The organism is Pseudoalteromonas sp. SR41-4 (assembly GCF_014163985.1).
GTDB lineage: Bacteria > Pseudomonadota > Gammaproteobacteria > Enterobacterales > Alteromonadaceae > Pseudoalteromonas > Pseudoalteromonas rhizosphaerae.
Window position 1 is genome coordinate 1 of the sequence record NZ_JACJEI010000011.1, and the last position, 57,671, is coordinate 57,671.

The following is a 57,671-nucleotide window of genomic DNA, read 5'->3' on the forward strand; positions in this document are numbered from 1 at the left end:
ACATTGAGAATTATTTAAGCTGGTTTAGGTTTATGGAAGATAACACTGAGTATTCAGATCAAACATGGATAAAAGAGGCATTATGATATGAATTTTTTATACCCACACTCAACTACAACACAGCCCTATACATACAGTACCTTTTTATTGGAAATTGAATATTATTTATGAAATCTCTTTTTCTAAACATGATTCAAGAGCATATGTATAGCAAGCGTTATGCTAAGAGCACCATTGAGGCTTATCTTTTTTGGATAGCTGCCTATATTCGCTTTAATAATATGCAACATCCAAGTTGTATGGGGGATACGGAAGTCGAATTATATTTAAACCATTTAGTAAACACCCAAAATGTTGCTCAAGGCACACAAGCTCAGGCGTTGAATGCGCTTAGCTTTCTATATAAAGAAATAATTAAGGTCCCTCTGTCGTTATCATTAAATTTTGTAAAAAGTGAACGTCCGAGAAAATTACCCGTTGTGCTTACGCAAACTGAAGTAACCGCACTATTTAAACACTGTATTACAAAGCACTATTTAGCTTGTGCGCTACTTTATGGCAGCGGTATGCGGCTAATGGAAGCACTACGTTTACGGGTACAAGATATTGACTTTGATTATAGCTGTGTTCGAATTTGGGATGGAAAAGGAGGCAAAACCGTATTGTAACACTCGCGATAGAGCTAATTCCTCAATTGCGCGCACAAGTACAATTAGTAAATAGTTATTTACAGCTTGATCTTAAAAATCCTCTATACAGTGGCGTTTACATGCCCCACTTAATACGTAAAAAATACCCCAATCATAACAAACAGCTAGGCTGGCAGTATTTGTTTTCATCACATAAATTAAGTATCGATCCCGAGAGTAAACTGCTAAGACGTCATCATATTGATGAAAAGCAATTACAACGCGCTGTAAAACAGGCTGCTAACGATGCGAAAATTAATAAACACGTTACACCGCATACCTTACGTCATTCATTTGCAACGCACCTACGCCGATATCAGAACAGTTCAAGCTCAACTTGGCCACAGTGATGTTCGTACTACACAAATTTACACGCATGTTTTGCAGCAAGGCGCCAATGGCGTAATTAGCCCATTTTCACGAATTGGGGCTAACATATGTTAGCCCCAACGGATGAATTTTATTTAAAGTGTGTTATTCAATAACAACAAACCATAAGCTGCGAGTTGATCGTCATTGAGATCGTGTTGCCAGCTAGGCGTTAACCCCTGACGTTTTATACCGCTGATGCTTTGCGGGTTAGCGGTTAAGTTAAGCACAAACACTGATTTACTACCGTTTAACTCGCGGGTTATTTCAACTAGGCCGTTGTTGTGTTGCGTTAATTCATAACTGCCTTTTATACCCAGCTCTGGACGCTGTTTTTTCTGCGAAATTAAGTGCTGATATAAACGCCAAAGTGAATCAGAGTCTGCTTGCTGTACTTTAACATTGCGATCTGCAGCATTAATTTGCTCTGCTAAAAACTCAGGCCACCAGCTGGTAAAGTCTTTACCAAATAATTCACTTTGTTCAACCCAGCTCGTTTTAGCTTTGGTAAAACCGGCTTGATTGCTGTTGTCCCATTGCATAGGCGCACGTTTATACACATCGTGACCTGTGCCACCTTGTGTTAAGCCTATCTCTTCACCGTAATAAATATACGGCGTGCCAGGAGAGCTAAATAACATGGCGGCGGCAAGTTTTGCTTTATCGTCGTGCTCTGCAAGTTGATAAGCGATACGTTCTTGGTCGTGATTAGTTAAAAACGATGCAAAAAAATCAAGCGGTGCATTTGAATCAATACGCTGTTGTAAATTTTGTTTGAGCACATTGGCATCAACTGTATTCACTTGTTGATTAGATTGCATAGTGCCAAATTGCGCTTCACCACTGGCATTGGGTTTTAATAAGCCCAGTATTTTATAGCCCACTTCAAAATCAAAGCCCTGATCAAGCCCTTTACCTTCGCCGTAGTATTTTGCCGCCACAGGAATATCTGCCCAGGCTTCACCCACCAAATATGCCTCAGGGTTTACACTTTTTACATACTGATTAAAGTGCTGCCAGTAAGCTATGGTTTCGTCTGTGTCGGCCTGCGTATTGCCGCCGCTTTCCATGGCAAAGCGCACAGCGTCTAACCTAAACCCTGCAACGCCTTTATCAAGCCAAAACTTAGCCATTTTTTCCATTTCGGCAATAACATCAGGGTGGCGTAAATTTAAGTCAGGTTGGCTGGCACCAAACGCACCGTAGTAATACTGCTGGCGGGTTTCATTCCAATGCCATACGGCATTGGGCTGGTCGTTATCACTCCATGCGTGGCCCCAACCGCTACCGGCTTTTGGCATATCGTCGCGCCAAATAAAGTAATCAGCAAAAGGGGCTTGTTGTTTTGCTGAACGCTGAAACCATTCATGGTTACTTGATATATGATTAATAACTAAATCAAGTATGACTTTCATGCCTTTATCATCAGCGGCTTTTATAAAGGCTTCAAACTCTGCCATGCTGCCGTAGTCGTTTTCTACTTGGTAAAATTCAGTAAAATCATAGCCATGATACGATGGTGCTTCAAACATCGGGGTTAACCACAATGCGTTAACGCCGAGCTCTTGTAGATACGGGAGCTTTTGGGTCATACCATTAAAATCACCATGGCCATCAGCATCGCTGTCGTAAAAACTGCGGGGCCAAATTTGGTAAAAAATGGCGCTTTCCCACCACGGGCTTGCTTGTTGTTTAGTATTTAATTGCGATGTTTCGGTGTTATTCGTGTTGTTATTTAATGATGGTGCGCTTTGGCAGCCTGTTAGCATGATTGCTAATGCTAATGCGCTCAAGGTAAATGTTTTCATTTCAGCCTCGTTATTATTGTAATAAATAACATAGCCGTATTTTACTACGGCTATGTTAATTAACCTGAACTGCGGATAGTTTGTGGTTATTTTAGTGCTTTAGTTACCACCGGATAATGATCCCATACTTGCTTGTCACTTAATGAGCGAACTAGCTTCACGTATTCAGCATGCGTCCACGCCAGTGGTGTGGCTGAGTTAGTGCCCTCGCCTAACGTGTATCCTGCTTTATTGTTGCCTACGCCATCCCATACTTGTTCTGGTAGCATCATGCCTTCGTTAGCAAATTGCTCTAGACCTTTTACATAGCTATTTTTAATAGCCTGCTGTTTAGTTGCATCTAACGTATTATTGGCATTCGCGGCGGCAATTTCGTAATGACCACGTTCACCAGTAAAAAATGGCCAAACTCGCCCACGTTGCCCTGGGCTGTTTTTTCCGCCTTGCGCATAATTAGCGCCGGTTACTTCATCTTCACCGTAACCGTCGTTACCATAACGGCGGTAGCCTGCAAATGTGCCGCTGCCATCAGTAAACTCAAAGCTGTATTTAACTTGTAGGTTATCGATGAGCGTTTCATCGTCGTACTCAGGTAAGGTTTTAACTATGCTGGGCGCTAGCGCATCACGTACGCCATAGCGAACTAACTCTAAAAAGCCACCATCAAGTATTTGCTTTTTATTAAACCCGTCACGGCCATTATTAGCGTTAATTTTGGTATTTGAGTTGGCGTTTTTATCTTGGCCAATGCGAATAAAATACTCGCCGTCTGAAGCGTTTGATTCTAAATTACCTGCGGTGGTAAACATCATACTTTCTATATCGGCGTTGTAACTTTTTGCTGTCGCAAGGTAGCGTTTAGCATTCACCTCATCTCCTGCCATTTTTGCAATATCAGCAGCGGTAATTAAACCGGCAACAACAGCAGCGGTGGTTGATGGTGAATACCCTGCTTGCTCTTCCCAACGCTCTTGTTGAGTCGCAGGTGGGGTTATTTGCATGTCGTTCCATAGGATTTTAGCGCGCCCACCGCCTACCAAAAAGTCAGCGGCCGGTTTTAACATGCGTGTATACCAATCAGTTAGCTCAGCATCACTTAACACATCTGCCTGATGAAGCTTCCACGCTAGCATGATAGGCATAGCGGTTTGGTCTAGCTGTACGCCTACCCATTCAAGTTCGCCATCTACGTGTGTTTTTTGTAAAAACCACCCTGTGTCGCCGTTGTTGCCCGGGGTTTTGCTGTTTACTTGTACTTTTTCAAGGTATTCAAATGCTGTTTTGGCTGTTGCGGTATCGCCTAGTGCCATAAATGCCATGGCAACTTGATAAAAGTCGCGTACCCATACCGCTTTGTAACCAGTAGAGCCGGTTTTAGCAGATACGGTTTCGCCCCATGGGTTAGATAAAGACGCAATAAGCGCCCCTGCATGGGTTTTGTCTTCTTGGGCTTTTAACACCATAGCACTGGTATAAAGTAACTTGCCGTTATCAGCGGTTTGCTCGCTCATGCTAGTCATTGGTGCAAGGCTTTGCAGGTAGTCTTGCCAACCAAGGGCTTCGCCTTTACCGTTGTAATTATCAAGCACAGCTTGGTAACCTTTGGCTAGCGTAGCTTGGCCTTGTTTAAAGCTTGCTTGCTGGTTGTTGCCAAAACTTAGGCTTAAATCGAATTGACTGTTTTTACCAATTTCACCTAGCTCTGCTAATAAACTAACATTCCCCGATTGTTCACCGGTAGTTTTATAAACGCGGGTAAGCTGCTGAGTTGTTTTAAGCTGGCTTAAACCATCACTCACGCCCGTAAAACCGACACTTGTTTGTTTAAATGGCTGTGCACCTTGCAATGACAAGTAATTATCGCCCTGCCACGCTACCAATCCTTGCTCGGTGGTTTTTGCAAAGTCATCTAAGCCGTTGTTGTTTATATACGGGTTAACCGTTACATAAGCTTTTACACCGTCGAGCTGGGTATTAAAAATACTGCGTACAAATAAGCTTTGCCCGTCTGGATCGGTAAATATATGTTTTTCTAGGCTAAAGCGACCTTGTTTGTCTTTGCTTACTACTTTGTATGCTAATGATAACGGGCGGCCTTTATCGTCTTTGTATAAGTAGTCAATAGTAACGTCTAAATCATCAGCTTCGGTGACTGTAAAATCTTTTCCTACTACAACAAATTGCATGTCTTTAATTTGCGCTTGATGAATAAGCCCAAACATGGTTTCGGTGATCATCCCTTTAGCAATCGAAAACCATACTTTTGACACTTTAGCTGTTGGCGCGTCGTCACTGTAATGGCCATTTTGGTATTGCTCAAAAGACGTGCCTATCCCGGTTTTACCTGCGTATGCCCAAAATGGGGCTTCGCCTGGTGCGCCTGGCGCATTCACTGATGTTTGCGCTTCTGTACTGGTTTGTGTATTTTGCACGCCACAACCGACAAGGCCTGCGGCCAATATTGTCGCGGTAATTAGGTTATATTTTTTCATTTTAGACCCTTAAATTAAGACTGTTTAACTCGCAGTACGGCAACCGCTGCAAGTACAAAAGACACAGCACCTAGCATCAATGCGTAAATAGGCTGATTTTGGAAAAAGTGACGAAGTATCAGGCCAAGGACACTGGCGGCTAATAATTGTGGGATCACAATAAAAAAGTTAAATATTCCCATATACACACCCATTTTATGACTCGGTACTGAGGTACTTAACATGGCGTAAGGCAAAGACAAAATAGACGCCCACGCAAAACCAATACCTATCATTGGCCAAATAAGTAAGCTCGGATCTTGTATAAACATAAAGCTCGCCAAACCTAACGCACCTAAAATAAGGTTAAGTGCATGCGCTAGTTTTAAACCAACACGCTTAACGATGATCGGGATACATAAAGCCGCCAATGCAGCAAAACCGTTGTAAGCCGCAAATAAAATACCCACCCAGTCTGCACCATTGTTATACGCCGCTGAACTTGTGTCGCTGCTACCATAATGAAAACTGGTTACCGCTGAGGTGGTGTAAATCCACATGGCAAATAATGCAAACCAGCTAAAAAACTGTACCCAAGCAAGTTGTTTCATCGCCTCTGGCATGGTGAATACATCGTTAACGACTTGGTAAAAGCCACCGCTGGTGTGGTTTTTTGCCTGAAGTGTGGCTGCAATAAATTGAATTACGCCAAAACTCACTAAGCCAGCTGCCAATAGGTACAGCTCTTTTTCTAGGTTTAATCCCATGACTAAACCAAGTACGGCAAGCCCTAAAACAGTAAATACACTGCCGCCTTTACTAAAGTTAATTTGTGCAGATACAGCCTGTTCAGCCTCAGTTTGATCTTGTTGATTAAATGCGGCCAATTCTTCAGGTGAATATTCTTTGGTGGTTATAATTGTCCAGCCCACTGCGACCAGCAATACAACTGCACCAAAGTAAAACGAGTACTTTACTGAATCAGGAATTTGCCCTGCAGCGGCGGTGTTGGCAATATCAAACCAGTTCGTCATCATCCAAGGGAGTGCAGAAGCAACCACGGCGCCTACGCCTATAAAAAAGCTTTGCATTGCATAGCCAGTAGCACGCTGTTTGTTTGGTAGGTTATCGCCTACAAGGGCGCGAAATGGTTCCATAGTGACGTTAATCGATGCATCCATTATCCATAACATGCCCGCTGCAATCCAAAGTGTTGGTGAGTTTGGCATAATAAATAACGATAATGTGGTTAAAATAGCGCCGTATAAAAAAAACGGACGACGGCGGCCTAATTTGCCCCAGGTTTTATCGCTCCAGTAACCAATAATTGGCTGTACAATTAAACCGGTAAGTGGTGCTGCCACCCACAAAATAGGAATGTCATCTACATTCGCTCCAAGGGTTTGAAATATTCGGCTTACATTACCGTTTTGCAGTGCAAAGCCAAATTGAATGCCTAAAAAGCCAAAGCACATGTTCCATATTTGCCAAAAACTTAAATCTGGTTTGTTATTTTTCATTATGAGCTCCAGTGGTTAATACTGCACTGCTAAGCGCATTTAAAGTTAAACTAATGTGTGCCTGCTCAGCTGTAATAGTTAGCTCAGCGTTTTGATTCGCCTCTAGCAAATCAAGCAATTGTAATTTTTCGCTGGTATTTTGCGTCAGTGTGTTAAGTGGAATATCAATACTGATCTGACTGACTTGCTCAGCAAAATTACTCACCACCCAAATTTGTTGATTACCGATACTGCGGCTAAACGCAGCAACTTTTTCGCTGCCAGTAACCATCAGTGGTTGCATGTCACCAGCTACAACTGCTGGATGTTCACTCAACGCCATAACGGCTTTGTAATATTCACGTAATTGACCTTGTGCCGGTGTTAATAAAGCACCATCAAACTTGCCGTTGTTCATCCACGCTTGATGCGCTGGCACGCCAATGTAGTCAAAAATACTGGTGCGAGTTGGTTTGCCAAAGCCGGCATCTTCAGAGCCATCTTCACCCACATCTTGAGCAAAATATAATAGTGTTGGCGCACGGCTAATAAGGTTTGATACTACTAATGCGGGTTTGCCCTTTTCACTACTACCTGCAAAGTCAGGGCTGGCGATACGTTGTTCGTCATGGTTTTCTAAAAAGTGCAGCATATGCTGCTCTATGTCAGCCACTTTTTGCTGAGCATTAAAAATAGTGTCTGCCGGTTGCGTGCCTTGCATAACAGCTTTTAAGGTGTCGTAAAAGCCGACTTTATCGTACAAGTAATCCATTTTTCCTTGCTGGATATACGGGCGATATAGTGCGGGATTGTATACTTCGGCTAGTAAAAATGCCTCTGGGTTGTGCATCTTGATTGATGAGTTTAGAAAGCTCCAAAACTCTACAGGTACCATTTCGGCCATATCATAGCGAAAGCCATCTACGCCTTTATCGAGCCAATATAGCGCGATATCACGAAACTTATACCAGCTGTTTGGCAACTCTTTATCCTGCCAAAACTCAAAGTGCGCGCGTAAATCTTTAGTAGCATACTCATCGGGCAGAGTTGGAAAGTCATAACTACCGTCAGGTTTTACGCCATAATTTACTTTAACTGTTTCGTACCAGTCGTTTATATCAGGCTTAGCAGCACGGGCACCATTACCAGTCCATTTTGCAGGCGTTTCAGCAAATAAGCTATCAGCAAGTGGGTGGGCATTACCGCCTAGCACTTGGTAGTTTTCAATGGTTGGTACTTGAAATGACTGCCCAGTAACGTAATAAAAGTTATTATCGCGGGCATACTCTACGCTGGTGTCATCTTGCTCACCAAAATCTTTAACTCCAGCGGGTTTAGCGGTTGATTGATAATGACGCGCCACATGATTTGGCACAATATCAATGACCACTTTCATACCGTGTTGATGGGTGCGCTCAATTAATGCAGCAAACTCTTCGAGGCGGCGCTCTGGATTAATGGCTAAATCTGGGTTTACATCGTAATAATCTTTAATTGCATACGGCGAGCCGGCACGACCTTTCACTACATCCGGATCATCTTGGCTAATTCCATATTGGCTGTAATCGCCTACCAAAGCATGGTGTAACACGCCGGTATACCAAATATGGGTGGTACCAAGTTCTTTAATGCCACTTAAAGCAGCATCATTAAAGTCACTAAATGTGCCTACGCCATTTTGCTCTTTGGTTCCCCACGGAATATTGACTGTTTGCGTATTACCAAATAAGCGCGTGAATACCTGATACACAACCGGCTTTGAATGCTCGTTAACTTGTTCAGCTACCTTTTTGTCAGTACTGGGGGTTGTGGGCTCATCTGAGCAGCTCGACAATAACAAGCTACTAGCTAATACCCATGAGCCATATTTGAATGTACTAATTGTGGTTTTATTTGTTGTCATAATGTTCTTACTTAGATCTGACGTTTTAATGGGTTGTCATTTAAACGTCATTTTTATTATAAATTTAATACTAAAGTGAACTGCCACTGACTGACAGCGGCTGCATACGTATTCACACAGGCTTTATTCAATTATTAATACCGTTGCACTCATAGGCGCTAAGGTCACTGTATCTGTTATATTTATTTGCTGTTCAGTAAAAAGACTCACAGCCTGTTTGTATTGCCCAATAACCTCTTGCAGATACGCTAATGACCAGTTTTTTGCTGCGGTATTTTTATTTAAAAACACCAACAAAGTTTGCTGTTCACTTATCCGCGCGTAACTGTATATACCTGATTTAGGACTAAAATGAACCAGTTTACCTTGCGCTATTGCTGGGCTTTGCTTTCTAAAATTAAGTAAGGTGGTGATGGTTTGCTGCATATCACGCTGCTCATCTGATAACCCTTGTCCTGTAAAAGCATTACTTGGCTGACCTTTAAAACCACCGGGGAAATCAATACGGATATCACCGTGATCATTACTGCCCGTATTATCAAGCAATACTTCGGTGCCATAATACATTTGTGCAATACCACGAGTGGTAAGCAACATAGTCATCGCCATTTTCGTTTTAGCAAGATCTTGCTTAAGCTGAGTGTAAACTCGGCTCATATCGTGGTTATCGGCAAACACGAGCAAGTTGTCTGGATTTGGGTATAAAAAGTCATTGGCGATTGATTGATACACTTTTACCCAGCCAGTGTTCCAACTCTCCTCTTCATTAAGTGCTTGAATAAGTGACTCTTGTAATGAAAAATCCATCACGCTTGGTAAGCTTGAGGTATAGCCGTCGTTATTTACCTTTCCTGCTTGCCAATATGAAGCAATCGCAGGATTGGTGGTCCACTCTTCGCCAACAATATTAAAAGCGGGATACTCAGTCATTATGGCTTTAGTCCAGTCAGCTAAAAAGGCTTTGTCTGAATATGAATAGGTATCAACGCGAATACCGCTTAAGTCGGCGTATTCAATCCACCAAATAGCATTTTGGATAAGGTAGTTTGCTAATAACGGTTGCCGCTGGTTTAGATCCGGCATTGTGGCTACAAACCAGCCATCGCTAAACTGGCGTTTATCAAACTCACTTGCATGTGGGTCTTGAATGGTTTGACGAGCATGGCTGGTAGCATGTTTACCGTTTGCAAACTCGCCATTAAAATTGATCCAATCTGATGTGGGTTTATCTGTCATCCATTCATGCTCAGAGCCAAAGTGATTAAGCACTAGGTCCATCACTATACCAATACCGTGTTGTTTCGCTTTGGCTGATAACTCGCGATATAACTCATTTGAGCCCATGCGTGGGTCGATAGTGTAAAAATCGGTAATTGCATAACCGTGATAAGAGTAGCTGGGCATATCATTTTCAAGCGGTGGTGTTAACCAAAGCTGGGTTACGCCCAGTTTTTGCAAATACGGCAGTGCGTTAATTACACCTTGAATGTCGCCACCGTGACGCCCACCTCGCTCAATTGGATTTGCACCCTCAAGCACTCCTTTTACTGTGTCGTTGCTGCTATCGCCATTAGCAAAGCGATCCGGATTAATTAAGTAAATGGTATCACTGCTATCAAAACCGTTACGTTTACTGCTATTAGCTTTACGTGCATGCAATTGATACTCAAAACGCTCCCCTGATTTGCTGCTAAACACTAAAACACCTGGCTTTGCTATTGGATTTATTTCAATATTTAAAAAAGCGTAATTTGGGTTATCTGTTTTAGTTACACTTTTTAAACTCACCCCTGAGTAAGATGCTAATTGCCATTGTTGCTTAGCAATACCTTGATCATGCAGCATAATTTGCAAGGTATTATTTTGCATACCAACCCACCAGTTTTGTGGTGATATAGTTATTGCATTGGCGTTTAAACACATCCCTAAAAGCGTGCTTAATAAAAAGATATGAATGAGTGATTTCATATTAATTATTTTTCATCCTCGCTAAAAATTCACTATGAGTCGGCAATTTGTTTACCGTACCACTAATCAGAGTTTTTAAATTACCAAATAACTCTGCGAGTTGTTCATCACTCAGTGCATCTGCGAGTGGGTGATAATCCTGCGCTCCAAGCCCTTGACCTATCATTACTTGCTGCCATGCAACTTCGGCAAAAAGTTCATCATCTTCTCTAATTAATTTACCTGTTTGCTTAAATAAATCGATTTTAGTTTGCAGTGATTTAGGTATATTCATTTGCTTACACTGGCGCCAAAATGCGCTGTCAGTGCGCTCAGTCAATTTGTAATGCAAAATAATAAAGTCGCGGATCCGCTCAATTTCGATTTGGCTTTGCATGTTATATGCATCTATTAATGACTGCTTAATTCCATTATTCGGAAAAAACTTTATTAACCGAATCACGGCGGTTTGAATAAGGTGGATACTGGTCGATTCTAACGGCTCTAAAAAGCCGCTAGATAAACCAATAGCGACCACATTTTTATGCCATTGCTTTCGCCTTCGCCCTGTTTTGAAACGAATCACTCTAGGCTCTGTAATTGGTTCACCGGGAATATTATCAAGCAGTTTCAGCTTCGCTTGCTCATCGGTTAAGTGTCGACTTGAATATACTAGGCCATTACCTACACGATGTTGTAATGGTATTTGCCACTGCCAGCCTGCGCTATGTGCAATAGAACGCGTATAAGGCACTGGCTCTGTAGCCGTTTTAGTTTGTACCGCAATAGCACTATCACATGGCAGCCAATGTGACCAATCCTCAAACCCCGTATTTAAGGTCTTTTCGATTAGCAGTGCGCTTAGCCCTGTGCAATCTATAAATAAATCGCCTGAAATTATTTGCCCATCTAACAGCTCAAGTGCCTTTACAAAACCGGTCTCTGGGCATTGCTGAACATCAGCAATTTTACCCTCAATGCGTTTAACACCGCGTGATATAGTCAGCTCTTTTAAAAATTCTCCGTACAAGGTGGCGTCAAAATGATAAGCATAACTTAGACCTGCTAGCTGTGTATTAGGTATGTATTTTAAATGAGTAAACTTATGCTGTTTTGCTGCTTGATAGTTAAGTGAAAAGTCCCAAAAATCTGTCTCACTACCTTGCTGCTTAGCCTTCAGCCAAAAGTGGTAAAACTCACAAAATGGGAAGTCTTTCCCAACATCACCAAAAGCATGCATATATTTGTGATGCTTTTCGCGCCAATTTTCAAACTCAATGCCGAGCTTAATTGTTGCTTGTGTTGCTTTGATAAACTCACTCTCGTGGATTCCTAATGCCGCGTTTAGGTGAAGTATCGGCGGAATACTAGCTTCCCCAACTCCGACCGTACCAATTTGATCCGACTCAATGAGGGTGATATTAACTACTTTACCTAGCACTTTATTAAGTAACGCCGCAGTGATCCAACCTGCAGTACCACCACCGGCAATAATTATGTGTTTTAACTTTTGCTTTTGCATTCACGCTTCCACCGTTATGTACTTTTATCAGTGTAGTTGAGCGATATAAAAAAGCCCTTGTAAAACAAATTACAAGGGCCTTTCAACGCTAAAAAAAATTATAGCTTATAGCTAAAGCCAAGTAGGAAAGTACGGCCGTAATCTTGGTAATCACGTACTTGTAAATCACTGTTGCCTTGAAGCGATACAAATGGTTCTTCAGTGATATTTTGCACTTGGAACGTAACACTCAAGCCGTTCAAACTTTCAATGCTACCTTCACTAAAGTCATAACCAATTTGAGCATCCCAGATAGTTTCGCCTTTGATATCAACCTGTGTTGTCGCAAAACCCAAACCGTAAACATCGCCTTTGAAGTCGCTACGTTTTCTCATACTTGTACGTGCTTGAAAACCGCTACGCTCAAAATAAACCGTTAAGCTGTCAATTTGGTCTGATAACCCTGGTAGTTCATACTCGTTACCATTTTGATCAGTCAGGTCTTGCTCTACACCAGTATGACTTGCAATTAAGCCAAAACCCTCTAACGATGAGTGAAAAATATTAAACGGTAATGCCAGTGATAGTTCGTAACCCCAAAGATCACCTTCGCCACCATTTACTTTACCTGAGCCAGAGCCAGTTGAGTTAGCCGGAATTTGACCTGTTGATGGGTCTGCAACTCCAGACATATCAACTTCATAACTACCATCAAAAATCCATTGCGTAATATCTTTATAGAAAAACGCTGCAGCAAAGTAACCTTCTGCATTAAAGTAATTTTCATAGCTTATATCTAAACCTGTGGCTTCTTTAGGCTCAAGCTTCGGATTACCACCTGATACGCTCCAATAATTACCATTTTCATCTGGTTGCTGATTATATGAAGCATTAATTGATGCATTCATTTCGTCAAGACGAGCACGTGAAATAGTTTTTGCAGCACCAAAACGAATGGTTTGGTCTTCATCAATTGCAAACGATAGATTTATACTTGGTAAAAAGTGGCTATAGTCATGACTTACATCTGTAGATGAAACAACCACTAGACCATCAACAGTATTTGCTGCAAAACCTTGCGAGGATTGATCTGTTTGTACATAGCGAGCACCAATATTACCTCTGACCGGTATTGATCCGAGTTCAGCATTGATATCGAGTTGTGCGAATACTGCAGTAACTTCTTCTTTGACTGTCCAAGATTGCGTTTTATGTTTTTGATCAGTCAGGCTTTCTTGTAGTAAATCATAGTAACCGTCGTTTACTAAACCGTTAGTGTCATAAGCAACCATGTTGCCCATGCCGATAAAATCAAGGCTAGCTGTACCTTTACGATATTGTTCAGGAATCGATAGCATACCTGGGTTTGATAATGAAAAGTCTTTTAAAGTCATGAAGTAACCTTCAGACACTTTACTCTTTTCGCGGTCACGGTATGAAATACCAAAGCTTACTTTACTAAAATACTCGTTTTCAAGTAATTTGCTTGCCGCTAACTTTAATGTAATTAGTTCATCATTAATTTCAGGGGCATTAATAAAGCCATCTTGTGCAGTATTTTCGTAAGCTGTTCCTGATAAGCCATATTTATTGTTTAGAGCTGCACTTGACCCCCATGATAATGGACCACCTAATTGAATTAAGCCATAATCACTGTAGTCTAGCTGAGGAGAAAACTGTGCACCGGTGTTCCCACCATCAAACTCATAACCAATGTTATCAGCAATACCATTTGCATCGCCTCGGCCAGTACCAGAATAGCTTTCGATACTCCAAATTTGGCGTTCAACTTCAGAGCGGCTGGCGTCAAGTTCAACTGACCAAGAATCATCTATGTTATATTTAGTGTTAAAACCAAACTGCGTTAAATCAGCATTACGCTCTTCGTAGTCATTACGTACTACTACACGTTGGCCTTGGGTTACAGCACTAGTAATAAAGCCACTTTCAGAGTCAACTACGGCTGAGTTAGGATCAATTGTACCTTGTCCCCATGCAAATGGAACTTCAATACCACGAAGGATTTTTTCATCTGAAAAATCAACATAAAGCGCATCAAATGTCATACTTAAACGATCGGTTGGTGCTGCTTCAACGACTAACATTGCAGAATCGCGTTCTAGAGTAGATGATCGCACGAACGGTTTTGCACCACCGAGTATCGAATACGTTTGGCCGTCATCACCCGTAAACTCAGGATAACCCCAAGAGTTCCAGCGTTTTTCTTGGTTTGGTGAGCTCATTTTGTTGTAAGCAAATGCAACACCAATTGTATCGTCTGCAAATTGGTCGATATACGATACTGTACCCCGAAAACCTTGGTCATCACCATCTGGATTTAATTTATCAAAACCTGTTTGCTCTAATTGACCATTAAACATGATCACGCGCTCACCTTTACTTAAAGGCTTTACAGTTTGCATGTCGATAACACCGGCGATACCTTCCGCGTCTAGGCTTGCACTTGGCGTTTTATATACGGTTACACCGCTCATTATTTCTGACGGATAAAGGTCAAACTCAACACCACGATTGTCACCAATCGATACTTGCTCACGACCATTAAAGGTTGTAGCACTTTCATTTTCGCTAAAACCACGCACACTTACTCGGCTTGCTCGACCATCTAAACGCTGTGCAGTAAGGCCTGGTAAACGGGCAATTGACTCCGCAATTGATGAGTCTGGTAATTTACCAATATCTTCTGCAGAGATAGATTCAACCACCTCTGATGAAAAACGCTTTGTATTGATTGACTCTACAACGCTGCCGCGAAAACCTTTAACTTCGATGACTTCAACGTCATTCTTTGCGGTTTGTTGCTCTTCTTGTGCGTATGAAGAGAAACTGCTAATACCTGCGGTTGCAAGTGCAATTGTTAATATACTTGGTTTGAACATAGACATGATGTGTTTCCCGTTACCCAATTTTATATTACTAACTTTTAGCGAGTTGCTTGTGATAGAAGCAAACCATTTGTTAGCTATCTTTGTTGTCAGGATGAATATTAACGCCCGTTTTATTTTATTAACAACTTTATGCATACGTATTCAGACTAGTGCAAAACCAATAACTTTAACAAAAAATTCACACAAATAATGGCAACACCTTGTTTTTATAGGTATAAAGATGAGGCAATTGATCATTCTATTTTATAAAAGAAATATGCACTGCTTCGAGCTCCTTTGGTGCGGCAATTTACAGTTTAATACCTTAATTATTAGTGCATTCACACTTTACATTCGAATCCTGCTCGCTCCTCTTACAAAATGCCAATTGGTAAGACCATTAATTGCAATGCACCATAACGCTACAGAACCCATATAATATGCACCAAGTTGGATTTGCTACTTTGTTAATGATACGAAAACGAGAATTGGTAAACATTCATTTGCCGCTCACATACCTTTATTCGTAGGTTTTTCAGAAGCTGTTTTCCTTATCAAAGCGATCTATTTAGCATGCATACGTATGCATCCTTTTTACAGTATCAAGCCCTTCACGTATGCTTTTTAAAAAATAACGTAGTTCGTTTCAATCGAACTGCTAACAAGATTACGAACACACCATTTCTAAACAGTAATAATTAAATGGGAAGTGTTGTCACGATGGAGAAAAAAATGGCTCAACAGCAGTGGTATAAGGGCGCCGTGATTTATCAGGTTTATCCGCGCAGTTTTCAAGATACCAACGGTGACGGCATTGGTGATTTAAAAGGGATCATCAGCCGGATAGACTATATTAAAAGTCTGGGTGTTGATGCTATTTGGATCTCACCATTTTTTAAATCACCAATGAAAGACTTTGGCTATGATATCAGCGATTATCGTGACGTAGACCCTCTTTTTGGCGATCTTAATGACTTTGACGAGCTCATTGCACAAGCTCATCAACGTGATATTAAAATTATTATTGATCAAGTATTGAGCCACACATCAGACCAACATCAATGGTTTTTAGATAGCCGAGAAGACAAAACTAACGACAGATCTGATTGGTATGTATGGGCTGATGCAAAACCAGATGGCACCCAGCCAAACAACTGGCTTTCAATTTTTGGTGGCCCTGCTTGGCAATGGGAGCCGCGTCGTGGCCAGTATTATTTACACAACTTTTTTACTGAACAACCGGATCTTAATTTTCATAATCCAGATGTACGTCAAGCAGTATTAGATAATGTTGAGTTTTGGCTTAAAAAAGGAGTAGATGGTTTTCGCCTGGATGCAATTAACTTTTGTTATCACGATGCACAGCTACGTGATAACCCAGCCAAACCACCAGAAAAACGCCAAGGCCGTGGTTTTAGCGAAGATAATCCATATGCATTTCAGTATCATCATTATAATAATACCCAACCTGAAAATATCAGCTTTATGCAAGATATTCGTACCCTGTTAGACAAGTATCCTGGTACCGTGTCTTTGGGTGAAATATCATCCGAGGATTCACTTGCTACTATGGCTGAATACACAGCCGGTGGCGATAAATTGCATATGGGTTACAGTTTTGAGCTACTAACCAATGATTATAGCAGTGAGTATATTCGTACAACAGTTAAAACATTGGAAGAACGAATGACAGAAGGCTGGCCATGCTGGGCCTTTAGTAACCATGATGTAGAACGTGTTGCTAGTCGTTGGAGTAACAATGGTGAAGTAAACTCAGAGCAGTGTAAAATGCTTACCGCCCTACTCGCTTCATTGCGCGGTAGTGTATGTATGTACCAAGGTGAAGAGCTAGGTCTTGGCGAAGCAAGTGTGGCGTTTGAAGACTTACAAGACCCATATGGGATAACTTTTTGGCCAAACTTTAAAGGCCGAGATGGCTGTCGTACGCCTATGCCATGGCACAATGATGACGGTGAACAGGCCGGATTTTCTGCAACGAAACCTTGGTTACCTGTTGACGAAAACCACAAACGCCAGACTGTAAGCAAACAAGATAGCGATAGCGATTCGATTCTAAATGCGTTCCGCCATTTTATGACATGGCGTAAGCAACAAGCTATCTTACTCGAAGGCGATATTGAATTTATTAATACCCCTGAGCCATTGTTAGCTTTTTACCGTCGTTTTGCAGGCCAGACTATGTTGTGCGTATTTAACCTAGCTCAAGAGCCTGCAAGCCTCAACATTGAACACACTGATATTGTGCAACATACAGAATTGAATCATCACAATGGCAGCTTAGAGAAACAAACCCTTACCCTACCCGGTTTTGGTTGTTTTTACGCAGCAGTTAGTTAATATTTTAGCTGCACAAACAATATCTACAAGGTTTTTATAGCCTTTCGAAAAAGTGAACAGTAAATATATGCTGTTCGCTTTTCTCGGTAAGTTATAAAGCAATATAAACAAAGGCCCTACTAGTCAACTCCAATTACTTGAAACTAAACGTTAACCTTCCTGATTTGCCGCTTAGTATCTCCAACCACCCTCTTGTGGAACATCCCTGCATTATCAAACTGACTCTCCATAGGCACAATGTTTTATAATGCTGGTAATTATACTTTCCCGACTAGGGTTTAAATTGTATCAAGCTTTGATAACCACTCACAAACGCCATGACACAAGTACTAAACAGATAAAGCGCCTAACAAAGTTAAATTCAACTTAGTTCATTATACAGCTTAGGTGTTTAATATAATTATTATAACGACCAGAAGAACCTTTAAATAAAGGTTGCCTTACTTGCCAAAGACTTGCTGTTTGAACATTATTTCTAAGTTTATGGAAATCCAAACACTTAGAAGACCAACTAAATCCGAGAAATTTATGTAACTCTTTTGCAACAGACTCACTATCGCTTATAAAACTATCATAATTGAAATTTAACGTATTACTTGGTAAGTGCGCTTGCCAAAAAGTAGACATTTTTTTATAAACATCATAAAAATGTGCAGTTGCCTCTAAATTATAACTGTATGTTAACTTGCTACTCAACTGGTTAAAGTATACCGACAAACATACATCATATTTCTCCCTATCAGTAAATATAAACTTTGCATTTGGAAAAGCACGAACTAATATATCAACATACCAAAAGTTATCAGGCATTTTATTTGTTATAATTCGTTTTCCATTGCTAATTTTTGAGATATGCTTTACGTATTCCTCCCTAAACCTAGTAACATTTTGTTCATCAACCTCTCCCTTAGGGAATTCTGGAAAAATATCATGAATAAGCTCTTCAACAAAAGTAAGTTCCCCCGCAGTATAAACATCTTCTCTATACGCTATTAGCTGCTCTAATAATGTAGTGCCAGATCTGAACATACCGCAAATGAATATAAAACTATACTCACAACTAAATACACCACCCTTAGAATAAATATCATTTATTGAATCGATAATTTTTTCACTATAAAGCTCGATATTTTTAGATTCATAAAATGAAAACCTATAACGGCTTACATCATTTGCTTCTCTGTAATATTTAAATGCTTCATTAAAATAATCAATATCATCATGAGCTTTCCCAAGAGCGAAATTCAGTGTTTCCTGCTCTGCCTCAGTAAGATTATTACTTTCTAATAATTTAATAGCGGCACTTACTAAATCAAGCTCTTCAGTAGTTTGTTTTCGCAAATAGAGTAATCGACTAATCAAATTAACATTTGTAGGGTCCAGTTCGAATGCAGAATAATAAAGAACTTCAGCATTAGCAAGCAAGCCAAACTCCTCTAAACATGTAGCTAGATTAAACAACCCAACTACACATTTAGGATTTATAGCAACGGCTTGTTCAAAACTAGCTCTTGCAAGTTTTGGCTTGTGCAAAGCGTTATAAATATTACCTTTCTTTATTAAAATTTTATAACTATCAAATTCAGAAGTAATAATTAATTTATCAATTAAAACTATAGCTTCTTCTTGTAAACCAACAACTAATAAGCTGTCTATTAGTAATAATGCATCAACTTCAGTAACATTGTAGTCCCTGAAAAAGATGTTTTTACAAACTATCTTTAAAACCGACTTTAATGATAACTCAGCAAAAGCACGAACTATATAACAGAAAAAATCATCAAACCCAGATTGAAGTGACATTAATCGATGCAAAATGTCATCTAGTTCTTGATACCTCCCCTGAACAAGCAACAATTTAAGCAGTATTTGATGGCATAAGATTAAATTTTTGCTTTCGTCAGAATTTAAATCAACTGTAGATACTAATAATGCCGAACGCAAGCAAGCTTCAGCCTCTATCTTATTATCCTTCTCTAACAAGAATATAGCATCACTCAACAAATTCTTACATATAGAGCTATCATTTGAAAACACAGCCGATCCCTTTCAAGTATTACTCTCCAACTTGTAGTAACGCATAGTTATTTTTAAAATCCAAAGTTATAATAAAGTGCTGCAATATATCGAAGCCTATCACACCTTTACTTTCAACTGATTGTTCTACTCTTGTTCCTGTTGTTACTTTCCCACTGTTCATTATATCTTCGCCAAAATCAAGTAAACTTACAGAAACATTTTCAAGGTTAAAAGGGCCAATTTTTACCGAATTAATGATCGTGGTTTTCTCATTAGGATTCATTTTTATGCCTAAGTCAGATGCATCATCTTTAAGTATTTTAATGCCATTTAACTCAGTAGTATCAAGTGTCAACCAAAATGATCGTCCATTAAGTTCGGTCTTAAAAACTTTAAGTGATGGATCATTTTTTAGAAGAGTATTAGCTGATAATAAGGGTTCTCTTTTTGAAACCATTTCAATATTACTATATTTACTAATATCTACACTTGCATGCGATATTAAACGTAATCTAGATTTAGGATAATCTATCTGTACTATATGCTCGCGGAAAAAAGGAACTCCAAGCACAAGATCATACCCATCTGCATTTATGGGGGTAAGCTCTTTAAAAGGCATATCTACATCAAAAATATGTACATTCACATTAGCAAAGCGTTCAACTCGACGTTCTCCACGGTTATCTCGAATTTCAACAATTCCACGCTTTGAAAACAAATCAATGTGCTTGGTACTAAAACCTACACCAATAAAATTACTCTGAGCTGTACTATCAATTATTGCAACACTATCAATTCCATAAATTTTAACTGGAAGTGTAATTTTGCCATTTCTTAATTCAAAATCAACCCAGTTAGTAACAGAAGACATAACCTGAGCACTAAAAAATAATATCATAAAAAGCATATACTTAAGCATTAAATTTTCCTTTAAAATAAAATAGTAGATTTTAAATTCAACTTTATTCTATATTAACATTAAAAAAGCCACACTATGTGTGGCTTTCAGTTTTTTTAGCTAAGAATTAAAAGTTAACACTGTAGCTCAAGGTAATAAAACGGCCCATGTTTGAATAATCACTTTGTTGATAAAACGGCCAGCTCACTTGTGAATGTGGTGGATTTTTATCAAATAAGTTACGAATACCAACAGTTATTGATTGATCACTTGTCAAATTATAAGTACTAACTAAGTTAACTTCAGCATATGAACTAACTTTAAGTGGTGTACCAGCATCTTTTAAACGTCCAACCATCTCTTTATCTACAGAGCCTGCATCAACGTCAGCTTGGGTATAACGCTCAACATCCCAACGCCCAACTCTTTCACAGCTTTTATTTTGGGTGTCACGCGATTGCCAACTATTGTATCCAGGTAAATAACGAACACTTAATGTAGTTGATATATCATCAACATCTAATGTAAAGCTTGCATTTGCAAACCAATCACGAGATGCATCATAATCCAAACTATCACATAACGGCTGAGCTGCTGAGTTTTGTGTCATAAACTCTAACCATTTTTCAGCTTTAAGGTTTGATTCTAAAGTACCGAAGCCTAAATCAACAGTGTGCTGAATATCTAATTGAAGACCTTTAGCACTCATTTCATTCATATTCTGTAAGTCACCTTTGACATACCCAGTACGAGCGCTGTCTGTAAGAGTACCATTTGAATTACGAATCACAAACTCAGTTAATCGACCTTCGGCTTCTTCATCAAGTATTTCTTGAATTGGCAAACTTCCAACTACGTCATCAATCGACAAACTCCAATAATCTAGCGATATTGATAAATCTTCAAGTGGCTCATAAACGAAACCAATATTATACGACTTAGTTGTTTCTGCAGTTAACTCTGGGTTACCACCACTTCGTGAGTTAAGTTCTTGAGTACGGCATTCACCTTCTGTTTCACTACCGCCTGCAGCGATTTGTTCATTACAGCGTTTTCTATCAACCGCTCTTTGAACACCTTCTGACGCACCTAAGAATAACTCACCTAAACCCGGTGCCTTGAAACCAGTACCTATCGAAGCACGTAGCAACAAGTTATCAAGAGGTCGATAGCCGATTTTTGCCGAGTAAGTAGACTTAGATTCTTCATCCACCCCCCAGTCAGCTTTATCTTGACGAACAGCAATACTTAAATCTAAGTTTTCAAGCACAGGTAGTTGTAACTCACCAAACACAGCGTTATTTGAAAACTGCCCACCACCGTTAGAGCCAGCACCACCGATCACTTGACCACCAACCTTCGCAGGGTCAGATACGTCAGTATATCGCTCATTACGTACATCTATACCTGCAGCATAACCAATTTCACCACCAGGTAACTCAAGAGGAATTAACCCAGAAGCTACTAGTGTGCCAAAGCCTATTTCGTAAGTACCTGTACGATGTGTTTTCGCTTCTAGGCTATTACATAAAGCCTGAGTTTCAGCATTCACAGAACAATCATTAAGTTTGAATGGATTTAATAATTCACCCGAAAAAGCATCGGCAGTCTGTTTTGATAACAGATTACCTCGCGTACCTATTTGACGGTTTGTTAATCGCGAAAAACCTAAGTCAGCATCTAGCTGTAAAGCATCTGAGATGTAATATTTAAATCCAGAGATTGCTTCAAAAGTTTCATTTGTGTTATCAGCCGTACGATTAGGAAAATCTATATAACGACGACCAACATAAACTGTTGTCTTATCGTCTTGTACATCTTGCCACACCCTTTCAGCTTTTTCTGGATCATCCTTAAAACGATCATTAAATAAAAAGTCACGAATGTATGGGCTGGTGTTTGCAATTTCTATTGAACCCGGAGCTGGTGCATTTGATGTTTCGGTGTATGCGCGTGTATAACGGAATTGGGCATTCACGGAGAAATCACTATTGAACTCATGGTTAATAATAGTTAATAAACTTTGGCGGTCCGATTTTGGTTGTAAAAAGTAATTAGGTGCGAAATCATACATGCAATCGCCACCTACTACATTTTCTTCAGCACAGCTTGACCATGGAACCCAGCTATCACTTGCTGCATCTTCACTACCAAGAATCCATGTTTTACCCGGGATCCCCCAAGGACTCCGACCATCACCACCTCGTACAATCTTGCCGTCTGAGTCATAGCCGAGTACCGCACTAGAGCCCATTTCTCGGTCAGTTGCTTTTATAACATCACGAGAAAAATAATCTGCCGCAAACAAAATATTCGTTTTATCGCTATTTACACCGGCAACTAAACTGAAGCCGTTCTCTTTGCCATCACCCTCAGCCAAATTACGACCATGCGATAGTTTAATATTTAAACCTTCATAATCAGTTTTTGTAATAATGTTGATTACACCAGCAACAGCATCTGAACCATAAATAGCTGAAGCGCCATCACCTAAAACATCAATACGCTCAACGGCAGCCATAGGGATCTGGTTAATATCAACAAAAATTCCACCTGCTGTATTTTTTGGCAAGCGACGGCCGTTTAATAAGATCAAGGTATAATCTGCACCAAAACCTTTTACACCCATTGAAGACGCACCAGCGGCTTGACTAAGAGTTGCCGATTCATTAAAACCGCCTGTAGATGCATTAGTCCTCAAAAAATCAGCAACTGTTACTGCTCCCTGATTTTTGATGTCTGAGATATCAAAAATTGTCACTGGAGTTGAAGTTTCCATATCTGTGCGACTAATACGTGAACCTGTGACTTGAATACGTTCAACTTTTTCTACATCTTCTTCAGCTGCAATTGTGTTTGCTGAAAACGCAGCTGTTGAAGCCGCACCAAAAGCGATCGCTAAGCGAACTGCTTTTGAAACTTTGTTATTTAACATTTGATTCTCCCTGGTCATATTAATATATGATTTTATTAGTTTTAATTACTCATAAAAAAGCTAATAAGTATCCATAAAAGATACTAAGTACCTAATTGAGCGAAGGAATAGTAATATCAGGTACAGCCAAAGGTCAACACTTATTTAACTTTAAATCCATCAACTTTACAGTTAAGGAACAAAAAAGCACAACTAATAAACAATATAAGCAACTGTTTTTATTGATTATTAATTTTATATTTACATTTATCGAAAAGACTAATACAAATAAATTAACAAGTAATACATTCAATAATTGAATCAAAACCCTTAATTCTTTAATTTTATTAGTTAAGACGATTTCTGTATGAAGGGAATAAAACTGAGTTAGCGGCAAATTGACGGAGATTTTTCAAAAGGTAGTTTTGTAACAGTATTTGAAGACCATACCTCATCATTCAATAATTTAAGACAGAATTTTGCTACATGTTATATGACTCCGTTTAATATTTTTTCAAATACTGAAAGGTAAAAACTTAGTTGAAAATCAGACATAACTATTAAAAGGCGTTATACATGTAATAGCATCATAAACTAGTAATTCTAAATTGGTTATTAACAGTTCTACTTAGCTTTTTTCAGTATTGAATAAAACATAACAATAATTAACGAATTTAAAAAAGTTAACCGAGTTTAATATCGATAAGTTTTTCTTAATGTAAACTTACCCTTCATTTATACCACTTCAATTAAAATAATTTTTAGTCAATTAAATACAAGCCGAAAACTACCATATTTTCGTTATAATACTAATTAATTATCGCTGCTTAAATTTAGGTAAGTTCCCGACCTGCTTTAATAAAAAAATAAAAACCAAAAGATGCCTTAAATATAAGGCTAAATTACATTAAACCAACCAGTAATAGAATATCTTGGATACTTTGCGAAAGGTGTTACGTAACTTACTGAATGTGGTAAATTTACATCAAATAAACTAAGAGTATTATTTTTCGGAAAAAACGTATCAATCATCCCCCCTTCAGCATTAAAAAAGTGTAGTAAACCACCCCAATCAGGATGCCAGTTTGGTGTAAAACCAAATACATAGGCAATAGCTCTACCTTCACTAGGTAGCACATCATTATGCCTTGTTAAAAAATTACCTGATATATAGCGTGTCACTTGTACACTTGCACTAATTACATTTTCATTACCAGTGATCTGTCGAATAAAATTAAGGCAAACATCTGAATTCAGATAATTAAAAAGAGCTTTATATAAAGAAAATTCTGTATTTTTATTGATATTATGTCGCCCATAAAAAAAGCCAATTCCATTTGAAGCATCTTTATAGATTGTCCTTTGGAGTTCTCTTTTTTCTTCTGTAGTCATATTCCCTAATTCACGATCTGAAGATTGAATATATTTACCATCTATAGCAAAAGCATTTAGAAAACTCGTCTTATTTTCGATCGCTTCGTGCAAAAGTGATGCACTTTCATCTGTCCATACGTCTGAGAGCATGACCCTTTTATTTTTCATATACTCTTCTTGTATACTCTCCAGCTTTTCACTTATATTTTTTAACTCAACCATTTTTTACCTCATAAAAAAAAGCCACTCTAGAGTGGCTTTAAATTAAATTAAATTATTAATAATGCATTAAAATTTAATAGTTGCTCGTAAATATACAAAGCGATCCATATTTACATCATACTCAGTAACTGAGAAGTTGTTTGTAGATATTGCTACATCGTTATTGCTATATTCTGGTGATGGTTCTTTAGCGAATAAATTCTCAATACCTAGTGTTAACTTAGTATTATAAGCATCTAATGCGTAGCCTACTGAAACATCATGTACAAAGTAAGAACCGATCTCCGCTGCCATACCTGGGTAGTTTTCAGCACCATATAAAACATCGTAATAGTTCTGTAAACGATCTACATAACGAGTTTGCCAATGAGCGTCAAAATCACCCATCGACCAATCAACTGCAAATGTACCTTTATATTCAGGGTAACCAGCATCACCATACTGAATCCCAACTTGATCTTCACCATCAAATTCATTCGTCATCACATATGACAAGTCTAGTGACGTTTTAAAGCTACCGTATTCAGTATCAAATTTATAGGCTGTAAAGAAGTCAATACCTTCTACGTTGTATGAACCTGAATTTTGTAGGAAGTTACGTAAATCAACAACATTACCGTTTGCATCGCGATCAATATAATCACAAGACTGAGCATTATCACCTGTTGAACATTCATTCAGAAGTCTTGAAGCACCATAACGACCGATTGAGTTTGTAACTTCAATATCATAATAATCGATTGTGAATTCTAAACCATCAACATAACTTGGGTTATAAACAATACCAAATGTTTTTGATTCTGACTCTTCCGGCTTAAGATCTGGCGATGATACATTTGTAATACGAATTTGAGTATTTGCTTGTGCATAACCATCTGGTACACCAGCACAACCTGGAAGGTTAGGAACTGCACCCTCAACTGAATTACATGGATCTGTTAGTGTTGGATATGAATCAGCATTACCTGCATATAAATCCGAAATTGAAGGAGCTCTATAACCTTCAGCCCATGTACCACGAAGTAAAATGTCGTCGATTGGACGGTATTCTACACCCACTTTAGCAGTAGAGTTGCTACCATATGCACTGTGATCTGAGAATCGAATTGCTGGTGAAATAGTTAAGCCTTCAATAACAGGAATTGATAGCTCAACATATGCCTCGTCTAAGCGGAAACCACCAGAAGTAGCATCACGTTGGTTACCTGACGTTTCACCACTTTGCGTTAGTGGATCTGGAGTATCATAACCACTCTCTTCACGACGCTCTAAACCGATAGCCATACCAACTACACCAGCTGGTAATTCAAATGCATCACCCGCAAAGTTTAATGTGTAATCTTTTAGCTCTAAACCTTCACGCGATACGCTATCAAACGTTACGAAATCAACCATTTCCGGTGTAATTGAACCAGCACCACCAAATAAGTTAAGCGGTACACATGACGTTGATGCGTTACAGTTATCACCAAGTGCCTGATTAATACGCGTTAAATTTAATAGACCTGTTGTTAATACGTCTTGGCTATTTTTACCGTATATATATGATGCATCCCAAACCCAAGATGTATCGCCAACATTACCCTCTAAACCAACCATTGCGCGGTATGTTGTATCATTTTGTTTGTAAATACGATTACCCGCTTCTACAAATCGACGTTGACCTGCATAAGGTACATATCCGTCAACACCAGAACGTGCGCCATCACCATATAAAGTTTCACCGAAAGGGTTATAGATATTATTTGCATGAATATCTACTTTACTTGCAGATGCACCAAAAGACGCACCAATAGTAAGTGGCATTGCAGCTAATAACTGAGATGACTCACGGTTTGTCATCATGAAATCAGATACTACTCTAAGATCATCAGAAAGGTCATAAAAAGCTTGTACGTACATACTATTACGTACTTGTGGAGTCGACAAATAGTTTTCTGGTGCATAGTTATACACATCACCACTGCGATCTCTGAATGAATCAATGCCTACACCTGAACCAGCACCATTTGGAACTAAATCGAAGCCAGCATTAGATTTTCCAGCGTTATTTTCAGTATAACCTTGAGCTAGCAAATCATTTCGAAGTGAATCAGAAATAGCACTAGATGTTAAACGAAGACGGCCTTTTTCTGTTGTTGAACTGTTACCCATTGATGAGATATCACGATCACCAGCCCAAATTTCAGCTTGAGTAACGTGGCTAAGGTTCATCATTAAGCCACCTTTATCAGAGGTGGTACCAATTGTTAAATCAGCTGAATATTGACGGCCATCATTATATTTTAAGTTTTCACCACCATAAACTGAAAGCTCTGCACCTTCAAAATCTTTACGTGTGATGATGTTCACAACACCGGCTATCGCATCTGAACCGTAAATTGCTGATGCGCCATCTTTAACAACTTCAACACGTTCAATTGATGCTGCTGGAATGGTATTTAAATCAACTGTTGAACCTAAAGATGATATCCAACGTTTGCCATTCACTAAAACCAATAGACGCTGTGCACCTAGGTTACGCAAATCCATGTTAGTGGCACCGTTACCGCCATTATTAAATGCAGTATTCAATGCAGCACCTGCGGCAGGGATTTGCTGTAAGATATTACCGATACTGATTTGGCCACTTGCAGCAATATCTGAACGGTCTAGTACAAGTACAGGACTAGCACTTTCTAAATCGGTTCGTTTAATACGAGAACCAGTAACTTGGATACGTTCTACTTTATCAACACCTTCTTCTTCTGCTGCGAATGAAGTTGCTGAAAATGCAGCTGTTGATGCTGCACCAAAAGCGATCGCTAAGCGAACTGCCTTTGAAACTTTATTATTTAACATTTGATTCTCCCTGGACCACTATATTGTGGGTTATTTTTATTTAGTTTTTGTAAACTATCGCAACACTTAATGTTGCAACTGCACAATGATAGTAAACAAAAAAAACCAAGATGCCAACATTTGTTCACATTAATTTAATTTAAATGTGGGGTAAAATCGATAACATACTGAAAAAAGGTACTAAAACGACTAAAATAGCAACAGTGATATTTAAAACACTTTCCTATGTATACTTTTTAGCAACAAAAACAGCTCAATAATACCCATATTTGGAACTATCTAAAGGAGTTGTAATTGTATTTTATTAGACGAGTTAAAATCTTTATTCAAGGGAAGCAGGATCATTTGTGCGATTGGTTTGAGTTGTTTTTCTACATAAATTGCATAGTCATATTTTTGACTTGTCTGGGTTTGCTGCATGTTTGCATAGAGCTCTGCACCAATATGGGTGTACACATATTCAACAATTTGGCCTTTATTAATGACAAACTCAGGGTGAGTTGCTTGGTATTTTTTGACAGCTTGGACTTGAGGAGGGATGTTTTTTTGATAATCAGCCAAGTGTTGGCCGAGTTTTTTTCTGTATACGAGTTTGTCGTCAAATTCCCCAGCATACAAACGCGTAATGTAACTTTCAATAATCGGTGTTAACATTTCAACAGTAAAACTGTCGCTGAATAAAGTTTCAAACAGTTTGGTTTGAAATTCATGCGCTAATTCTGTCCAGTCACTTCGCACGGTTTCCATGCCTTTGAAAATTAGCTCTTTTTTATCTTCGCATTGTACCTGGCCAACATAACGTTTTTTTGAGCCGGTGGTTTTGCCACGGATAGTCGGCATAAAGAATGGGCTATAAAGTGTTTCGAATTCTATTTCTAAATAACTTTGTGTCGCAAAGCGCTGTTTTATTGTTTGCTGCCATTTTTCATTAATAGTATTCGCTAATTGCTTGCCAATTTCTTTGCAGTTATCTGAATCAAGTTCATCTGGTAGGCTCACAAATGTTGAATCGGTGTCACCATAAATAACAGTATAACCAAGCTCTTCGATCCACAGTCTGCTAGTTTGCATTATTTCATGACCACGCAAAGTAATAGAGCTTGATAAGCGTGGATCGTAAAAACGACACCCCTTTGAACCTAACACCCCATATAAACTGTTCATGATGATTTTTATAGCTTGCGATAGCATGGGCTGAGCAGTGTTTTTTGCATGTTGCCTTGATGAGGCTAACTTTTTTATTAAATTAGGAAGGTGATGCTCAGTGCGAGAAAAAAAAGCGTCTTTAAAACCTGCAATCGCGTTATCAGGCTCCTCTAAGCCGCGAATTAACCCAAGCGGATCAATACAAAACGTTTGCATAATCGATGGATACAAGCTTTTAAAATCCAACACGATAACATTTTTATAAAGCCCAGGAATTGACTCCATCACAAAACCGCCAGGGCTTTCAAACGATAAGCCATGATCGCCTAGATTCGGTGCAACATAACCGCTTCGATGCAATAACGGTAAATATAAGTTAGTAAAAGCAGCCACTGAGCCACCCATTCGTTCTAACTCTAATCCTGTTAACTGCGTGCGAACAATAGCAAATTCAATGAGTTTTAACTTTGCAAAGATACGATTAACTAACACACAATCTTGACGATTATACGCCGCTAGCGAGAGCTTATCTTCATTATATTGACGAATAATTTCACTCAAGCGGTTATCGCTTTGGATTAACTTTTTCTCGCCTAGTATTTTATGGCTCACATTAGCCAGTGAGAAACTATCAAAATGATAAGTAGCATTTTTTAGCGTATCTATGCCATCGATAACACAGCGCCCAGGCAGAGTTAAACGGGTAAAATGTCCTTCTCTGATCTGTAATTGACCATTACCTCGACCCAATAATAATTTAACGCCAAGGGCATCCGCGCGTCGATTAAGTACATTAAAATCAAATTCAATGACGTTCCAACCAATAATAATGTCAGGATCTGCTTGTTGTACCAGCTGTTGTAATTGAGTCAGTAAATCAATTTCATCATGGCACCAATGAATAGTCTGTTCACTCTGTTGTGGCTCGCCAACCATAATAACGCAATCAATCCCCTCACTTACTAAACCAACTGAAAACAACACGCCTTCACCACTGCACTCAATATCCAATGACAGCGTTTTAAAACGTGGTTTATACGAATCAGCTGCTTTTAACTGGGCATTGTCGATTTGGATAAAGCCAGCTTGTTGAGTAACGTCGCCTGTCACCCACACCCCACCTCGAATAAAACGCTCCATTAAAAAGCGATCGCTGTGGCGTACATCACCTTCATATACTGTGATCTGGTTTTCTAGGGGTTGGTTTTCTAAAAGCTGCCTTGCTTGATATAACGCTTGTGAGCTTGAAAAATAGCAAGCGATGCATTGTTCGCCACTAAAGTGTTTAATCGCAACGTCTTTAAATTCGACATTGATATTGTGCTTTGATAACAACTGAGCAGCTAAAGCACGTTGTTTTATTAAAATAAAAAAAACCGCTTGTTGATTTGGCACTAACACTTTTATTGGACCGTGATCAGAGCTTAGCCAATAGCACAGTGTGATCCCGCTATGGCGGCTATACTTATCAGCAGAATATTGTTGCCTAGAAAGTATAAAGCCTTGATAGATTGCTTGTGTCAATGTTCGATCCCAATTAATATACAGCACTGTGATTATATACATACTTTAGGTTATTAACCCATGCTTTCTGATGCATTAAAAACAACGATAAGAAAAATTCACAAGCATGTGGCCGATAACCTCAGTGATTATCGCCCTCGTAGTAGCCAAAATTACTTAGTAGCAGAAATTGCAAAAACACTGGCTGGCGAATACCACAAAAAACAGCGGATCTGCGTTATTGAAGCTGGTACAGGTACGGGTAAATCGCTGGCTTATTGTTTAGGTGCATTACCGCTGGCGCTTGCACAAAAAAAGAAGTTAATTATTTCTACTGCAACAGTAGCTCTGCAAGAGCAATTAATAAGTAAAGAACTCCCCTTTTTTAAAAAACATTCAGGCCTTGATTTCAAGTTTGATTTAGTCAAAGGCCGCCAGCGCTACCTATGTGCACACAAGCTACATAATGCGGTTAATGGTGACAATCAAACACAAATGGACTTTATGCCCACCCTTACTTCGCCACTGAGTGCGATGGAAACTAAATGTTTGCAGCAACTCTATGATGCTTACACCAATAAAAAGTGGCAAGGCGATCGAGACAGCTGGGCAGATACTATCCCTGATCGCGTTTGGGGATTAATTGCTTGCGATAAACATGCTTGTCAAAGACAAATGAAAGCACATCAAACCTGCCCTTTTCAACTTGCTCGTCAACGCTTGATGCAAATGGATGTATTAGTGATTAACCATTCATTATTATTAGCTGATCTTGATTTAGGTGGCGGGAAAATTCTGCCCGAGCCAGATAATAGTATTTACGTTATTGATGAAGCTCATCATCTTGCTCATATTACGCGTGACTTTTCATCTGCCGCAGCGACGATTAAAGGCACCATTGATTGGCTTGATAAACTCACTAAATTTAGTGGCAAAATGGCCAAAGTATTAGTAGGTCAAAAAGCCATTGGGCAAAATTTTAAGCTCTGTGACAGTATTAATGATGCTAATAAAGACTTAAAAGTTGTTCGCGATATTTTGGATAATGCCGATTTTAACTATTCAAAAGACGATACATACCGATTTGAACATGGTGAAATACCTGAATCGTTACACGCTAAAGCCAAAGATATCAGCGAGGCGACCCTCGATGCTCTGCGCTGCTTAAATAAAATGCACGATACCTTAGTACAAGATGTCAGTGATGGTGATATCAAACCCTATGTTGCCGATCCTATTTTAGGCGAAAGCGGTCATTACATTAATCGTTTAGAGCAACTAAACAAACTTTGGTATAGCTACGCCACCAAGGGTGAAGGCACACCACATGCACGTTGGATAAAGCGTTTAGAATACAAAAACCATCACGACCATCTACTCAGCGATTGCCCTATTGAAGTTGGCTACTATTTAAAAGATAAACTGTGGCGACAATGTGCCGGTGCGGTTTTATGCTCAGCGACCCTGACTGCACTTGGTTCATTCGATCATTTTGCTTACGAAAGCGGTCTTACTAAAGAAGAAGGTGTAAAATACTTAAAAGTACCTTCTCCGTTTGATTATCCTAATCAAGCCACTTTGCACATACCAACATCACACATCGAGCCGACCGATAAAGAATTTAGTGATCATCTGGCCAAAGTATTGCCGGATCACTTAAATACGCAACATGCTAATTTAGTGTTGTTTGCGTCTTACTGGCAAATGGATCATGTAGTAAAAGCTTTGCGCGCTAAACACCTCGACATTTTAGTACAAGGTGAAATGTCGCGTGAAGCACTGTTAAAGCAACATACAAAGAATATAGATGCGGGTAAAGGCAGTATTTTATTTGGCACACAAAGCTTATCCGAAGGACTCGACTTACCGGGTAAATACCTTGAGAACTTAGTGATCACTAAAATTCCATTCGCGGTACCCACCTCCCCCATTGAAGAGGCACAAGCAGAGTTTGTACAAAGTAAAGGGGGTAATCCGTTTTTATCTATCACGGTGCCTGATGCGGCTAAGAAATTAGTGCAAAGCTGTGGTAGACTGCTGCGTAAAGAGAACGATCAAGGGCGCATTACAATCCTAGATCGCCGTTTAGTGACCAAGCGATATGGCAAAGCCATGCTTGACACATTACCACCCTTTAAAAGACAAATAGATTATTAATGTTTGAACTTGCACTAGACCCAACAACCTGGGCACTTCTTTGCGCAGTGGCACTTGCCGCAGGCTTTATAGACGCAATAGCCGGTGGTGGTGGCATGTTAACCGTGCCAGCACTTTTAACAGCAGGATTGCCGCCCCATTTAACACTTGGCACTAACAAATTAGCCGCTAGCTTTGGCTCACTCACAGCAAGTGTTACTTACTTCCGTAAGCAATTATTTAATCCTCGATTCTGGGCAGCGTCAATTATAGCAACCGCCATTGGCGCTTTACTTGGTACCCTTATTGTTGACTACCTGAGTATTGAATTTTTAAACAAACTACTGCCTATTGTTATCATTATGGTAGCCTGCTACAGCTTATTTGGCAGTTTAAGTACGGTAGAACATGATCAATTACCACCATTGAACAAAACAACTAAAATAAAACAATGGCTACAAGGCTTAAGCTTAGGGTTTTTTGATGGCTTGGCAGGCCCTGGGACCGGGACTTTTTGGACTGCATCAAATAGTTTACTCTACAAAATGAGTTTACTGCTAAACTGTGGTTTAGCCCGTTCAATGAATTTTGTGTCAAATTTTGTATCACTGATTACTTTTGTAGCGCTTGGTCATGTTAACTTTTTACTCGGTATCACAATGGGCTTCTTTTTGATGTTTGGAGCCTGGCTTGGAGCTCATTCAGCAATTCGGTTTGGCAGTAAGTTTATTCGTCCTGTTTTTAATACTGTGGTGATAATTTTAGCGTTAAAACTAATTTACGAGGCTTATTTATAAAATGCGAACAGCTTCTTTTGATAAGCTTTGCCAACAAGTTGCAACCTTAAAGCAGCATGCTGAGCAATTTGATAAAGCCAAGTTATTTGCTAAAAACCGCTATATGCAGGCACAACCCAGTTTATTTGACCGAGGTGTGTTTACTACTAAAAGCATGAAATTAGTTGATTATGTGTTAGAAATTGAAGATGAAGTTAATAGCCTTCCACCACTGGAGCGTCGCCATGCTCATAATTATGCTTTAGAGCGTATCGGTAATCAGGTGCAAGCCGTATTTAACGTCATTAAATCAACCCCTATTTGGGAAAAAGAAAACAAAAGCACTTACAAACCCCGTAGTAAAACCAATAATAAATCGGCACCTTACCAACAAGCTGTAAAACAAATTATGCAACCCGCCCATGAGCTATATGACGAACTCAAACAAAATCATGAGTTCGAGCGTCGCTTAGTGCTAATGGTTGAAGAATGTAAGCTAAGAATGCAAAATGTGGGTCCTGTAAAAGCAAAAGCCATTAATTTAGAGATCCTTGCTCTTCATGGCCGCCTTGGTCGCTGCCGTAAGGCAATATCTGCCACCGAAGAAAAAATTCAAATAGTTGAAAAACAACAATTACGCTAGCTATGACTGTTTTTTATCATCCACTATACTCTGCGCTTGAACTGCCTTTACGACATCGTTTTCCAATCGCTAAATATAAATTGCTAAAACAAGAAATTGCAGAGCTTGGTTTTACTGACTTTATTAGCCCAAATAAAGCGACTAATGAACAGCTCCAGCTTTGCCACAGCCATGAGTATGTTGAACGCTTTATTAGCGGGCAGTTAACTGACAAAGAAATAAAGAAAATGGGTTTCCCATGGTCAAATCAACTGGTAGAGCGCACTTTATTTTCTGTTGGTGCAAGTATTCAAGCCTCTGAATACGCTTTAAAAACGCAGCTGGCGGTAAATCTCAGCGGCGGATATCATCATGCTTATAATGCTTACGGCAGTGGTTTTTGTATTTTCAACGACCTCGCGGTTGCCGCCGCTCATCTCATTAACACTGAGCAAGCATCAACGGTGCTGATTTTTGATTGTGATGTACACCAAGGTGATGGCACAGCAGAAATTTGTGGCTCTCTTGATGGAGTGATTAGCTGTTCGATTCATTGTCAGCAAAACTTTCCACGTTTAAAGCAGCATTCTGATTATGATTTCTCACTCAACACTGGCTGCAGCGATAATGAATATTTAAAAACAGTCGCTAATGCCTTGGATTTTTGTATCCGTCTTCATCAGCCTGATATTATTTTATATAACGCCGGAGCTGATATTTGTAGCCAAGACGAATTAGGCTATTTTGATGTTAGTTTAGAGGGTGTATATCAACGCGATTCGCTGGTTTTAGCAACCTGCAAACAGCACTCAATTCCTTTAATGTGCGCGCTCGGTGGCGGTTATCAGCGAGATACACAAAAGTTAGTTGAGGTTCATAAGTTGCTTTTTCAAGCGATTGTCGATTTATACCCGCACTTGGTATAAACTAAAAACAGCTTAATACTACCAAGGTAGATAACACAGTGCGATTACATGACGACATACACAATTACTATGAAAAAATTATGATTGAAGAAATCATTAAACGACAACTTGAAAAGCACTATAATGAAGACGTAATGGCTGATTTTTGCTGTACTGTATTAAACCAACTACCTGCCCGATACATTCGTTATGATGTGGATATGGAATTTTACTTACCACAGGTCGAACGGATCCATATGGAGGAACGAGTAAATATTGCCATTGATGTAGCAATCAGCCAAATAGCGAAAAAAAAGGGCGGACATGAGTAAAGAGTTAACCCAAGCACCTACACACGTAAAATTAGCCGTAGACTTAATAATGCTGCTTGAACAACATGAAGTTGCCGCTGATGATGTGCTCAAAGCACTTGAAATAATCAAAAGCGATTATGAAAAAAAGCGCCTCAATACTAACATACAGCCAGCATAATTTTCTGGCTGTAGTACATTTGCATAATCGTATTATTCGTCTTTAAAAATTGCCACGTAGGTCGCTTGCGTATTCGATTTACTGGCCCGATACATACCACTAGTATTAAACGGTAAACTGATATTACCTTTACCATCAACGATGATCACTCCTCCAGTACCACCAATGGGCTTTAGCACACTATTAATCACTTCATCACCCGCTTGTGTAATAGTCTTACTTTGATATTTAACTCGTGCGCAAATATCAGCCGCGACGTTATAACGAATGAAATACTCGCCGTGGCCAGTGGCAGATACCGCACATGACGCATTTTCAGCAAATGTACCTGCACCAATTACAGGGGCATCACCAATGCGACCAAAACGCTTTGCAGTCATCCCACCCGTTGAAGTACCTGCCGCCAAGTTACCATTTTTATCAAGTGCAACAGCACCCACAGTGCCCATTTTATAATTGACGGGTAACGCCTGATGCGCAGCTTGATAATCTTTACTGGTAGCTTTGGCTTTATCTAGTTTTTCTTTTGCTTTTAATAACGCTTTATAACGGTTATCCGTATCAAATAAGTTATTTTCGACCAATGGAACGCCCTGCTCTTTGGCAAACTCTTCAGCACCTTGACCACTGAGCATCACATGAACCGATTCTTCCATCACCAAGCGCGCTAAATTAATCGGATTTTCAATATGTTTAACACCCGCAACAGCGCCCGCTTGACGATCACGACCATCCATAATTGACGCATCTAATTCATGACCGCCGTCATAGGTATATACCGCACCTCGACCGGCATTAAAGTATGGCGAGTTTTCTAATACATTGATTGCAGCGGTTACTGCATCTAGGCTTTCGCCACCTTGCTCAAGTACTTTATAGCCAGTTTCTACCGCCTCTTTGAGTTTAGAGCGATAAGCTTTTTCTTGCTCTGGAGTAAAACGGCTTTTTTCAATCGTGCCCGCCCCACCGTGAATAGCTATAGCCAAAGGTGTACTAGCGCTTATGGCTAATGGGCTAAACGTTATACAGCACGCACTAACTAAAGCGCTAAAAAGTGACTTGTTCATACAGGTAGCTTGTGTTGGAAATAAGTATAACCAATGTGAATAAATTGGCGCTAAATTACAACCCTAACCAGATAAAAGACATAAAAAAAGCGCCCAAAGGCGCTTTTTAATATTTCGTTTAAATTACGCTTGTTGCGCTTTCAAACGAGCTAAACGTGCTACTTGATGCGTAGACGTTAAGAAAGAGAAAATAGGCGCTAAATAACCACGCTTACGAAGCTCTAAAAAGTCTTCGTCGCTTAACTCGTTAAGCTTTTTCTCATCAATAAGGTAAATACCATTGATGTCTTTTTTCTCGCCTTTAATATCAACTGTTAGTGTTTGCGCTACTAAAAGCTCTTTATCAGCAAGATATTTTGTGAATGCTTCAGTTACATGAGAAAACTCAATAAATGATACAAGTGCTTCTTTACGACGTTTTAAGTAATCTGTCTCTTCACCGTTTTCAAATAATGCATTTCCTTCAGTTTCACCCACTAATGGGCTTGCTTCGTCAATCACAATACCATATTGATCTTCTTGTGGGTGTTTAACTAGACCCAGTGGGTAGCGTGTTGTTGCCATAGGAGCAAACGCTGCAGTCCACTTACCGTCTTTTACAAAAAGGTTTTCGCCAGGCTCTAAACCAAACATAGCTACAGCTTGAAATTGACCAGTCTCGTTATTTTTTACGAAAGACATTGGAAACTCATTTGCTACACGCGCGAACTCATGTGCAACGACAGGCACTAAGTGTTGAGTTTTTAAAAATTCTACATTGATGCCGTTTTGAATTTTAGTGTTGGCATGCTTTTCATTGTGTAAAGGCTGTACTTGTTGCTCCGCCATGTTACTGCTCCGTTATTAATAAGTTTATATTTTTGCTGTTAGTACCCTAAGGCTAAAGGTTTTGCCACAAAAATGGAAGTGAAAATTTTGTGTCAATTTGCATGTTACCAAGTAAAATAAGCCTCTCAAACAGTTGCATACAGATAAAAAGTTTATCGTTGTTTTATAGCTTCCTAAAAAGTATATGGCTGATAATAACCATTTTTAAAAAAGCTATGAATTAATTAGTTGACGTTGAGTACTATTAGCTAAATTCCTTAATACTGCTCTCTGTATAGCTTTTTCTTAAATCTATTATATTTTATTCATAAAAAATAAAATTACTGTTAATTTTAATTTTAATTTTTCGTTATATTAAATATTTGCAGATAAATCTATAACACGTTGAAATTGACCAAGTGAAACAAGGTGTGAATATATCGCCTCTAGCATCCCTTGTTTTTGCAAAGATAATAAAGACTCATCATCTAGAGATTTTAATAAATCCCTATCAACAGAATAAAGGCCTGAAATTTGCTTTTTTTGACCATCACCTAAATCAAATTTAAAAGAACATTCAGTGAGTAGCCCAAGTTCTACCAGTCGACTAGTGAACTGTGTTGATAACTCCTCTTGTCGAGCAAGTTCTTTTAGTTCAACTTGCTTATAAATCAAATAGTCAGAAGGTTCTCCTACATTGTCAAATAGTGCTTCACCATTCTTTTCTGTATTTAATGCAGCGGTTTCAACAGCAAGAAAAACTTGACCTTCAGGCGTTTTAGCTAGCGTGAATGGGTGTTTTTTAACATGTTGAGGCACGTACATTGCATTGAAATGACCATCGTTGTAAAAAACATTTCGACCCGATTCAAGCCCTAAAATAGCAACCATTTTAAATGGGTTCTCATCGCTTGATTTCATAAAGCATACAGGAAAATTGAGTGCTACTTTTGCAATTTCAATAGGGGTGATAGGAACAACATGCTGATCCTTTATATGTGAAAAATTAGCATCAACTTTTACATACTGCCCTTTGTGTTTTTCCACGTTAAAAACTTCAAATTTATCTGACATTAAACACCTATTAATATATTATTATTCACTTAAAAATAGCACGTATAAGAGGTAATTTAAAGTATGCAAATAGATAGATTAAGTATTAATAACATAAAAAATATACAAGAATTTTTGTGCAATTTAAATGAGCCAATTATAATAACAGATTTATTTTCTAATTGGCCAAGTGTTACACTTGCAAAACAATCACCTTTAGCACTTCTTAGAAGCCTTGTTACTCAAGCATCTACTGAATTAGTGGATACTTTAATTATTGACAAGAAGTATAAAGGCCTAATTGGTTATACTGATAATAAATTTAAAAATTACACTTTCGAAAAACACAATGCACCACTTATTTCTGTACTTAAAAAATTAATAATTAATTTTAATAATCAAGGTTCAGATACTATTGCAGTGCAAAGTGCACTAATAAATGAATGTTTACCTGATTTTTGTATTAAGAACTCTGCACCTAAATTTTTAGCTAACGTTCCTCCTCGTATCTGGCTAGGCAATGCTGCTACGGTTCCTGGACATTATGACACTGAACATAATATAGCCCTAAACCTCTGTGGTAAAAGAACTTTTTATTTGTTACCCGCAAATGAAATAAAAAATCTTTACGTAGCACCCATTGATAGAACTGTGGCTGGCCCTGCAATCAGCTTAGTGGATTTTGAAAACCCTGATTTTGAAAAGTATCCAAAGTTTAAAGCCACAAAGGAGAAAGTGTTAACTGCAAGTTTAGAGATCGGTGAAGCTCTCTATATACCTCCACTTTGGTGGCATAATGTAAAAGCCATTGATCCTGTTAATATACTAGTAAATTATTGGTGGGATCCGACATCTACAAAATCGGATTTAGGATTAGAGGCAACAGATAGTTTATTACATAGTATATTAACACTTCGTAATTTGCCTGAATCACAGAGACTTGCTTGGCAAGCTATTTTTTCTCATTATGTATTTGAGAAAACAGATGAATTTAAAAATAAAAGTAATGAATATCACGGTATTCTTTCAAACTCTCATGAAAGTCTAAAGTCAGTTGCAAGTGCATTAAAAGAAAGAATGAAATAGTAAAAATAAAAATGCCGCTATACAGCGGCATTTTTTTACACTCTGTTCAATTAGAATCGGAAGTTTGCACCTAGTACGAATCTACGACCATTTTGGTAGATAGATAGTACACGATCTTCACTAGTGTTGAACTCAACAACTTTTTCATCAGTTAAGTTTATAGCTTCTAATACAACCGAAATATTTTCAGTTACATTATAAGTAGTACTAAAATCTAACTGTCCGTAGTCATCATTCCACAATTCTGTACCTGATGAATGAAGTCCTTTGTACCATTTAGTACGATAGTTATACATTGCACGAACAGAAAACATATCATTTTCATAAAATGCAGAAGCGTTTAACATATTTTCTGATGCGCCCATAACTAAACCTGAACCAGGATTTGCTACATCACGTTCGCCATCATTATTTGCATCTGTGTATGTATAGTTAGCAGACACACCAAAACCATTACCTAAATCATACTGAAGTGATGCTTCTAAACCTGTTGTAGTACCACCTTCACCATTTGCAGGACGAGAAACTGTTGCTGTAACCCAGCTAGAAGTTTGCTGATCATAAAAATCTTGTGAAGATGTAGCTGTAGTTTGATAACTTTCAATATCTTTATAGAATAACGTTACAGCGAATAATGACGCATCATCAAAATAGAACTCCCAAGCGGCATCAAACTGATTTGCTATTTGTGGAGCTAGATTAGGATTACCGGCTTGTGCTGTAGGGTTGGTTTCACCTAAATCACCAGGCGCTGTAATTGGTGATATATCAAAGAAGTTAGGACGAGCCATTGTTCTAGCAGCAGAAAGGCGGACAATTTGGTCTTCGGCTAAGTCATATGACAAGTTAAAGTTAGGTAAAATCTCTGTATAGCTGCGAGATTCAGTAACCCATTCTAGTGTCGCAGGTGCTAAATCTGCATTTTCACCTGGATTTTTAACTGTTAATAGACTAAAAGAGTCTGAAGAGTATAAGTAACCTGAAGAGTCTTGATCTGTTCTCGCTACACGAATACCGATATTACCGCGGTAATCATCGCCAGAAAAATCACCTTGTACATAATAAGATGTTTTCTTTTCAACTACCTCAAAGATCTCGCCTAAATTTTTATGTACAGCATAAGATGCATTTGGACCTAAGCCAAGTTCTATCATTTGAGCGCTGTTATGGGTTAATTGTTGAGTGATATCACCGTTAACAACATCGGCACCAACGCTATCAGTACCTACCGCAAGATCACATTTAGCTAAGGTATCACATTGCGAAGACAAAATCTGGGCCATGTAATTAGGGCTTGTACCATCAGTTGCAACACCCCAATGCCAGCTATATGCATTTCTGTCTTGTGTACGTTTTTGATCGCGATATTTCACACCAAATTTAACAGCTGTGAATGCACCTAACTCTACAGGAACATCAAAGTCTACTTGTCCATATGACTCATCATCAGTTGTTGGTTTATTTCCACCCCAAATCCAACCACCATTAAATTTAGAAGGATCAGTACCATCAACCCCAGCATTTACTGTAGGTGTAGAGCCTGTTAGATCGAAGTTATAGTCACCTTGTCCACCATATTCCCATGATGTTTCATTCAAAGTACCACCTTCAGCTGCAGTAGTACCTAACTCAACATTCATAGAGAAAGAATCAGTTGCAAAGTCAACATCTAGGTGAATTGAGTTTGTATCTGTTTTTGAAATACGGTTGATGTGGTTCCAGCGAACATCGGTACCACCAGTGCCTTTTACTGCATTACTGCCTACGTATGTTAAGTCAGCCCCTGCGCCAGGATTCATAAGTAAGAAATTAGAGTTAGTGTTATTAACATCCATTTTCGAATCTAAGATGTTTAATGTTGCGCTAAAATCATCAGAAGGTGCAAACTGAATTGAACTGAAGAAAGTTGTTCTTTCACGATCTTGACGGAAAACAGGAACGCCCATAGTACGTGGAGTATAAGTACCGTCTGCTGAATTTGCATCCCAACCTAGTACTTCAAAACCTTCACGACGAACTGTACGGTCAGATTTTGAACCTGAGATCAAAATACCAAACTTTTCGTCTTCGTTTTTCCAAGAATAAAAGCCTTCAACTAATGGATCATGTTCTTCTGATGATTCTGAGTACTGGCTCTGTAACGTGATATGAGTAGTGCCAGAATCTAAATCGAGTGGTTTACGAGTTCTTAAAATAACAGTACCACCAATTGAACCTTCATCTAAGCGGGCTTCTGGTGATTTGTATACTTCAAGGCTACTTACAAGTGAAGAAGGTAGCATAGTGAAGTTGAAACTACGAGATGGGTTATCAAGTATAAACCAATCTGCTGTACCTACGTTTTGACCATTTAATAAAGTACGGTTTTTAGTCGGATCTGAACCACGAACAGTAATTTTTTCACCTTCACCAAACTCACGGCTAACACCAACACCTGTAATACGTGAAAGTGATTCAGCAACGTTTTTATCTGGGAATTTACCAATATCTTCTGCAGTAATGGAGTCGACAACAGCATTTGCAAAACGCTTATTGTTAATATCAGCTTTAGCTGAAGCGCGAATACCACGTACCTCAATGACTTCTACGTCTTCTTGAACTTTTACTTCATCAGCTGCGAATGCAGCACCAGTGAATCCGGCACTCATTACAAGACCGATATTTACTGCTAATAAGCTTTTTTTAAAATTTTTAGCTAACACAGGATTCCCCTTGAATCATTTTGTTGGTTTTATTTATCACTTCTGCCCAGTGATGATGACAGCGTTGTCATCTAGTAACAAACCATACACTCTAAATTACATTTGTGCTACATCTTTTTAGCCGTTTTGTGCAAAAAAATAGCTATAAAAATGCTAACCAATTGAATATTAATAGATTAAAAAAATAGAGTTTATAAATTGTTACAGTTTTACGGCGGGAATATAGCATGGTTAAGTTCAAAAAGAGAAAACCAAATGCACTGTTTTAGGTAATTTTATGATTTTAGATAAGTCTTAGTGTAAAAAAAACGTTCCACTTCAACTATACAGAAATGACATTTCGCTTATTTGCTGATAAAGATATAACTTTAGCTGGATGAACAAAAACACATCTTTTCACATTAATATTGCAGAAAAATTAGGGCAAATAATTTATCAAGGGGAATTTATTAATAGTTATCAATATCAATGACAGCGTTGTCATTTTGTATTTTAAAGAGTTACGCTATTAATGTCTACCTTTATTTTCCCCCATAGCCTACCCTTTTCATTGAAAATTTTAGAGAGCTATAGGAACCGTGAAAATTACTCATATAATTGTTCTATATGGATAATTTTTAATGTAGTTAGTGAAGTTTTTTAAACCACTAAGATGCTCATGTTTTTAATAAAGTAGGCATAAGTAGCCACATTTCAACAAACAACTAGTTAACTCACACTATTTGTGAGGCTTGTTATTTAGTGAAGATAAGTCACTTACAGATAGATCACATTACGCTCCAAACTTAATAATTGCCGGGCGTTATATAATAACAATCGACTTAAATATTTAACCATTCTAGCGAAGCTATAAATGGTCAGTAACTTAACACGATTGTATAACTGTTGTTTTCGATAAAAATAAATAAGCGAAAATAATAAAGATCTTGCAAGTGCGATACAGATAAATTTAGAAGAGAAACAAAAATGCAGGCTTTATAGCCTGCATTTTAAAGTTTGGGTCGATTGGGGTCGTTACGGAGCCCAATAAACTTCAATATTTATTGTTGGGTGATTTAAAACTGCACGTAGTGGCATGTCGTTTTCATCTCCACCGGCTTTTGCTGCTTTATATACAGCAAGCTTTTCTTCTCCACTGATCAGTAACTTAACCACTTTAGACTGCGCAATCGCTGCTAAAGTTAACGTCATACGTTCGGTAATATTCCCTGTTACTTCACTTTCAATAGCATTAATTGCACATACCAATTGTGATGTTTCAAGCCCTTGCTGTAAACCGCCCGCATGTGGAAATAATGAAGCGGTATGACCATCCGGTCCCATGCCTAATATAGTAACATCAAATGGACGTTTCAGTTGTTGGTACGCAGCTTCACATTCTGCACTACCCTGTTGCGCAGTCTCGGCATTATTTTTCATAGTAATGAAGTTAGCTGCCGCGCCATGATTTTGTAATAACGTGCTCTTAATAAACGCTTCATTACTTTTTTCATGTGCTACATCAACCCAACGTTCATCAACCATAGCAACATCTATCTTTGCCCAATCTAATGCTAGATTAGATAAGTGCTTATAAGCGGGTGCAGGTGATGAACCACCTGATACCATCAGTACGGCACGGCCATCAGCTTCAATACCGCTGACTAAACTTTGTTCAAGTGTTGTAGATAACTCAGCGGTTAATGCATCTTTTGAATCAAAAAATTTCTCTACGATGGTTGCCATTGTTATGCCTTATCGCCAGTGTTAAACCAAACATGGTTATTTTCAGCTAATAGTTCATCAGCATCATCAGGCCCCCAGCTACCAGCACGGTATAAAGCAGGCTTACCTTTTTCTTGCCAGCGCTCGATAATTGGGTCAATCCATTTCCAAGCTTGACGTACTTCATCACGGTGAATAAACAGGGATGGATTATTTGCAGCCGCATCTAACATCAAGCGCTTGTAAGCATCTGAATGGAAACCATTGCTATAAGCTTGCGATAGTTCAATGTTCATGGTTACCGGCTCTAATTGCATCTCTAAATTATCAAGACGCTTTGACATCAAGGTTAATTGAATTGTCTCTTCAGGCTGAAGGCGGATAACCAAACGGTTTGGTTCAATATTGCCAACATTATCACCGTAAACATTGTGTGATACTTTTTTGTATTCAACGACAATTTCGGCACAACGTTTTGCCATACGTTTACCTGTACGAAGGTAAAATGGCACGCCCGCCCAACGCCAGTTATCAATATGAGCACGAATAGCAACAAATGTTTCTGTTTTACTTGAACCTTCATTTAACTCTTCTAAGTAACCTGGGACAATTTTGCCATCCAAATCACCGGGTACATATTGACCACGAATGATGTTGTCATCTACATCCGTTGCAACAAGTGGGCGCAATGATTCTAATACTTTCAGCTTTTCGGTGCGAATGCTGTTTGCATTAAGTTTATTTGGTGATTCCATCGCGACTAAACATAACAATTGTAATAAATGGTTTTGCACCATGTCACGTAAAGCGCCGGCTTTATCATAAAAACCAGCACGGCTTTCAAGGCCAACAGTTTCAGATAAACTGATTTGAATATTATCGATTGATTTAGCATCCCACATATTTTCAAATAATGAATTTGAAAAACGCAGTGCCATTAAGTTTTGTACCGTTTCTTTACCTAAGTAATGATCAATACGGAAGATTTGCTCTTCGCTAAAATATTCAGCAATTTTTGCATTGATCTCTTCTGCTGAATTACCGCAATAACCAATTGGTTTTTCAACAACGACACGTGATGTAGCAGTGATCAGACCTTTGCTAGACAGTATTTCACAGCAGCTACCATATACCGCAGGTGGAAGTGATAAATAGAACACCCGAGATTTGTCTGCATCATGCTCATCTAGTATTGTTTTTAATTTATCCCAATCATCGTCTGCTTCGGTTACATTCGTGACTACTGGCACCAAGCACGCTGAAAAAGCTTTCCAATCTTTGGCATTAAACTCACCTTTACCTAAAAATTCTTTTAGTGCTTGATGAGCTGTTTCTATGTATTCCGCACGTTTACTTTCTTCACGAACCGTCGGTAAAATACGCGAACCTTGTGGAAGGTTGCCTTCTTGATATGCGCGATACATTGCAGGTAATAATTTGCGTAATGCAAGATCACCACCGCCCCCAAAAATTACAATATCAAAAGGATTTAGCATAATTTACTCTCTACGTTTGCTATGCCCCGTTGTCGACTATCCACTATTGATAGTGCGGGCATACATTCTTGTTGTTTAGTTGATGTCAGCTTTTTGGCATCGTACTCGAGAAAAAGCCTGTTGAATTCGCTTGTTTTATCGCTGAATATTGATTCAGCTGTATTCATTTCAAACTGGTAATTAAATGAGTCTTAGGGGCTCTGTATATCCTCTCACAAATATACAGGCCCTAAGAACTCCAGCGCTACCCGTTCAAAGGTATTTGGTTGCACAGCAGATGTGTATCTGCTGTACGAATTTTTTATTGCGCTCGACGTTGTTTATAATAGCTCATTAAGCCATTTGTCGAACTATCATGTGGATGGTTTATATTATCATCCAGTAACTCAGCTTCAATTTTTGAGGCTAAGCCTTTACCGAGCTCAACACCCCATTGATCGAAAGAACAGATCTCTAAAATGATGCCTTGGCAGAAAATTTTATGCTCATATAAGGCAATTAAGCGACCAACCGTTTTTGCATCAACCGTATCTAACAGCATTGATGTTGTAGGACGGTTCCCACGGTGGATTTTATGATCAATTAGCGCGGCTATTTCAGCCTCTGATTTACCTTTTGCGGTTAAATCAGCGCGAACTTGCTCTGCATCAACCCCCATCATCATCGCTTCTGTTTGTGCAAAAAAGTTCGATAATAAAATGTCGTGATGCTGACCAATATTAACCTGAGGTTTAATAGAGGCAATAAAATCAGCCGGTACAATCACATTGCCTTGGTGCAAACACTGATAAAAAGCATGTTGACCATTAATGCCGGTCATACCCCAAATAATTGGCACTGTAGTATACGGTACGGTATTACCCGCAAAATTAACGTGCTTACCATTACTTTCCATTTCACCTTGCTGCAAATAAGCTGGCAACATGTGTAATGCTTGATCGTAAGGTAAAATAACCTGTGAGTCGAAACCTAAAAAGCTGGTATTCCATACGCTCAACAAAGCCATTAATAATGGTACATTTTCTGCAAATTCGGCCGTTTTAAAGTGTTCATCAACTTCAAAAGCGCCTTCAAGAATCGCTTCAAATGCATCAAAGCCTAAATACAATGCAATTGGTAAGCCTATCGCACTCCATAATGAAAAGCGACCACCTACCCAATCCCACATTGTGAATACGTTTTCATCAGCAATACCAAACGCTGCCGTTTTTTCTAAATTAGTGCTCACTGCTACAAAGTGCTTAGCAATAGCTTGCTTGTCATCGGCTGACTCTAAAAACCATGCAACGGCGGTTTTTGCATTGGTCATGGTTTCAGATGTAGTAAAGGTTTTTGACGAAATCACAAACAAAGTTGTTTCAGGATCGATGTCTTTCAATACTGACGCAATTTGTACGCCATCAACATTTGAAACGTAATGTACTTTTAATGAGTCATCTGCATAGCTTTTTAGTGCTTCAGTGGCCATTTGTGGGCCTAAGTTTGAACCACCAACACCAATGCTCACAACATCTTTCACGGCTTTACCGGTATAACCTAACCATTTCCCGCTACGTACTTTTTCAACGAACAACTTAATTTTTTGTAATTCAGCGTTAACCACCGAACTTACATTCTCGCCATCTACAACTAATGATGATGCACTACGGTTACGAAGTGCAGTATGAAGCACGGCTCTATCTTCGGTGATATTAATTTTTTCACCGCTGAACATTTTATCTCGCCAGTTAGCGATATCGCACTCTTGTGCTAAAGACAGTAACTGTGTCATCACACTGTTATCAATCAATTGTTTTGAATAATCAAATAAAACACCTGGGATCTGAGTCGAAAATTGCTCGAATCGCGTGCTGTCATTGGCAAATAAATCTTTAAGATGAACTTCCTTCATCTTATTTGCACTTATTTTTAATGCTTGCCAACTAGCTAACTGTGAACGACAACTCATTTTTAACATCCCCTTAAACTTGCAACAAACTGATTTATAACTATCTTTATATTAATAAAGTGAACTGATAGCGTATTAACTTACAAGGAAAATTAACCATAAGTTAGAATGACAACGCTGTCAACAAGCTACTTTTATATTTTACAATCGAGATAATAACGCACTTTTACTCATTTGACACCGGTATCATAAAAATTATCTCAATTATTTTACTGCTAATTTTACTGAACATTAGATACACTAACTGGTCTTGATGAAGAAATAATGAATAACACGTTTGTTAAGTCTACTTAGGTGTATTCTTATCAGGACCATGACAACACTAAAACAATAACCTAAAAGTAACTCTATGAAAGTAACTATAAATGATGTAGCGAGGCTCGCCGGGGTTTCGATGAAAACGGTTTCACGGGTAATAAATAAAGAACCATCTGTTCGTAAAAAAACTTACGATACAGTCATGGATGCTGTAAAAGAGCTGAACTATCAGCCAAATCTTGCAGCACGAAACCTAGCTGGTACGTCATCATTTACGGTAGGCTTAGTTTATGACAATCCTAATGCGTATTATGTGATTGATATGCAAAATGGTGTGCTTTCTCGCTGTAAAGACGAAGGCTATGAATTGGTGATCCATCCATGCACTTATACAGATGCAAACATGAAAGATGAATTTATCACCATGATAAAGCGCTCTCGCTTAGCTGGGCTTGTGCTTACACCGCCATTATCAGAGCAAAGTAGCATCACCAATTTACTCGATGAGTTAAATATTCATTACGTTAGGGTGTTATCTGGGCGACCATCAGATGATGATCAAGACACCTGTATTTATGTTAACGATTATAAAGCCGCGTATGAGATCACCACTCACCTTTTAACTCATGGACATGAAAATATTGGCTTTATCTGTGGCGATAAAGAACATAAATCGACGTCTGAACGCCTTGAAGGTTATAAAGCAGCGCTGGCAGATCATCATAAAGAATTTGATAAACGCTTTATTTACGATGGTAAATATTCGTTTGAGTCGGGTGTTGAAGGTGCAAAGCATTTGTTAGCAGAGAATAACACCTTGGCTATTACTGCTATATTAGGTGGCAATGATGAAATGGCCGCTGGCGCTCTATTTGCGTCACGCTTAATGGGTATTGCCATTCCTGAACAGTTATCTATTACTGGCTTTGAGGATTCTCCTTTCTCCCGTCAGACATGGCCAAAGTTAACTACCGCTCATCAAGCAAACGATGTTATCTCTCAACATGCAGCACGGTTATTATTTACCAAAACTCGCGGTGCTCGTAACCAAGATAAAGACATCATCACATCATTTACACCGTCAATTGTGATCCGTGAAAGTTCAGGTCCTAAACAGTAGCTACAGCCTTCACTGATAATAAATAAGGCGCTATAAGCGCCTTATTTATTATCAGTCAATTGCCAGTCTTCTGCCCTGTTATTATAACAGTGCCATTCCACCGCTGAGATTATACACGTCAGTAAAGCCAAGCTGAGATAAGTTAGTTGCCGCTTGTTTTGAACGATTACCACTGCGACAAAGTAAAATATACTTACCCTGTGGGCTCAATTGCCTGTCCACTAATGCATTTGCCATTCTACTTAGCGGAATATTCATCACTCGCGCGGGGCTAACTGCAAATAACTGAGGAATATTGTTTGCCCCATGTTCATATGGTTCACGGGTATCAATTAAATATACATCGCTTGCAGTTAACATATCTTTTGCTTGCACGGCGTTCAGTTCGTAAGCTCTACTGTATTTTAAACTGTCAGCATAACCACACAAAGTTGCAAATTTACATAAATTATCTTCATCGCTGCGCTGCTTGTTGTTAGCAAATTCAGTATCACTTAGTTCATTGTTCAATAATGCATGCAATAACGGCGTTTGCTGCTGTTGAACTTGCCAATTAATAGCAAAACATTGCTGGTAGTCATGACCAGAACAAATAACTGTCGACTCTGCTAAGCATGTTGATAGTTGACGTAATGAGTGTGCCATAGCTAACGCATCCCCACCGTCAATTGCAGTATTACCAAGCCCAGCAGGCAGCAGCAAATCACCGCAAAAGCAAAATAGCACTTGTTGAGAGTTGTTACACCGCAATAAATAACTAACACTATCTTGGCTGTGCCCGGGTGTTGCTAAGCGCTCAATGGTGCATTCAGGTAATGCAATACTCGTTTGCTGCACTGGCCACCCCAATTCATGCTCGTCTTGCAAACTGAATTTTAAGGCCTGAGCCAACAATGTAGTCGCACAGCATCGCTCTTGATGGGCATGTGTGTCTAAAATGGCTGCTACCGTTAAATTTTGTGTGTGTACTATTTTTTCAAGCCGCGGGATAAGCTCAATAATTGGGTCAATGATCACTGCTTGTTTATCTTGACTGACATACAACCAACAACACGCACCTTGATGTCTAAATTGTGTTAACCCTAATGCACACGCTTCTTGCTGTGGTGATGACGAATCTGAAACCACCAAACAATTAGCTTGTAATATTGGTTTAAGTGAACGAATACGCGCACAGGCAGTGGTTATTTCAGCCTGTGTTGTCGCCGGTCCAAATGATAAACGTATTGCATTTTCACTACGCCAATCACTCACGCCCATGGCATCTAACACAAAACTACGATTTGCGCCTGAGCTACAGGCTGAGCCACCACTGATACGAATACCTGCCGCATCGAACAAATCCATCACTTCTTTACTACTGAGTTCATCAACAGCAAAATTTAACGTTGTTGGTACTGACAATGCAAAAGTATGATTAAAGGTTATATTACCAAAGGTATCTACTAAAGCCTGATGTAATTGTTCACGATAGCCGTTTAACACATCTATTGATTTAAACGTATCGTTTGTTTTATCCAGCAATAAACAAAACAGTTTGTTAAGACCTGCTATACCTGGCAGGTTTTCAGTACCGGAGCGCATGCCACTTTCTTGACCACCACCGGCAATAAATGGCGTATAAGCACTGCCTTGACGAATATACAACACGCCTATACCTTTCGGCGCGTAAAGTTTATGGCCTGAAAATGGCGCGTAGTCAATCGTTGTATCACTAAGGGCCAATGCGGTTTTCCCTAGCGCTTGTACGCAATCCACCATCCACGCAACTTCCGTGTTATGTGCTCGTATTACCTTTTCAATCGCTTTTAAATCTTGATAAACACCGGTTTCATTGTTAACCGCCATGGTACAAATCATCAGTGCATCACCAGCGTGTTGAGCAATAAAATCTAAATCTAAAAGGCCATCACTCGATACCGGGATCGCAAGCACGGTTGCGTTTATACCCAATACGGCATTCCAATGTATTAATGTATTAGGTACTGCTTTATGTTCAGTCGCGCCATACAGTAATACTGGATTTGGTTTAGCATGATCTTTAGCTGCTATGAGCGTAGACACGACAGCTGTTTGAATTCCTTCGGTAGCCCCAGAAGTGAATAAAATATCCCCCTGCTGTGCACCTATCACATCACGTGCTTTTTGACGTGTTTGCTCTAATAAGTGTTTAGCTTGAATACCGGTAATGTGTGAAGAAGAAGGGTTACCAAAGCAGATTTGCATAGTATGCGAAACAACCTCTGCAATACAAGGTAGCACCGGTGTTGTTGCGTTTGCATCAAGGTAAATTTGTGACGATGAGTCAGTAGGTAATATTAAATCAGACATTAAAAAACGCACCATATTACTAAAAGATATATCTTATAACCCATTCTACATAAAATTAATGGGCCGCGTAAGAATCAATTAGTCTCTCAGGTGCGTTTTCTATACCATTTGATACTATACCCAAAATACCTAAATCTTCAGGTGATTTAGGTATAAAGCTAATTAACCAAAGTTCGTGTTAGCTATGCTCAATCAGTTGTTCTTCTTGTTTCGTTGACCAAGCATTGAGTAAGGCTTTTACCAATGACGCTAGTGGAATTGCAAAAAACACGCCCCAAAAACCCCATAAGCCACCAAAAAACAGTACCGCAACAATAATAAATACCGGGTTCAGATCAACCGCTTCAGAAAATAGTAACGGCACCAGCACATTACCATCTAATGCTTGAATAATGCCGTAGATGATCAGTATGGTCCAAAACTGGGTTTCTAAACCAAATTGAAATAATGCCACGGCCGCAACCGGTATGGTAACAAGTGCCGCACCCACAAAAGGGATCAATACTGATAAACCCACTAATACGCCCAATAGCGCTGCATAACGTAAATCAAAAATAGTGAACGCGATAAACGATACTGAGCCTACAATCAAAATTTCAAACACCTTACCACGAATATAATTCATGATTTGTTGGTTCATTTCGTGCCATACCTGCAGGATTAAGCGTCTTTGTTTTGGAACGAGTTTTTCTGCACTTCTGATCAACTCCAGCTTATCTTTGAGCATAAAGAACACCAGTAATGGCACTAAAATAAGATAGATCAACCACGCCACTACATCTTTTAATGATGTCAACGAGACCGACAATAGTACTTGGCCAAACTCAATTGCTTTGGCTTCAACGCTGCTGACCACTGATTGTACTTGCTCTGCATTAATTAAACTGGGGTATTGCTCAGGCAAGTGCAGTAGAAAAGATTTTCCCTGTTCTATCATGTGCGGGCTTTCTTGCACTAAATTACTTGCTTGCTGCCACAGTATTGGACCCATGCCGATCACTAAGGTCAGCATCACCCCTGAAAAAATTAACATCACAATAATAGTGGCAGTAAAGCGGTGTAAGCCAAAACGCTCTAAATGCGCAACCGGCCAATCAAGCAGATAAGCAATCACTAAAGCAATCAAAACAGGTACAATAAGTGCACCAAAGAAATAAAACATCGCCATTAAAGCGAGTAATAAAAACAATAGAGTTACTGAATGTGGATCTGAAAACTTCCTTTCGTACCAAATTTTTACATATTCAAACACGATTTAGCTCCACGATTAACAACCCACGTTGTTGATCTAATTTGTACGGATAATGATTTTTTAGCAAAAAGCGCTCCATATCTTGAGTTGGTTGATCCACTAATAATGTAAACTTTATCGGTTGCGCAGTTGCTAAAGCTTGGCGTAAAGTCAACTTAAACTGGATAAATTGCTGCGGACATTTGAATCCGCGCAAGTCTTGCTCTAGCATAACCAATTATCTGCCCTATAAAAATGAATAATAATACGGTCTTTGTCAGCGTTGTTAATAACAAATGTAACTTTTTCTTAAAACACGCATCGCAATAGTTTATCCTTATAGCATAGTTAGTAGTAAGGATAAGTTAATGTCTGGCACGCATAATAAAGCGCAACTACCGAGTAATCCAACTCTTAAAGAAATTAACTGGTATAAAAAACAAATAAACTGGGGCGAACTTCCGCCCTTCTATCACCTTGTCGCCTCATCAGTGAGCGAGTCAGAGGGGATATTAGAACATGGTTTTGATAATGCCGTAAAAAAAATAATTGATAGGCGCAATTGGAACCTCGATTTACTCGGAGGTCATGAAGACGCTCTTGGAGAGATATATTGTGAAAACAAGCCAAGAATTGCGCTGCACCAAGTATTTACCGACCGGGGCTTTGAATTATGGGCACTGCCTTATGCAAAAGACGTTACAATAGATAAATACGTAAAAGATAACCGCTTTATAGAGTTTAACGAGTGGGATCCAGTGTCAATGAAAAGTTTGATTCGGATTAATCAATTACATAAGTTTATTGGCTTTTACTTTGAGCGTGGTGACAAAGCAGATAAAGCACTTATTCTTCATGCGCACAAAGTAGTACATAAAATCATTAGTTTTTTACAACGAGAATTGAACGTTGTAAAGCTAGATGGGGTCACAATCAAAGAATTGTATCAATTGTGCGAACGAGATAGCAGAGCATGCAGTGATGAAATTGACATTGCTAAACTCATGCTAGGTGAAGATCATAACAAGGAATAAAATGCAGCTTAAATCAGCCTTTATTACATTACTCACTACACTTTTAACTTTTAGTGTGCTGGTAAGTGAGCCATTAAAGGCACAAACTAATTTTACATTACCCGATCTTGGTACTTCAGCATTGCAAGCTTTGCCTCTAGAAAAAGAGCAAGCAATCGGGAAAGTAATGATGATGCAAATTCGTGGCTCATCACCGGTTGTTAATGATCCTGTGCTTGATGAGTATTTAACAACGATCGGCCACAAGCTGGTTGCTAATGCAAATGATGTTCGCTTTCCGTTTTCATTTTTTTGGATCAACAATCCGGAAATAAACGCATTTGCTTTTTATGGTGGCCATGTTGGGGTACACACCGGTTTAATTGCACAGTCCGATAACGAAAGTCAGTTTGCCTCAGTACTTGGTCACGAAATTGCCCACGTTACCCAGCGCCATCTTGCACGTCGCATGCAACAACAACAAGATAACAGCGCCCTCACTATTGCCGGTATGATTGCCGGTATTTTAGCATCAGTTGTGTCACCAGATGCCGGTATCGCGATTATCTCAGCTAGTCAAACACAAAGCGCATTTAGTCAACTCACTCACAGCCGTTCAGCTGAGCAAGAAGCCGATCGAATTGGTATGCAAACACTCAATAATGCAGGATTTGACCCATACGCATCCAGTGAATTCTTAACCAAACTTGCTGCGCAAATTCGTTATAAATACAAGCCACCGGCCTTTTTACTTACTCACCCATTACCTGAGAGCCGCGTGTCTGATGTGCGCTTGCGTGCACAGCAATTTGAAAAACGCCAACTTCCGGATAGCTTAGAATTTAATCTTGCCAAAAGCCGCGTGATTGCTCGCTACCACCAAACACCAGAAGCAGCTGAAAATTTCTTTAGAAAGCTAATACGTGAAAACAGTTTTTATAATAAAACAGCGCTTAATTATGGCTTGGGTATTAGTTTATTGGATCAAAAAAAGCTCGATGAAGCGGCGCCTATTTTAGACGAACTTTTAAAGTCTGATCCTAAAAATTTATTCTACATTGATACGCATACTGATCTACTGATAGCACAAAAAAAAGCCGCCGAGGCAGTAAAATTTTTAGCCGCATTGCATGAAAATCGTCCTAACAATCAAGTTATTACCTTAAACCTTGCCAATGCAGCACTTGAAGCTGAGCAATACGATGTTGCAGTGCAAATATTAAAATCATTTTTACTCGAAAAACCTGAACATAATTTAGGCATGCAACTTCTTGCAGATGCCTATAAAAAGCAAGATAACTTAGCCGCTTATCATGAAGCAAATGCCGACGTTCTTGCACAATACGGCGCCTACTTAAAAGCCGCTGACGAAGTACAAAAAGCACTCAACTTTGTAGAACCGCAAGAGCTAATTAAACAACAACGTCTCAAAGCATTGTTAACGCAATACCGACAAATGCAAAAAGAGCTCGCAAGACTTTAAGTCTGGTGCTGCTTGCCCTAAAATAGCCTTACTTTATCTAATTGGATTGTTACTATGTCTGTTACTATTTTTCATAATCCACGTTGTTCAAAATCGCGTGAAACATTAGCTCTACTTGAACAAAAATCGATTCAGCCAGAGATAATCGAATACTTAAAAACTCCACTGAATCATGAGCAAATCAGCATTTTAGTTAAACAGTTAGGGTTTTCTTCAGTTCGTGAACTAATGCGCACTAAAGAAGATATTTACAAAGACCTAGACCTTAAAAATGAGCATGATGAAAACGTACTCATTGCAGCCATGGTTAGCAATCCAAAATTAATTGAGCGCCCTATTGTGGTAAATGACAATAAAGCCGCTCTGGGTCGCCCACCAGAAAACGTACTAAGCGTACTTTAATGAGCGTCACTATTGTTGTGTTGTATCATTCAAGTCACGGCTCTGTTGCAGCCATGGCACATGAGATTGCAGAGTCGATTGAATGCCAAGGCGGTACTGCACTGCTAAGAACCTTTGTAGCAAGAGAACCTCACGATATTGTGATCAGCAAAGATGACTTAATCCAGTGTGATGGGTTAGCATTTGGCACCCCTACTCGCTTTGGTATGATGGCCTCACAAGCCAAAGCTTTTTGGGAAACCACCAGCGACTTATGGTTAAAAGGGCAATTAATAGATAAACCAGCCTGTGTATTCTCATCATCAAGTAGCATGCATGGTGGCAATGAAGCAACGTTGCTTAATTTGTCACTGCCGTTATTACACCACGGTATGCTGTTAATGGGTGTGCCGTATGAAGTACCTGAGTTACTTGCCACACAAACCGGTGGCACTCCCTATGGTGCAAGCCATGTTGCTGGTGCACAAAATAGCGCGCAATTAAGTAAAGACGAAATTAAAATTTGCCAAAGCGTTGGCCAACGCTTAGTTAAAATTACGAGAAAATTACAATGACATCGCACAGCGATTTAAACCCACAACTGACGCCGAAAAAGGCTATCACTATCCGTTTTCAACGTATTGCAATAATTGGTTATATTGGCTTGTTACTGCTGATGCCACTTTGGTTGTTTTTATTAGAGCCTAGAGAAGGTCATAGCAATGGATTTATTTTTGTTGTGTATATTCTGCCGCTTTTACTGCCGCTAAAAGGCATCATTCAAGATAAACCTTATACGTATGCGTGGGCAAACTTTATCGTTATGTTTTATTTTATTCACGGTTTTACCCTACTGTGGGTCGCACAAGAACAACTAATATGGGTCGTTTTAGAGCTGCTGTTCGCCAGTATGATGTTTATTGGTTGTACTTATTATGCACGTCACCGCGGTCAAGAGCTGGGACTAAAAATTCAAAAACTAAAAGATGAGTTAGCAACAGAAAAAGCGGCTCATGAATTTAATAAAAAAGACTAAAGTTAATACCAAACGACTTAAATATTTAACCATTCTAGCGAGCTAAATGGTCAGTAACTTAACACGATTGGTATAACAACTAAAAAACGCGCTTAATTAGCGCGTTTTTGTCTACGGTGCATGCAAGAAGCTTAAACAACTTCACTTAACGTTGCCAATGCCACAATACTTGCTAAGCCTAGCTGCCCAACTAAACTGATCAATGAGCAACAACGCAGTACAAATAACCCCCATGGGTGTTTAATATGCGGGTATAAAGCGCAGCGCTTCAAACTCATTGCAAAAAAGAAGCAAACTATAGCTAATATAGTCAAGCAAAGCGTCAACTCACTTTTAATCGCAAGTGTATCATCAAAAAAGAAAAACAACTGTAGCGGCAACAATAAAGTCACGATGGCATGTAAGGCGTGAACTTTTTTGATCCGCGAAAATTGTCCATCCGGCGATAATTCTTTAATACCAAAATCACGCTCTAAGCATTTCACTAACTGACTGGCTTCAACACTCACTGCTAAACGATAACAACTTAAGCCATCACAGTTACGAACACGAAAGTCATAGCCAGACTTCAATAATAGCACCATCAAAGGTTCATTTTTTGCTAGTACCGCATAATGTAAAGCACTGTTACCAAGGGCATCACGTTGTTTTTTATCTTGTTTATCTAATAAGGTTTGTACTAAATTAACAAACCCTTTTTCAACTGCCCACATAAAGGCCGTTTTACCATTTTCATCCGCCAACGTGCCTGTTGCACCTTGCTCTATAAAACGCATCGCCATCGTTTGTTTAGCTGTGTCAAAACGCAAATGCGCCAACAGTGCTTGTTCTAATAGCACCACTGAGTCAACATCTGGTGATACTTGGGTCAATAAGGTGAAATAATCCTTTCCACCAGCAACTTTTTTCGCCGCTAATTCACTTAACGCATTAACGTCATCGATTGAGTCAGGTATAAAGGTGCTAAAACGTTCACGAAAATCAACTTCTTTCCACAGTGCCAAAGCATCTTCAGCACTCATTTTACTGCCCGCATTGAGCGCATACTCGATGATTGTAAAATAGCGTTTTGAGAATAACTGAGATAATAACGTAACGGGTGTTTCTATCGTTGTTTGTGACGCTACAGCTGCATATTTTTCAAGGCGTTGGCAAAGTAATAGCACTAAACTCTCTGGGCTATACTCGTTATCAAAATAGTAATCTTTAGCTGCCGAAATATACTGTTGAGCGGCTTCATCATATTCACAGATATGTTGGAAAAAACACTCTTCAAATGGCTCAAGGGGAGTTAACCAGGTTAAATAATAGATAGGCGGTAGCACAGTGGTACACACGCCATTGTCTTCTTCAGTCGAGCGACAAGCCGGCCATGCTTCTAAAGCGTCTAAAATAAATGCACCGTTTTGCTCAATAAGTCCTTTGACTAATAACGGGTATTCTTTAGGCCAAATAAGTACATTTTCCATTAAAAAAACACAACTCCAGTGTCTATCTTGCTCGGTACAAAGGTCAGTAAAAGAGTTTAACAACTACAAACTGACACTGCGCTTAATATAATTTTAAGTACCCCAGTAAATTAGTGATACCAGTGGGTATGTAAGCGCTTATTCTAGCATACCCAAAACCACACGCTATAGCCAAACCGTGTGATTTTAAAAGAAAATAACAAAG

The 57,671-nt window shown here is 39.1% G+C and carries 39 protein-coding genes and 1 pseudogene; 16 read left to right on the forward strand and 24 right to left on the reverse strand.

Annotation, left to right across the window (positions count from 1 at the left end):
• The first annotated feature begins 167 nt into the window (after nt 1-167).
• Complete coding sequence (locus H5180_RS23825) at nt 168-668, forward strand: phage integrase N-terminal SAM-like domain-containing protein (protein ID WP_404936341.1); 501 nt, start codon at nt 168-170, stop codon at nt 666-668.
• A 101-nt stretch (nt 669-769) separates the two neighbouring features.
• A pseudogene (locus H5180_RS23830) lies at nt 770-1,133 on the forward strand (tyrosine-type recombinase/integrase).
• A gap of 20 nt (nt 1,134-1,153) precedes the next feature.
• Here the strand turns inward: H5180_RS23830 and H5180_RS10630 are convergent.
• The 7 genes from H5180_RS10630 to H5180_RS10660 form a co-directional block, all read right to left on the reverse strand.
• Nucleotides 1,154-2,866, reverse strand: a complete 1,713-nt coding sequence (locus H5180_RS10630; protein WP_182758195.1) for an alpha-amylase family glycosyl hydrolase — start codon at nt 2,864-2,866, stop codon at nt 1,154-1,156.
• A gap of 86 nt (nt 2,867-2,952) precedes the next feature.
• A complete protein-coding gene (locus tag H5180_RS10635; protein WP_182758196.1) occupies nt 2,953-5,358 on the reverse strand; it encodes a glycoside hydrolase family 15 protein in 2,406 nt (801 codons plus the stop codon).
• Nucleotides 5,359-5,372: 14 nt separating this feature from the next.
• Entirely contained in the window at nt 5,373-6,857 is a 1,485-nt protein-coding gene (locus H5180_RS10640) for an MFS transporter (RefSeq protein WP_182758197.1), read from the reverse strand.
• Nucleotides 6,847-8,739, reverse strand: a complete 1,893-nt coding sequence (locus H5180_RS10645) for an alpha-amylase family protein (RefSeq protein ID WP_182758198.1) — start codon at nt 8,737-8,739, stop codon at nt 6,847-6,849. Before H5180_RS10645 ends, H5180_RS10640 begins: the two co-directional genes overlap by 11 nt.
• A 123-nt stretch (nt 8,740-8,862) precedes the next feature.
• Nucleotides 8,863-10,707, reverse strand: coding sequence for a glycoside hydrolase family 13 protein (locus H5180_RS10650; protein WP_182758199.1), 1,845 nt, complete (start codon nt 10,705-10,707; stop codon nt 8,863-8,865).
• A 1-nt stretch (nt 10,708) separates the two neighbouring features.
• The gene (locus tag H5180_RS10655) at nt 10,709-12,208 is read right to left on the reverse strand and encodes a tryptophan halogenase family protein (RefSeq protein ID WP_182735198.1); all 1,500 of its coding nucleotides are present in this window, start codon (nt 12,206-12,208) and stop codon (nt 10,709-10,711) included.
• A 98-nt stretch (nt 12,209-12,306) separates the two neighbouring features.
• Nucleotides 12,307-15,093, reverse strand: coding sequence for a TonB-dependent receptor (locus H5180_RS10660; protein WP_182735197.1), 2,787 nt, complete (start codon nt 15,091-15,093; stop codon nt 12,307-12,309).
• Between the two features lie 714 nt (nt 15,094-15,807).
• On the opposite strand from H5180_RS10660, the gene H5180_RS10665 reads away from it, so the two are divergent.
• Nucleotides 15,808-17,433 (forward strand): alpha-glucosidase family protein, encoded by a 1,626-nt coding sequence (locus tag H5180_RS10665; RefSeq protein ID WP_145233428.1) that lies wholly within the window; start codon nt 15,808-15,810, stop codon nt 17,431-17,433.
• 366 nt (nt 17,434-17,799) lie between these two features.
• On the opposite strand, the gene H5180_RS10670 is transcribed toward H5180_RS10665, so the two are convergent.
• The 6 genes from H5180_RS10670 to H5180_RS10695 form a co-directional block, all read right to left on the reverse strand.
• Complete coding sequence (locus H5180_RS10670) at nt 17,800-19,470, reverse strand: sulfotransferase (RefSeq protein WP_182758200.1); 1,671 nt, start codon at nt 19,468-19,470, stop codon at nt 17,800-17,802.
• A gap of 19 nt (nt 19,471-19,489) precedes the next feature.
• Nucleotides 19,490-20,371, reverse strand: coding sequence for a hypothetical protein (locus H5180_RS10675; protein ID WP_182758201.1), 882 nt, complete (start codon nt 20,369-20,371; stop codon nt 19,490-19,492).
• Nucleotides 20,372-20,477: 106 nt separating this feature from the next.
• Nucleotides 20,478-23,285: a TonB-dependent siderophore receptor gene (locus tag H5180_RS10680; protein WP_182758202.1), complete on the reverse strand. Its 2,808-nt coding sequence runs from the start codon at nt 23,283-23,285 to the stop codon at nt 20,478-20,480.
• Between the two features lie 876 nt (nt 23,286-24,161).
• Nucleotides 24,162-24,860 (reverse strand): 2OG-Fe(II) oxygenase family protein, encoded by a 699-nt coding sequence (locus H5180_RS10685; protein ID WP_182758203.1) that lies wholly within the window; start codon nt 24,858-24,860, stop codon nt 24,162-24,164.
• Between the two features lie 66 nt (nt 24,861-24,926).
• Nucleotides 24,927-27,701 carry a TonB-dependent siderophore receptor gene (locus H5180_RS10690; RefSeq protein ID WP_182758204.1) on the reverse strand — a complete coding sequence of 925 codons (2,775 nt, stop codon included), beginning with the start codon at nt 27,699-27,701 and terminating at the stop codon, nt 24,927-24,929.
• Nucleotides 27,702-27,980: 279 nt separating this feature from the next.
• Nucleotides 27,981-30,371 (reverse strand): DNA polymerase II, encoded by a 2,391-nt coding sequence (locus tag H5180_RS10695; protein WP_182758205.1) that lies wholly within the window; start codon nt 30,369-30,371, stop codon nt 27,981-27,983.
• A 60-nt stretch (nt 30,372-30,431) separates the two neighbouring features.
• Between H5180_RS10695 and dinG the strand changes: the two genes are divergently transcribed.
• The 6 genes from dinG to H5180_RS10725 are packed head-to-tail and all read left to right on the forward strand — an operon-like array spanning nt 30,432 to nt 35,281.
• Nucleotides 30,432-32,507 (forward strand): ATP-dependent DNA helicase DinG, encoded by a 2,076-nt coding sequence (gene dinG / locus H5180_RS10700; protein WP_182758206.1) that lies wholly within the window; start codon nt 30,432-30,434, stop codon nt 32,505-32,507.
• Nucleotides 32,507-33,283, forward strand: a complete 777-nt coding sequence (locus H5180_RS10705) for a TSUP family transporter (RefSeq protein ID WP_145240961.1) — start codon at nt 32,507-32,509, stop codon at nt 33,281-33,283. Before dinG ends, H5180_RS10705 begins: the two co-directional genes overlap by 1 nt.
• Nucleotide 33,284: 1 nt before the next feature.
• Nucleotides 33,285-33,905, forward strand: coding sequence for a primosomal replication protein (locus H5180_RS10710; RefSeq protein WP_145240963.1), 621 nt, complete (start codon nt 33,285-33,287; stop codon nt 33,903-33,905).
• A 2-nt stretch (nt 33,906-33,907) separates the two neighbouring features.
• Nucleotides 33,908-34,810, forward strand: coding sequence for a histone deacetylase (locus tag H5180_RS10715; protein ID WP_182732446.1), 903 nt, complete (start codon nt 33,908-33,910; stop codon nt 34,808-34,810).
• Between the two features lie 38 nt (nt 34,811-34,848).
• Nucleotides 34,849-35,121, forward strand: a complete 273-nt coding sequence (locus H5180_RS10720) for a late competence development ComFB family protein (RefSeq protein ID WP_145240967.1) — start codon at nt 34,849-34,851, stop codon at nt 35,119-35,121.
• Nucleotides 35,114-35,281: a DUF2496 domain-containing protein gene (locus H5180_RS10725; protein WP_145240969.1), complete on the forward strand. Its 168-nt coding sequence runs from the start codon at nt 35,114-35,116 to the stop codon at nt 35,279-35,281. Before H5180_RS10720 ends, H5180_RS10725 begins: the two co-directional genes overlap by 8 nt.
• Before the next feature lie 32 nt (nt 35,282-35,313).
• Here the strand turns inward: H5180_RS10725 and H5180_RS10730 are convergent, their stop codons facing one another.
• From H5180_RS10730 to H5180_RS10740, 3 genes are all read right to left on the reverse strand, one after another.
• Nucleotides 35,314-36,348 carry an isoaspartyl peptidase/L-asparaginase family protein gene (locus H5180_RS10730; protein ID WP_145240971.1) on the reverse strand — a complete coding sequence of 345 codons (1,035 nt, stop codon included), beginning with the start codon at nt 36,346-36,348 and terminating at the stop codon, nt 35,314-35,316.
• Between the two features lie 123 nt (nt 36,349-36,471).
• Nucleotides 36,472-37,176, reverse strand: a complete 705-nt coding sequence (locus H5180_RS10735) for a SapC family protein (protein WP_145240973.1) — start codon at nt 37,174-37,176, stop codon at nt 36,472-36,474.
• A 354-nt stretch (nt 37,177-37,530) separates the two neighbouring features.
• On the reverse strand, nt 37,531-38,229 hold the full coding sequence (locus tag H5180_RS10740; protein ID WP_182758207.1) for a SapC family protein: 699 nt from the start codon (nt 38,227-38,229) through the stop codon (nt 37,531-37,533).
• A gap of 63 nt (nt 38,230-38,292) precedes the next feature.
• On the opposite strand from H5180_RS10740, the gene H5180_RS10745 reads away from it, so the two are divergent.
• Nucleotides 38,293-39,294 (forward strand): cupin-like domain-containing protein, encoded by a 1,002-nt coding sequence (locus tag H5180_RS10745; RefSeq protein WP_145240977.1) that lies wholly within the window; start codon nt 38,293-38,295, stop codon nt 39,292-39,294.
• A 50-nt stretch (nt 39,295-39,344) separates the two neighbouring features.
• Here H5180_RS10745 and H5180_RS10750 read toward each other — a convergent pair whose 3' ends face one another.
• The 4 genes from H5180_RS10750 to pgi form a co-directional block, all read right to left on the reverse strand.
• Nucleotides 39,345-41,996, reverse strand: a complete 2,652-nt coding sequence (locus H5180_RS10750) for a TonB-dependent receptor (protein WP_182732318.1) — start codon at nt 41,994-41,996, stop codon at nt 39,345-39,347.
• A gap of 1,014 nt (nt 41,997-43,010) precedes the next feature.
• Nucleotides 43,011-43,721 (reverse strand): 6-phosphogluconolactonase, encoded by a 711-nt coding sequence (gene pgl, locus H5180_RS10755; RefSeq protein WP_145240981.1) that lies wholly within the window; start codon nt 43,719-43,721, stop codon nt 43,011-43,013.
• A 2-nt stretch (nt 43,722-43,723) separates the two neighbouring features.
• Nucleotides 43,724-45,196 (reverse strand): glucose-6-phosphate dehydrogenase, encoded by a 1,473-nt coding sequence (gene zwf / locus H5180_RS10760; RefSeq protein WP_145240983.1) that lies wholly within the window; start codon nt 45,194-45,196, stop codon nt 43,724-43,726.
• A gap of 301 nt (nt 45,197-45,497) precedes the next feature.
• Nucleotides 45,498-47,144 carry a glucose-6-phosphate isomerase gene (gene pgi, locus H5180_RS10765; RefSeq protein ID WP_145240985.1) on the reverse strand — a complete coding sequence of 549 codons (1,647 nt, stop codon included), beginning with the start codon at nt 47,142-47,144 and terminating at the stop codon, nt 45,498-45,500.
• Nucleotides 47,145-47,493: 349 nt separating this feature from the next.
• On the opposite strand from pgi, the gene H5180_RS10770 reads away from it, so the two are divergent.
• Nucleotides 47,494-48,522 carry a LacI family DNA-binding transcriptional regulator gene (locus tag H5180_RS10770; protein ID WP_145240987.1) on the forward strand — a complete coding sequence of 343 codons (1,029 nt, stop codon included), beginning with the start codon at nt 47,494-47,496 and terminating at the stop codon, nt 48,520-48,522.
• Between the two features lie 81 nt (nt 48,523-48,603).
• Here the strand turns inward: H5180_RS10770 and H5180_RS10775 are convergent, their stop codons facing one another.
• From H5180_RS10775 to H5180_RS23605, 3 genes are all read right to left on the reverse strand, one after another.
• A complete protein-coding gene (locus H5180_RS10775) occupies nt 48,604-50,853 on the reverse strand; it encodes an aminotransferase class V-fold PLP-dependent enzyme (RefSeq protein WP_145240990.1) in 2,250 nt (749 codons plus the stop codon).
• Nucleotides 50,854-51,031: 178 nt separating this feature from the next.
• Nucleotides 51,032-52,105 carry an AI-2E family transporter gene (locus H5180_RS10780; protein ID WP_182758208.1) on the reverse strand — a complete coding sequence of 358 codons (1,074 nt, stop codon included), beginning with the start codon at nt 52,103-52,105 and terminating at the stop codon, nt 51,032-51,034.
• Nucleotides 52,098-52,316, reverse strand: coding sequence for a hypothetical protein (locus H5180_RS23605; protein WP_145240993.1), 219 nt, complete (start codon nt 52,314-52,316; stop codon nt 52,098-52,100). Before H5180_RS23605 ends, H5180_RS10780 begins: the two co-directional genes overlap by 8 nt.
• A 136-nt stretch (nt 52,317-52,452) precedes the next feature.
• Here H5180_RS23605 and H5180_RS10785 point away from each other — a divergent pair, with 136 nt between their 5' ends.
• The 5 genes from H5180_RS10785 to H5180_RS10805 are packed head-to-tail and all read left to right on the forward strand — an operon-like array spanning nt 52,453 to nt 55,997.
• Entirely contained in the window at nt 52,453-53,118 is a 666-nt protein-coding gene (locus H5180_RS10785; RefSeq protein WP_145240995.1) for a hypothetical protein, read from the forward strand.
• 1 nt (nt 53,119) lies between these two features.
• Nucleotides 53,120-54,580, forward strand: a complete 1,461-nt coding sequence (locus H5180_RS10790) for a M48 family metalloprotease (protein WP_145240997.1) — start codon at nt 53,120-53,122, stop codon at nt 54,578-54,580.
• A 54-nt stretch (nt 54,581-54,634) separates the two neighbouring features.
• On the forward strand, nt 54,635-54,982 hold the full coding sequence (gene arsC, locus H5180_RS10795) for an arsenate reductase (glutaredoxin) (protein WP_145240999.1): 348 nt from the start codon (nt 54,635-54,637) through the stop codon (nt 54,980-54,982).
• Nucleotides 54,982-55,536: an NAD(P)H:quinone oxidoreductase gene (gene wrbA, locus H5180_RS10800; RefSeq protein ID WP_145241001.1), complete on the forward strand. Its 555-nt coding sequence runs from the start codon at nt 54,982-54,984 to the stop codon at nt 55,534-55,536. The genes arsC and wrbA overlap by 1 nt, the downstream gene beginning before the upstream one ends.
• Nucleotides 55,533-55,997: a DUF2069 domain-containing protein gene (locus H5180_RS10805; RefSeq protein WP_145241003.1), complete on the forward strand. Its 465-nt coding sequence runs from the start codon at nt 55,533-55,535 to the stop codon at nt 55,995-55,997. The genes wrbA and H5180_RS10805 overlap by 4 nt, the downstream gene beginning before the upstream one ends.
• Before the next feature lie 131 nt (nt 55,998-56,128).
• Here H5180_RS10805 and H5180_RS10810 read toward each other — a convergent pair whose 3' ends face one another.
• Nucleotides 56,129-57,466: an ankyrin repeat domain-containing protein gene (locus H5180_RS10810; RefSeq protein ID WP_182758209.1), complete on the reverse strand. Its 1,338-nt coding sequence runs from the start codon at nt 57,464-57,466 to the stop codon at nt 56,129-56,131.
• Between the last annotated feature and the right edge of the window lie 205 nt (nt 57,467-57,671).

Bases quoted from the DNA above. Each gene is read 5' to 3' on its own strand.
- dinG (WP_182758206.1), top strand. From the start codon at position 30,432: ATGCTTTCTGATGCATTAAAAACAACGATAAGAAAAATTCACAAGCAT.
- wrbA (WP_145241001.1), top strand. From the start codon at position 54,982: ATGAGCGTCACTATTGTTGTGTTGTATCATTCAAGTCACGGCTCTGTT.
- H5180_RS10730 (WP_145240971.1), bottom strand. From the start codon at position 36,348: ATGAACAAGTCACTTTTTAGCGCTTTAGTTAGTGCGTGCTGTATAACG.
- H5180_RS10805 (WP_145241003.1), top strand. From the start codon at position 55,533: ATGACATCGCACAGCGATTTAAACCCACAACTGACGCCGAAAAAGGCT.
- H5180_RS10640 (WP_182758197.1), bottom strand. From the start codon at position 6,857: ATGAAAAATAACAAACCAGATTTAAGTTTTTGGCAAATATGGAACATG.
- H5180_RS10665 (WP_145233428.1), top strand. From the start codon at position 15,808: ATGGCTCAACAGCAGTGGTATAAGGGCGCCGTGATTTATCAGGTTTAT.
- H5180_RS23825 (WP_404936341.1), top strand. From the start codon at position 168: ATGAAATCTCTTTTTCTAAACATGATTCAAGAGCATATGTATAGCAAG.
- H5180_RS10705 (WP_145240961.1), top strand. From the start codon at position 32,507: ATGTTTGAACTTGCACTAGACCCAACAACCTGGGCACTTCTTTGCGCA.
- H5180_RS10675 (WP_182758201.1), bottom strand. From the start codon at position 20,371: ATGCTTAAGTATATGCTTTTTATGATATTATTTTTTAGTGCTCAGGTT.
- H5180_RS10630 (WP_182758195.1), bottom strand. From the start codon at position 2,866: ATGAAAACATTTACCTTGAGCGCATTAGCATTAGCAATCATGCTAACA.
- H5180_RS10685 (WP_182758203.1), bottom strand. From the start codon at position 24,860: ATGGTTGAGTTAAAAAATATAAGTGAAAAGCTGGAGAGTATACAAGAA.
- H5180_RS10710 (WP_145240963.1), top strand. From the start codon at position 33,285: ATGCGAACAGCTTCTTTTGATAAGCTTTGCCAACAAGTTGCAACCTTA.
- H5180_RS10715 (WP_182732446.1), top strand. From the start codon at position 33,908: ATGACTGTTTTTTATCATCCACTATACTCTGCGCTTGAACTGCCTTTA.
- zwf (WP_145240983.1), bottom strand. From the start codon at position 45,196: ATGCTAAATCCTTTTGATATTGTAATTTTTGGGGGCGGTGGTGATCTT.
- H5180_RS10735 (WP_145240973.1), bottom strand. From the start codon at position 37,176: ATGGCGGAGCAACAAGTACAGCCTTTACACAATGAAAAGCATGCCAAC.
- H5180_RS10775 (WP_145240990.1), bottom strand. From the start codon at position 50,853: ATGTCTGATTTAATATTACCTACTGACTCATCGTCACAAATTTACCTT.
- H5180_RS10660 (WP_182735197.1), bottom strand. From the start codon at position 15,093: ATGTCTATGTTCAAACCAAGTATATTAACAATTGCACTTGCAACCGCA.
- H5180_RS10680 (WP_182758202.1), bottom strand. From the start codon at position 23,285: ATGTTAAATAACAAAGTTTCAAAAGCAGTTCGCTTAGCGATCGCTTTT.
- H5180_RS10790 (WP_145240997.1), top strand. From the start codon at position 53,120: ATGCAGCTTAAATCAGCCTTTATTACATTACTCACTACACTTTTAACT.
- H5180_RS23605 (WP_145240993.1), bottom strand. From the start codon at position 52,316: ATGCTAGAGCAAGACTTGCGCGGATTCAAATGTCCGCAGCAATTTATC.
- H5180_RS10785 (WP_145240995.1), top strand. From the start codon at position 52,453: ATGTCTGGCACGCATAATAAAGCGCAACTACCGAGTAATCCAACTCTT.
- pgl (WP_145240981.1), bottom strand. From the start codon at position 43,721: ATGGCAACCATCGTAGAGAAATTTTTTGATTCAAAAGATGCATTAACC.
- H5180_RS10645 (WP_182758198.1), bottom strand. From the start codon at position 8,739: ATGACAACAAATAAAACCACAATTAGTACATTCAAATATGGCTCATGG.
- H5180_RS10725 (WP_145240969.1), top strand. From the start codon at position 35,114: ATGAGTAAAGAGTTAACCCAAGCACCTACACACGTAAAATTAGCCGTA.
- pgi (WP_145240985.1), bottom strand. From the start codon at position 47,144: ATGAGTTGTCGTTCACAGTTAGCTAGTTGGCAAGCATTAAAAATAAGT.
- H5180_RS10810 (WP_182758209.1), bottom strand. From the start codon at position 57,466: ATGGAAAATGTACTTATTTGGCCTAAAGAATACCCGTTATTAGTCAAA.
- H5180_RS10770 (WP_145240987.1), top strand. From the start codon at position 47,494: ATGAAAGTAACTATAAATGATGTAGCGAGGCTCGCCGGGGTTTCGATG.
- H5180_RS10650 (WP_182758199.1), bottom strand. From the start codon at position 10,707: ATGAAATCACTCATTCATATCTTTTTATTAAGCACGCTTTTAGGGATG.
- arsC (WP_145240999.1), top strand. From the start codon at position 54,635: ATGTCTGTTACTATTTTTCATAATCCACGTTGTTCAAAATCGCGTGAA.
- H5180_RS10635 (WP_182758196.1), bottom strand. From the start codon at position 5,358: ATGAAAAAATATAACCTAATTACCGCGACAATATTGGCCGCAGGCCTT.
- H5180_RS10655 (WP_182735198.1), bottom strand. From the start codon at position 12,208: ATGCAAAAGCAAAAGTTAAAACACATAATTATTGCCGGTGGTGGTACT.
- H5180_RS10690 (WP_182758204.1), bottom strand. From the start codon at position 27,701: ATGTTAAATAATAAAGTTTCAAAGGCAGTTCGCTTAGCGATCGCTTTT.
- H5180_RS10740 (WP_182758207.1), bottom strand. From the start codon at position 38,229: ATGTCAGATAAATTTGAAGTTTTTAACGTGGAAAAACACAAAGGGCAG.
- H5180_RS10745 (WP_145240977.1), top strand. From the start codon at position 38,293: ATGCAAATAGATAGATTAAGTATTAATAACATAAAAAATATACAAGAA.